At 31.9% G+C, this 57671-nt stretch carries 66 protein-coding genes and 3 tRNA genes (2 of these 69 cut by a window edge); 49 read left to right on the forward strand and 20 right to left on the reverse strand.

Features of this window, described 5'->3' with window-relative positions:
* The 4 genes from GvMRE_RS01980 to GvMRE_RS01995 all read right to left on the reverse strand — a co-directional run.
* On the reverse strand, positions 1–504 hold the 5' portion of the coding sequence (locus tag GvMRE_RS01980) for a hypothetical protein (RefSeq protein ID WP_147409618.1). It extends 1206 nt beyond the left edge of the window; only the first 504 of its 1710 coding nucleotides appear in the window; it begins with the start codon at positions 502–504; its stop codon lies beyond the left edge, outside the window.
* Between the two features lie 227 nt (positions 505–731).
* The gene (locus tag GvMRE_RS01985; RefSeq protein ID WP_147409619.1) at positions 732–3425 is read right to left on the reverse strand and encodes a hypothetical protein; all 2694 of its coding nucleotides are present in this window, start codon (positions 3423–3425) and stop codon (positions 732–734) included.
* Positions 3426–3634: 209 nt separating this feature from the next.
* Positions 3635–3904 (reverse strand): hypothetical protein, encoded by a 270-nt coding sequence (locus GvMRE_RS01990; RefSeq protein ID WP_147409620.1) that lies wholly within the window; start codon positions 3902–3904, stop codon positions 3635–3637.
* Positions 3905–4129: 225 nt separating this feature from the next.
* Positions 4130–4501, reverse strand: a complete 372-nt coding sequence (locus tag GvMRE_RS01995) for a hypothetical protein (protein ID WP_147409621.1) — start codon at positions 4499–4501, stop codon at positions 4130–4132.
* 71 nt (positions 4502–4572) lie between these two features.
* Here GvMRE_RS01995 and GvMRE_RS13350 point away from each other — a divergent pair, with 71 nt between their 5' ends.
* From GvMRE_RS13350 to GvMRE_RS02010, 4 genes are all read left to right on the forward strand, one after another.
* Positions 4573–4743: a hypothetical protein gene (locus GvMRE_RS13350; protein ID WP_172575208.1), complete on the forward strand. Its 171-nt coding sequence runs from the start codon at positions 4573–4575 to the stop codon at positions 4741–4743.
* 24 nt (positions 4744–4767) lie between these two features.
* Positions 4768–6435 carry an arginine--tRNA ligase gene (gene argS / locus GvMRE_RS02000; RefSeq protein WP_147409622.1) on the forward strand — a complete coding sequence of 556 codons (1668 nt, stop codon included), beginning with the start codon at positions 4768–4770 and terminating at the stop codon, positions 6433–6435.
* A gap of 168 nt (positions 6436–6603) precedes the next feature.
* Positions 6604–7230, forward strand: coding sequence for a 50S ribosomal protein L3 (gene rplC / locus GvMRE_RS02005; protein ID WP_147409623.1), 627 nt, complete (start codon positions 6604–6606; stop codon positions 7228–7230).
* A 49-nt stretch (positions 7231–7279) separates the two neighbouring features.
* Positions 7280–7364 (forward strand) — tRNA-Leu (locus GvMRE_RS02010).
* 88 nt (positions 7365–7452) lie between these two features.
* On the opposite strand, the gene GvMRE_RS02015 is transcribed toward GvMRE_RS02010, so the two are convergent.
* The 3 genes from GvMRE_RS02015 to GvMRE_RS02025 all read right to left on the reverse strand — a co-directional run bounded on the left by GvMRE_RS02015 (position 7453) and on the right by GvMRE_RS02025 (position 9513).
* A tRNA-Tyr gene (locus GvMRE_RS02015) sits at positions 7453–7528 on the reverse strand.
* 362 nt (positions 7529–7890) lie between these two features.
* Complete coding sequence (locus GvMRE_RS02020; RefSeq protein ID WP_147409624.1) at positions 7891–8379, reverse strand: hypothetical protein; 489 nt, start codon at positions 8377–8379, stop codon at positions 7891–7893.
* Positions 8380–8448: 69 nt separating this feature from the next.
* A complete protein-coding gene (locus GvMRE_RS02025) occupies positions 8449–9513 on the reverse strand; it encodes a hypothetical protein (RefSeq protein WP_147409625.1) in 1065 nt (354 codons plus the stop codon).
* Between the two features lie 365 nt (positions 9514–9878).
* On the opposite strand from GvMRE_RS02025, the gene GvMRE_RS02030 reads away from it, so the two are divergent.
* From GvMRE_RS02030 to GvMRE_RS02040, 3 genes are read left to right on the forward strand one after another with little or no spacing between them, the layout of a single operon-like run.
* The gene (locus tag GvMRE_RS02030) at positions 9879–11267 is read left to right on the forward strand and encodes a hypothetical protein (RefSeq protein WP_147409626.1); all 1389 of its coding nucleotides are present in this window, start codon (positions 9879–9881) and stop codon (positions 11265–11267) included.
* Positions 11268–11282: 15 nt separating this feature from the next.
* The gene (locus GvMRE_RS02035) at positions 11283–12284 is read left to right on the forward strand and encodes an AAA family ATPase (RefSeq protein ID WP_172575209.1); all 1002 of its coding nucleotides are present in this window, start codon (positions 11283–11285) and stop codon (positions 12282–12284) included.
* On the forward strand, positions 12277–12900 hold the full coding sequence (locus tag GvMRE_RS02040; protein ID WP_147409628.1) for a P-loop NTPase family protein: 624 nt from the start codon (positions 12277–12279) through the stop codon (positions 12898–12900). Before GvMRE_RS02035 ends, GvMRE_RS02040 begins: the two co-directional genes overlap by 8 nt.
* Here GvMRE_RS02040 and truB read toward each other — a convergent pair.
* Positions 12897–13580, reverse strand: coding sequence for a tRNA pseudouridine(55) synthase TruB (gene truB / locus GvMRE_RS02045; RefSeq protein WP_147409629.1), 684 nt, complete (start codon positions 13578–13580; stop codon positions 12897–12899). The two genes, GvMRE_RS02040 and truB, sit on opposite strands and share 4 nt — an antisense overlap.
* 189 nt (positions 13581–13769) lie before the next feature.
* Here truB and GvMRE_RS02050 point away from each other — a divergent pair.
* Positions 13770–13856: transfer RNA gene (locus GvMRE_RS02050), tRNA-Leu, on the forward strand.
* Between the two features lie 71 nt (positions 13857–13927).
* The gene (locus GvMRE_RS02055) at positions 13928–15544 is read left to right on the forward strand and encodes a class I tRNA ligase family protein (RefSeq protein ID WP_147409630.1); all 1617 of its coding nucleotides are present in this window, start codon (positions 13928–13930) and stop codon (positions 15542–15544) included.
* 8 nt (positions 15545–15552) lie between these two features.
* Here GvMRE_RS02055 and GvMRE_RS02060 read toward each other — a convergent pair whose 3' ends face one another.
* Positions 15553–17031: a hypothetical protein gene (locus GvMRE_RS02060; RefSeq protein ID WP_147409631.1), complete on the reverse strand. Its 1479-nt coding sequence runs from the start codon at positions 17029–17031 to the stop codon at positions 15553–15555.
* 123 nt (positions 17032–17154) lie between these two features.
* Here GvMRE_RS02060 and GvMRE_RS14100 point away from each other — a divergent pair, with 123 nt between their 5' ends.
* Genes GvMRE_RS14100 through GvMRE_RS02085 form a run of 6 tightly spaced genes read left to right on the forward strand, consistent with a single transcriptional unit; the run spans position 17155 to position 22487 of the window.
* Positions 17155–17382, forward strand: a complete 228-nt coding sequence (locus GvMRE_RS14100; protein ID WP_216361603.1) for a hypothetical protein — start codon at positions 17155–17157, stop codon at positions 17380–17382.
* Positions 17383–17384: 2 nt separating this feature from the next.
* Positions 17385–19079 carry a site-specific DNA-methyltransferase gene (locus GvMRE_RS02065; RefSeq protein WP_216361604.1) on the forward strand — a complete coding sequence of 565 codons (1695 nt, stop codon included), beginning with the start codon at positions 17385–17387 and terminating at the stop codon, positions 19077–19079.
* 39 nt (positions 19080–19118) lie between these two features.
* Positions 19119–19496 carry a type II toxin-antitoxin system CcdA family antitoxin gene (locus GvMRE_RS02070; RefSeq protein ID WP_147409632.1) on the forward strand — a complete coding sequence of 126 codons (378 nt, stop codon included), beginning with the start codon at positions 19119–19121 and terminating at the stop codon, positions 19494–19496.
* A 35-nt stretch (positions 19497–19531) separates the two neighbouring features.
* Positions 19532–19807, forward strand: a complete 276-nt coding sequence (locus tag GvMRE_RS02075) for a hypothetical protein (RefSeq protein ID WP_147409633.1) — start codon at positions 19532–19534, stop codon at positions 19805–19807.
* Positions 19808–20152, forward strand: a complete 345-nt coding sequence (locus GvMRE_RS02080) for a type II toxin-antitoxin system PemK/MazF family toxin (protein ID WP_147409634.1) — start codon at positions 19808–19810, stop codon at positions 20150–20152. It begins immediately after the preceding gene.
* A gap of 4 nt (positions 20153–20156) precedes the next feature.
* Positions 20157–22487 (forward strand): DEAD/DEAH box helicase family protein, encoded by a 2331-nt coding sequence (locus GvMRE_RS02085; protein ID WP_147409635.1) that lies wholly within the window; start codon positions 20157–20159, stop codon positions 22485–22487.
* A gap of 49 nt (positions 22488–22536) precedes the next feature.
* On the opposite strand, the gene GvMRE_RS02090 is transcribed toward GvMRE_RS02085, so the two are convergent.
* Complete coding sequence (locus tag GvMRE_RS02090) at positions 22537–26652, reverse strand: AAA domain-containing protein (RefSeq protein ID WP_147409636.1); 4116 nt, start codon at positions 26650–26652, stop codon at positions 22537–22539.
* A gap of 49 nt (positions 26653–26701) precedes the next feature.
* On the opposite strand from GvMRE_RS02090, the gene GvMRE_RS02095 reads away from it, so the two are divergent.
* The 5 genes from GvMRE_RS02095 (at position 26702) to GvMRE_RS02115 (ending at position 31081) form a co-directional block, all read left to right on the forward strand.
* A complete protein-coding gene (locus GvMRE_RS02095; protein WP_147409637.1) occupies positions 26702–27004 on the forward strand; it encodes a hypothetical protein in 303 nt (100 codons plus the stop codon).
* A 163-nt stretch (positions 27005–27167) separates the two neighbouring features.
* On the forward strand, positions 27168–27626 hold the full coding sequence (gene rplI / locus GvMRE_RS02100; protein ID WP_147409638.1) for a 50S ribosomal protein L9: 459 nt from the start codon (positions 27168–27170) through the stop codon (positions 27624–27626).
* A 5-nt stretch (positions 27627–27631) separates the two neighbouring features.
* The gene (locus GvMRE_RS02105) at positions 27632–28006 is read left to right on the forward strand and encodes a hypothetical protein (protein WP_147409639.1); all 375 of its coding nucleotides are present in this window, start codon (positions 27632–27634) and stop codon (positions 28004–28006) included.
* Between the two features lie 23 nt (positions 28007–28029).
* Complete coding sequence (locus GvMRE_RS02110; RefSeq protein ID WP_147409640.1) at positions 28030–29229, forward strand: coiled-coil domain-containing protein; 1200 nt, start codon at positions 28030–28032, stop codon at positions 29227–29229.
* Entirely contained in the window at positions 29222–31081 is a 1860-nt protein-coding gene (locus GvMRE_RS02115) for a polyribonucleotide nucleotidyltransferase (RefSeq protein WP_147409641.1), read from the forward strand. The genes GvMRE_RS02110 and GvMRE_RS02115 overlap by 8 nt, the downstream gene beginning before the upstream one ends.
* Before the next feature lie 324 nt (positions 31082–31405).
* On the opposite strand, the gene GvMRE_RS02120 is transcribed toward GvMRE_RS02115, so the two are convergent.
* The 3 genes from GvMRE_RS02120 to GvMRE_RS02130 are packed head-to-tail and all read right to left on the reverse strand — an operon-like array spanning position 31406 to position 33277.
* Positions 31406–31810 (reverse strand): hypothetical protein, encoded by a 405-nt coding sequence (locus GvMRE_RS02120; RefSeq protein ID WP_147409642.1) that lies wholly within the window; start codon positions 31808–31810, stop codon positions 31406–31408.
* Between the two features lie 3 nt (positions 31811–31813).
* Positions 31814–32773 carry an NAD(P)/FAD-dependent oxidoreductase gene (locus GvMRE_RS02125; protein ID WP_147409643.1) on the reverse strand — a complete coding sequence of 320 codons (960 nt, stop codon included), beginning with the start codon at positions 32771–32773 and terminating at the stop codon, positions 31814–31816.
* A 48-nt stretch (positions 32774–32821) separates the two neighbouring features.
* A complete protein-coding gene (locus GvMRE_RS02130) occupies positions 32822–33277 on the reverse strand; it encodes a hypothetical protein (RefSeq protein ID WP_147409644.1) in 456 nt (151 codons plus the stop codon).
* A gap of 56 nt (positions 33278–33333) precedes the next feature.
* On the opposite strand from GvMRE_RS02130, the gene tmk reads away from it, so the two are divergent.
* The gene (gene tmk / locus GvMRE_RS02135) at positions 33334–34008 is read left to right on the forward strand and encodes a dTMP kinase (RefSeq protein WP_147409645.1); all 675 of its coding nucleotides are present in this window, start codon (positions 33334–33336) and stop codon (positions 34006–34008) included.
* 84 nt (positions 34009–34092) lie between these two features.
* Here tmk and GvMRE_RS02140 read toward each other — a convergent pair whose 3' ends face one another.
* Positions 34093–34845, reverse strand: a complete 753-nt coding sequence (locus GvMRE_RS02140) for a hypothetical protein (RefSeq protein ID WP_147409646.1) — start codon at positions 34843–34845, stop codon at positions 34093–34095.
* Between the two features lie 29 nt (positions 34846–34874).
* Complete coding sequence (locus GvMRE_RS02145) at positions 34875–35372, reverse strand: hypothetical protein (RefSeq protein ID WP_147409647.1); 498 nt, start codon at positions 35370–35372, stop codon at positions 34875–34877.
* A gap of 71 nt (positions 35373–35443) precedes the next feature.
* Between GvMRE_RS02145 and GvMRE_RS02150 the strand changes: the two genes are divergently transcribed.
* Positions 35444–36253, forward strand: coding sequence for a hypothetical protein (locus GvMRE_RS02150; RefSeq protein WP_147409648.1), 810 nt, complete (start codon positions 35444–35446; stop codon positions 36251–36253).
* A gap of 64 nt (positions 36254–36317) precedes the next feature.
* On the opposite strand, the gene GvMRE_RS02155 is transcribed toward GvMRE_RS02150, so the two are convergent.
* Positions 36318–37301 (reverse strand): P63C domain-containing protein, encoded by a 984-nt coding sequence (locus tag GvMRE_RS02155; RefSeq protein WP_147409649.1) that lies wholly within the window; start codon positions 37299–37301, stop codon positions 36318–36320.
* A 4-nt stretch (positions 37302–37305) separates the two neighbouring features.
* Positions 37306–38229, reverse strand: coding sequence for an IS1595 family transposase (locus tag GvMRE_RS02160; protein WP_147409650.1), 924 nt, complete (start codon positions 38227–38229; stop codon positions 37306–37308).
* A 75-nt stretch (positions 38230–38304) separates the two neighbouring features.
* On the opposite strand from GvMRE_RS02160, the gene GvMRE_RS02165 reads away from it, so the two are divergent.
* The 19 genes from GvMRE_RS02165 (at position 38305) to GvMRE_RS02235 (ending at position 47470) form a co-directional block, all read left to right on the forward strand.
* On the forward strand, positions 38305–39717 hold the full coding sequence (locus GvMRE_RS02165; RefSeq protein ID WP_147409651.1) for a hypothetical protein: 1413 nt from the start codon (positions 38305–38307) through the stop codon (positions 39715–39717).
* Positions 39718–39754: 37 nt separating this feature from the next.
* Positions 39755–39943, forward strand: coding sequence for a hypothetical protein (locus GvMRE_RS02170; RefSeq protein ID WP_147409652.1), 189 nt, complete (start codon positions 39755–39757; stop codon positions 39941–39943).
* A 14-nt stretch (positions 39944–39957) separates the two neighbouring features.
* Positions 39958–40653 carry a hypothetical protein gene (locus tag GvMRE_RS02175; protein WP_147409653.1) on the forward strand — a complete coding sequence of 232 codons (696 nt, stop codon included), beginning with the start codon at positions 39958–39960 and terminating at the stop codon, positions 40651–40653.
* A gap of 121 nt (positions 40654–40774) precedes the next feature.
* Complete coding sequence (locus GvMRE_RS13355; protein ID WP_172575210.1) at positions 40775–40921, forward strand: hypothetical protein; 147 nt, start codon at positions 40775–40777, stop codon at positions 40919–40921.
* Positions 40922–41542: 621 nt separating this feature from the next.
* The gene (locus GvMRE_RS02180) at positions 41543–41728 is read left to right on the forward strand and encodes a hypothetical protein (protein ID WP_147409654.1); all 186 of its coding nucleotides are present in this window, start codon (positions 41543–41545) and stop codon (positions 41726–41728) included.
* A 7-nt stretch (positions 41729–41735) separates the two neighbouring features.
* On the forward strand, positions 41736–42356 hold the full coding sequence (locus tag GvMRE_RS02185; RefSeq protein WP_147409655.1) for a hypothetical protein: 621 nt from the start codon (positions 41736–41738) through the stop codon (positions 42354–42356).
* 37 nt (positions 42357–42393) lie between these two features.
* Entirely contained in the window at positions 42394–42615 is a 222-nt protein-coding gene (locus GvMRE_RS02190) for a hypothetical protein (protein ID WP_147409656.1), read from the forward strand.
* A 20-nt stretch (positions 42616–42635) separates the two neighbouring features.
* The gene (locus tag GvMRE_RS13360; protein ID WP_172575211.1) at positions 42636–42812 is read left to right on the forward strand and encodes a hypothetical protein; all 177 of its coding nucleotides are present in this window, start codon (positions 42636–42638) and stop codon (positions 42810–42812) included.
* A 49-nt stretch (positions 42813–42861) separates the two neighbouring features.
* Positions 42862–43236: a hypothetical protein gene (locus GvMRE_RS02195; RefSeq protein WP_147409657.1), complete on the forward strand. Its 375-nt coding sequence runs from the start codon at positions 42862–42864 to the stop codon at positions 43234–43236.
* Positions 43237–43342: 106 nt separating this feature from the next.
* The gene (locus GvMRE_RS02200; protein WP_147409658.1) at positions 43343–44308 is read left to right on the forward strand and encodes a hypothetical protein; all 966 of its coding nucleotides are present in this window, start codon (positions 43343–43345) and stop codon (positions 44306–44308) included.
* A gap of 17 nt (positions 44309–44325) precedes the next feature.
* On the forward strand, positions 44326–44499 hold the full coding sequence (locus GvMRE_RS13365; RefSeq protein WP_172575212.1) for a hypothetical protein: 174 nt from the start codon (positions 44326–44328) through the stop codon (positions 44497–44499).
* A gap of 16 nt (positions 44500–44515) precedes the next feature.
* On the forward strand, positions 44516–44722 hold the full coding sequence (locus GvMRE_RS02205; protein ID WP_147409659.1) for a hypothetical protein: 207 nt from the start codon (positions 44516–44518) through the stop codon (positions 44720–44722).
* A gap of 6 nt (positions 44723–44728) precedes the next feature.
* Positions 44729–44941, forward strand: coding sequence for a hypothetical protein (locus tag GvMRE_RS02210; RefSeq protein ID WP_147409660.1), 213 nt, complete (start codon positions 44729–44731; stop codon positions 44939–44941).
* Entirely contained in the window at positions 44941–45081 is a 141-nt protein-coding gene (locus tag GvMRE_RS13370; RefSeq protein ID WP_172575213.1) for a hypothetical protein, read from the forward strand. The genes GvMRE_RS02210 and GvMRE_RS13370 overlap by 1 nt, the downstream gene beginning before the upstream one ends.
* Positions 45071–46000, forward strand: a complete 930-nt coding sequence (locus GvMRE_RS02215; protein ID WP_147409661.1) for a hypothetical protein — start codon at positions 45071–45073, stop codon at positions 45998–46000. Before GvMRE_RS13370 ends, GvMRE_RS02215 begins: the two co-directional genes overlap by 11 nt.
* A gap of 68 nt (positions 46001–46068) precedes the next feature.
* The gene (locus GvMRE_RS13375; RefSeq protein WP_172575214.1) at positions 46069–46686 is read left to right on the forward strand and encodes a hypothetical protein; all 618 of its coding nucleotides are present in this window, start codon (positions 46069–46071) and stop codon (positions 46684–46686) included.
* Complete coding sequence (locus GvMRE_RS02225; RefSeq protein WP_147409662.1) at positions 46676–47038, forward strand: hypothetical protein; 363 nt, start codon at positions 46676–46678, stop codon at positions 47036–47038. Before GvMRE_RS13375 ends, GvMRE_RS02225 begins: the two co-directional genes overlap by 11 nt.
* A gap of 8 nt (positions 47039–47046) precedes the next feature.
* Positions 47047–47241, forward strand: a complete 195-nt coding sequence (locus tag GvMRE_RS02230; protein ID WP_147409663.1) for a hypothetical protein — start codon at positions 47047–47049, stop codon at positions 47239–47241.
* 25 nt (positions 47242–47266) lie between these two features.
* Positions 47267–47470, forward strand: a complete 204-nt coding sequence (locus GvMRE_RS02235; protein ID WP_147409664.1) for a hypothetical protein — start codon at positions 47267–47269, stop codon at positions 47468–47470.
* Between the two features lie 136 nt (positions 47471–47606).
* Here the strand turns inward: GvMRE_RS02235 and GvMRE_RS02240 are convergent, their stop codons facing one another.
* From GvMRE_RS02240 to GvMRE_RS02250, 3 genes are all read right to left on the reverse strand, one after another.
* On the reverse strand, positions 47607–48065 hold the full coding sequence (locus GvMRE_RS02240; RefSeq protein ID WP_147409665.1) for a hypothetical protein: 459 nt from the start codon (positions 48063–48065) through the stop codon (positions 47607–47609).
* 70 nt (positions 48066–48135) lie between these two features.
* Positions 48136–50046 (reverse strand): molecular chaperone DnaK, encoded by a 1911-nt coding sequence (gene dnaK, locus GvMRE_RS02245; RefSeq protein WP_147409666.1) that lies wholly within the window; start codon positions 50044–50046, stop codon positions 48136–48138.
* Between the two features lie 10 nt (positions 50047–50056).
* On the reverse strand, positions 50057–50656 hold the full coding sequence (locus GvMRE_RS02250; RefSeq protein WP_172575215.1) for a nucleotide exchange factor GrpE: 600 nt from the start codon (positions 50654–50656) through the stop codon (positions 50057–50059).
* 228 nt (positions 50657–50884) lie between these two features.
* Here GvMRE_RS02250 and GvMRE_RS02255 point away from each other — a divergent pair, with 228 nt between their 5' ends.
* The 8 genes in view from GvMRE_RS02255 to GvMRE_RS02285 are tightly spaced (at most 11 nt apart) and all read left to right on the forward strand, a layout consistent with a single transcriptional unit that may run on beyond the window.
* On the forward strand, positions 50885–51202 hold the full coding sequence (locus GvMRE_RS02255; RefSeq protein WP_147409189.1) for a hypothetical protein: 318 nt from the start codon (positions 50885–50887) through the stop codon (positions 51200–51202).
* On the forward strand, positions 51202–52116 hold the full coding sequence (locus GvMRE_RS02260) for a phage major capsid protein (protein ID WP_147409191.1): 915 nt from the start codon (positions 51202–51204) through the stop codon (positions 52114–52116). The genes GvMRE_RS02255 and GvMRE_RS02260 overlap by 1 nt, the downstream gene beginning before the upstream one ends.
* Positions 52117–52127: 11 nt before the next feature.
* Positions 52128–52391, forward strand: a complete 264-nt coding sequence (locus GvMRE_RS02265) for a hypothetical protein (protein WP_147409668.1) — start codon at positions 52128–52130, stop codon at positions 52389–52391.
* Position 52392: 1 nt separating this feature from the next.
* Positions 52393–53502 carry a hypothetical protein gene (locus GvMRE_RS02270; protein WP_147409669.1) on the forward strand — a complete coding sequence of 370 codons (1110 nt, stop codon included), beginning with the start codon at positions 52393–52395 and terminating at the stop codon, positions 53500–53502.
* Positions 53495–53623, forward strand: coding sequence for a hypothetical protein (locus tag GvMRE_RS14305; RefSeq protein WP_281267939.1), 129 nt, complete (start codon positions 53495–53497; stop codon positions 53621–53623). The genes GvMRE_RS02270 and GvMRE_RS14305 overlap by 8 nt, the downstream gene beginning before the upstream one ends.
* Positions 53617–55293, forward strand: a complete 1677-nt coding sequence (locus GvMRE_RS02275; RefSeq protein ID WP_147409670.1) for a coiled-coil domain-containing protein — start codon at positions 53617–53619, stop codon at positions 55291–55293. Before GvMRE_RS14305 ends, GvMRE_RS02275 begins: the two co-directional genes overlap by 7 nt.
* The gene (locus GvMRE_RS02280) at positions 55293–57380 is read left to right on the forward strand and encodes an AAA family ATPase (RefSeq protein WP_147409204.1); all 2088 of its coding nucleotides are present in this window, start codon (positions 55293–55295) and stop codon (positions 57378–57380) included. The genes GvMRE_RS02275 and GvMRE_RS02280 overlap by 1 nt, the downstream gene beginning before the upstream one ends.
* On the forward strand, positions 57373–57671 hold the 5' portion of the coding sequence (locus GvMRE_RS02285; protein ID WP_147409671.1) for a hypothetical protein. The gene runs 2902 nt beyond the window's last position; only the first 299 of its 3201 coding nucleotides appear in the window; the start codon lies at positions 57373–57375; the stop codon falls past the right edge of the window. The genes GvMRE_RS02280 and GvMRE_RS02285 overlap by 8 nt, the downstream gene beginning before the upstream one ends.

The following is a 57671-nucleotide window of genomic DNA, read 5'->3' on the forward strand; positions in this document are numbered from 1 at the left end:
TTTTATTTCAGCATAATAATTATAAGAAGTTTTGTTTTTATGCCCTCCCTTAGTTAAGCAGCCTAAGCAAAGCCTCTGCAAGTCTTCATGTTTCTTACCAGGCAAACCAGATTTTAATTGTTGATATAAATCATTATCTAGTGAACCAATATAAGAAACAACATTATAATCTAATTTGAAGCCATCAAACTTGGTTAATTCTTCTAACTGCTTGTTAAACGAATAATCAAAGTTATTATGAAGTTGTGGACAATTAGCAATAGCAAACTCCTCTATTTCATTATAACTGAAATTCAACTCTTTCAATTTTGGGCATTTTTTTATTACTAATCCAGTCAACTTACCTCAATTATCCCAATTTCCTTCCACATTTATTTTTTCCAAACAAGGAAAATCATCAATTAATAATTGACCAGTTATTAATGTTTCTTCTTCTAATTTAATTTGTTTTATTTCGTTTCTATTTGGATATTTTTCATTTAATCATTTTTGGGCGTCTATCATATCTATATCTCCTTATAATTATATATTTTAATACTCTTTTAATTTTTTTTAAGAAAAATTAGGAATTATTAACTTGCTTGACTTTCTTTATCGCTTTGATTTTCCTTTAATAACTCAGTAAACAAAAGCACCAACGGCACTTATTCCAAAGGTGATACCAATTATTCAGATTAGGGCTGGATTTTCTTTATTTTTCTCTTCTGAAAACTGAGTTTTTGTGACTGTCGTTAATTGCTTTGCTTGAACTTTTTTTTGCTGAACTTCACGAAGTAATTGTTTCAACTACTGTCTAATTGTTCTATTTTTGCATTATATCTATCTAAAATTTCTTCTTGTTCTTTTTCAGAAAAACCTTTTTCCTTTAAAACCTCTCCAATAAATTGCTGAGAAATTGCCACGGTTTTTTTAGTACTCTCAAGCGTTTCTCTTTCTCTTTCTGTCAACTTTTCGGTAAATAAATTTATTGTTTCTCCAATAAGTTGTTCTTTTTCTTCACTTATAGAAACTTTGTCTGCTTTTTCACTAAATGCTCTAAGAATATCCTCAACTTCTTCTGTCATTTTGGCAATTTTATCTTTAATTTCATCCGAAGAAGGGAAAGACTTTTTAGGAGATTCAGAAGGGTTTAAATTATCATCCTTGACCGAAGAACTATTTCCTTCTCCTGCATCATAATCTAATGAATAAGAAGTATAATAATAACCATCATCGCCGCCATCACTAGTTGTTGAATGACTATTAACACTTGAAGTTGAGATATTACTGTTTGAAATTGGCTGACTAGAAACGTTCTCATTATTTGGTGAAGATTGAGACTCATTTCTTCTCCTCCTTGAACTTTGCTGAACTTCTATTTGTTGGGTAATCAAAATAATTAAGCGACATTTCTCCGCATCAACAGCATTTCGGTTAATTAAATTACTAAATTTGCTTTCTCAATCGCTTCCTAAAATGCTACTTTTATCAGTCCACGCTCCTAACTGTCTATTAACAACACCGTTCCAGTAATCATTTACTTCTTGAATACCTCGAACTTGGAATTTAGTAAAAATTAAAGGATTATAAGAACAATTATCAAGAACATCATCCACATTTCAATAATTATCATAAGCAATGCGAGCTTTAACAGCAGGGTAAGCCTTCTTCATTCAGGAAACAATTGCTTGGTTTTTTGCTTCTTCTATTTCCGGCTCGTCAAAAAGATTAAAGTATTCATCATCAATTCGGTCATGATTAGCACCCACTACTGCACTGCCAGGAGCATTGAGAAAAATATCAATGTATTTAGCTTGGCGAGCTTCAGTTAAACCTGTAGAGGTTTTTAAATCATAGCTTTTGCCAGCAATTTCGGCATTACCTTGATAGTCGTCAATTTCGTTGGCTTCTATCCTTTCATCTGAATTATGATAATTATAAGCATCAGCAGCCTGCTCAGCATTTAAACTTTTATTTAAGTAAGCATCGATTATAGCATTATCAATATAATTATTTCCCACATGGGTTTTAAAACTTGAACGGAAAATTAATTTTGCTTTTTGGCTGTCACGCATTCTTTCAAATTGGCTAATTCCCCTATTGATTGGTAATCTTAAACTGCCATATTTAGTTAAATCTCCTTTTAATTCATCAATTCGATTAGTTATTAATAATTCTCTTTCATTACTCTCAATATTGTCTCAATTTTCAATAAGTCGACTAATCTCTTGTGCTTCCTGTTCGATTAGAAGTTGAGGATTTGCATTACGATAAGCACTGAGAATTCATTGTTTAATCTCTTCTAGATCTGCAGAAGAAAAATTTTTTAGTTCCGAAGGAGAAATCGGATTATAATAATCTCCATAAGCCGCTTTTAACTTCTTCCAGGTATTAGCATCGTTGATCTCTGTAATTAGGTCTTCACATTTTTTTAATTTTTTGTATCTTGCTTCTCGTCTAGTTTTTAAAACAACTGGTTGCCCATTCTCAGGAAATAAATCCCCGCGTAATCCTTGAATTTGGACATCTAAATCTTTTCCTTCTGCCAAAAGAATGGACTCTGTTGCTCTTTTAATAGCATTATCTATTTCCTTTCATTTTTCTTCTTCTGCTTTTAGTTTGTTAATTCGAGTTTGAGCTTTGTCTTTTCAATCAACATTTTCGGTTTGGATTTCAATCTTATTCAGAGCCTCTTTTTCTTCAACCGTTCCTAGACAAAAAGTTTTTAATCTTTGTATAGCATCGTCGATTGCTAAATAGTTAATACCATCAATAGCATTCCAAAGTATTTGAAAACCATCTTGAACCTTTTGCTTAGCCTCTTCTCATCTTTTGTGACGAGACTCCCGAATTTGTTTTTGTATATCTTTAATGTCAACTTTAGACGCATTTTTTATACTATTTTTCTCCGCACTTGTTAAATCAAAAGGAGTATTAAAATTATTTCACAATTCACCTATATCATCTTCCAATAGAGCCAAAGCACAAATTAGTTTCAATTCTTTATTATCAACATCATTTTTCTTACTCTCATGAGCATTTGACTGTATCTCATTAAGAGAACTATTATACTCCGGTATTAATTTTTTTAAATTTTCTAAATCAGCTTTTAAATCTTCACGTCTGTTGTCAGCAATCGGCTTATCAACAAGTTCTTGGAGAGAATTTTCAGCTACAATTACTTGGTGCTTTTCTTTAATTTCTTTTAGAGTTGATTTCAAGGCATTTAATTTTTCTTTTTCGCTACTTTTATAGAGAATGTTATCTATTACGCTAGTTAAATCATTATAGAGAACTCGTGAATTTTCACAAACAAGTGCCTTGTTTATTCCTTCTTCTACAATCTTTTTAAATGTTGAATCACAAAAATCATTCACCTCTTTGGATTTTTTTTTTTGACTTAGTTCCGTGGCAAAATCTTGACCTTCAAGTTCAGCAATTTCCAAAGATTTAGTTAAGAATTGTTTAACTCTCTCAACTCTAATTTTTTTAATTAAACGATTCTTTTGAACTTCAATTTGTTTTCCTTTTAAACTGGCAAATTTATTTTCTAAATTGTCTGTCTCTAAAAAATCATTTTTGTTAGGTATTAATTGAAAACGGGCTTGATTCTGATTCCAATATTCATTTATTTTCCTAACAGCATTTTGGCGTGCTAATCGATCATTGACAACTTCAAATATTTCTTGGAGGTATTTTCTTTACAGTGAATTCAATATTCCTCTCAATCTCAATAATTTGGATCAACATTCGCAAGATTGATTAGCAAAGACTGCCAAGATTTCAGAACTTCGTAATTTTCTTGTTTACAAATTAACTCCAACAAACTTCCTTGCCAGACAGTCTCTTCATCTTCATTAATATCAGGACTTTTGACTAATATTTCCCGTATCTGACTTCAACTTTCCTTCATGTTATCAGGCAAATCAGGAAGTTTACTTTCTAAGAAGACAATTACTCTCTGATTATTATTTACTTTTTCGATGTCATTAATTACTCTTCATACTATTTACCTCGTATATATATTTTAAAGCACAAATAATTTTTTTGAGTTATATTTTTAAACTTTTCTGTTTCTTTTTTCTCTCGCAAGAGAAAAGATATATATTAATAATTTATAATTTAATCGCTTAAACGAAAGCAAAATCTTTTAAGTTATAGTTTCAAATCAATTTCGAGATAAATAAACATGAAAAATTCTTGATTTCTCTCCCCTTACTCCTCAATCCTCAAATCTGCCCAACAAATTTTTCTTTAAACAACTATTACAAATATATTTCTCTTGGTCAGTAGGTTTTTCAGTTCAGTATCCTCACAAATTTTTTTGCGAATATTTTTTCCGAGGTAGGTTATATTTAACTTTAATTTGATTATCACAAATAAAGCATTGTTTAATTAAGTCAGGGAGAGTATATTTTCACCTGCGAGATTTGTTTTTTATCTTTGGTTGTGGATAATTTTCATGATAAAACATTTCTTCTACTGGGTGATGATTTGGTAATAATTCGTTAGTTTTCGTCAAAATCTATAAATAAATTTTAGAGTTTTTTCAAAAAATATTAAAAAAAACTCAAACAAGTAAAAAACTAATTAATGACAAAAAATGATTCCCCGGAAAAACAAATTCCCGAACTTTTAGAAAAACCCACCAAAAAACTAATTAACTGAAAAGAGGAATTGGTAGTGTGGAGCATTGTGATTAATACGATAATTGCTATCATTCAATTAATTATTACTTTAATTATGATTAGTAAAAGTAAATAAGTCATTGGCAGTTTAAAATATGCTATGAATAAAGATAATATTATCAATTCTTTGATCGCTCAATGAAAAATTTATGCTTCTCAAAATGGCCTAAAATGAAATCATTCTTTTTTGCAATGGAATCTTCCCCCGGCAATTAAAGCTGATTTTGCTCTAAATTTGGCTTTACCTATGGTTCATAAAACTAACCAATCGGCAAAAACCATTGCTGAAAAAATACTTTACTTGACTAAAGATAATAAATATTTACAGGGTGAAATTACTCTTCAAGGATACATTAATTTTCGTTTAACTGACGAATATTATTATCAGTTTCTCAAAAAAATCGTTATTGATGATTCATTCTCCGGAGAAAAATTTGGTCTTTCTGCTCGTTCTGAAAGTTCCGTTTTGTTGGAATACGTTTCGGCTAACCCCACTGGTTACCTTCATTTGGCTCATTTTCGCCATGCTGTCATTGGCAATACTTTGGCTAATGTCTATAAGTTTTTAGGCTATCAAGTGATTAGAGAATATTATATCAACGATCGTGGCGGGCAGATTACTTCTTTAATTAATTCTGTTTATTACTTTTATCACCATTTACAAGGAATTTCCCCTTCCATTGAATTAGAAAAAATAGAATATGCAGGAAAATCCAGTCAAGAAACAGCCCAAAAGTTAATAAAAAAATGAGGCAATAAATATACCAATAAAAAACTAAGCAATGAGGAATTTAATGTTTGAAAAAAAGAAGTTTTAGAATTAATTTTAGCCCAAATCTGCCAAGATTTAGAGAAATGTGGAATTAAATTTGATAACTGATTTTCCGAAACTAGTTTGTATGAAAAAAATCAGCACCAAGAACTATTGGCTGAACTAAAAAAAAAAAACTTAATTTATACTCAAGATGGAGCCACTTTTTTCCGTAGCAGTTTAGGTGGTGATGATAAAGACCGGGTAATTATTAAGCAAGACGACGACTATACTTACTTTTTTTCCGATATTTTTTATCATTTAGATAAGTTGAAGCGAGCCGATAAATTAATTAATATTATGGGTGCCGACCATCATGGCTATATTTCCCGCATCAAGAGTGCTTGCCAGTTATTAGGTTATAAGCCAGAAAATATTCAAACAGTTTTGGTGCAAATAGTTAATTTACTTACTAGGGAGGGTCAAACGGAAAGATTTTCTAAACGGGCTGGAAATACAATTGAATTAGAAGAAACCTTGAAACATATGGAAATGGATCAATTAAAATTTTTCCTACTCGAAAAAGAAACTAATCAACCCCTTGCTATTAATATTGAATTACTAAAAGAAAATAAAGAAAAAACTCGTCTTTATTATATTCAGTATGCCCACGCTCGTTGTCATCAATTACTAATGAAAGCCAAAGACAAAAAAATAAATCTCAGTCACGAAAATCTTAATCTAACTTGAGACCAAGAAGAAAGAAATATTCTCAAAAATTTATTACGTTTTTCTTTCATTCTCCAATTAATCATTGAGGAAAACAAACCCCACCATTTAATTTATTATCTTGGTGATTTAGCCCAAGTATTTCAAACTTATTACCAAAAAGAAATAATTATTGAAGTAAAAGATCCATTAAAAACGCAACAAAAACTTTTCCTTGTTCAAGGAGTAAAAGAAGTCTTAAAAACTGGCTTGAAATTAATCGGTATTATTGCTCCAGAAAGGATGTAAATTTAAATAAAAACTTTTTTCTTTCACCACTTCAACAAAATTAATTTTCTGGCTAACCTCATCTCATCAAAGAGAACTAAATAGGCATGGATTTCGCTAATTGGATTGGTATTTTTTACTCATTATCTATACAAAATCAACCAATTTGCTTAAAAATATAATTATCTTATGAAAATTAGTTTGCTTGGAAAAAAAATTGGCATGACTCAATTCCCGAAAGAAGGAAAATTCATTCCTGTCACAGCAATTTTGGTTACTCCTAATGTAGTGAGCCAAGTCAAAACCCAAGAAAAAGATAATTATAATTCTTGTCAACTGGCTTTTCAAGAATGTCGAACTAAAGTTTTAAATAAATCCCAACTTGGTCACTTAAACAAGAATAATATTTCTCCTTATAAATATTTACGAGAGGCAAGGGACATGACTGGATTTTCTGCTGGCTCTCAGTTAGACGTTTCACTTTTTCAAGAAAAAGAAAAAATTAAAGTTACTGGTACTTCTAAAGGCAAAGGATTTGCCGGAGTAATTAAAAGGCACGGCTTTGCTCTTGGTGCTATGTCGCATGGTGGTGGTCCAGTTCATCGTTCAATTGGTTCGGCTGGTGGCGGTCGAGGTACCCGACAAAAAGTTCCCAAAGGCAAAAAAATGCCGGGTCGTATGGGAAATGAACAAGTAACTGTTCGCAATCTCCTTATTGTAAAAATTATTCCTGAAAAGCAGGTAATCTTAGTAAAAGGGGCTGTTCCTGGTAATAAAAAAGGCTTAGTAAAATTATCTAAAATTGTAAAAGAATAAACTAAAAACCGAGGACTAGACTAAAAACATTTTTTATAGATGGGAATATGTGGACCTGATGAAATTGGTAGCCTTGCTGGCCTCAAAATCCAGTGCTTTTATGCGTGAGGGTTCGAGTCCCTCGGTCCACACCATAAACAAAGAGGGAGAATATCTGTTTCCTCATAACTAAAACCTAAAAAGTAATTTTAAATTCACAAAAAAAAAATAAAATGTAAATAATGGTGGGAGCAGAGGGATTCGAACCCCCATAAAACTGATCTACAGTCAGCTGTCTTACCTATCGAGCCATGCTCCCTTATTAAAATTAGTTCAGTTGAAATATTATAGGCTAAAAACTTTTGAATAACTTCTTTGGCATAATCAAAATTAGCGGCTTCTAAAAAAAATCTACACGGTTTTCGCCAGTAACTTCATCATAAAGAGTAGATTTTGGTTCCTCTTTTTTAAAGCAAGCATCACAACGAGGTGCTTTTCGCTCTGAATTATGGCAGGCTTTGCATCTCTTCTTTATTTTCAATTAAATTATTACAATCAAATATACCACATTTTCTTGCGTTTTTTCCATATAATATTTTTTTATTTATTCTCTTTAAAATACTTGCTTATTTTGTCTTACTAAACTTAAACAAATGCGAGTAAACATGCCATAGTAGTAATTTATTCTTCTTTTTTTGAAGTTTCAACTTCTTTTTTGTCTATTTTTTCCATAAATTTACTGTGGTCGGGACAAAGCAAATGGTCTCTTTTCAATAAGTGTAGCATCGTTATTGTTAACATATCTAAATTACTTACTGGAATCTGCGAAATTGGCTGTTTATTTTCCTTTTCCTTAGACTTTTCTGTTTCCTCTATTTGCTGGCGAATAAAACTAAAACAACGCATTAAATAGCAACAATCAAAAACGCTTAATCTTATTTCTCCACGGTTTATTCTTTCGCTTAATTCAGTTAAAAGTTTGGGGCTTTCTACTTTTTTTAGATTAACGAATTCTAAGTTTCCAACTAATTTTAATTTAGCATCTTTTTCTTTACTCAATTTTTCACCACTAATTTTTTCTCATAATTCCGGATAGTGTTCTTTATCACTTTCAATAGTTCTTAATGTTTCTTCAACTGCTTGGTTATTTACCTTGATAATTTTATTCATTGCCTTATAATTATTTTTTTCGCCGAGAACGAATAATTATTATTGCTATGGTGATTAAAAGTCCAATTATTAAAGCAGAGAAAATTCAGGGAAAGAGAGAGAGAGAGAGAGAGAGTTAGATTGTTTGAAACCATTACTAGTAATATGCTTTTTTTGTGGGCTATTATCTAGTTTATTATCTTGCTTTTCGTCTTGATTAAATAACTTTTGCCGTTCTTTTATAGTGTCCTCTATTTCATTAAAAAAAGTGCTTAATTCCTCATTTTCAGTTCTTTTTCAGAATTCGTGTCTTTGTTTATCAGTCAATACTTCTCAACCAGGGATTTTTCTTAATTCGGCTTTTCTTTCCAGTCAACGGTCATCTTCTCCTTTTAGTTTTTCTTCATAAAATTCAAATTGGAGTTCTTCTTCAAGGGCACTTTTCTTATAATCACTAATTACCAAAGCATTACCTTCTTTTATGGAAAGTCAATCACCATTACCTAACCGAGCCCCTTCTAAAATAAATTTTTTACCAGCATTCTTTCATTCGGTTAATCTTTTGGCAAAATCTCAATCTAAACCAAGCCAATGTGGATGTCAAAATATTTTATCACAGGCAATTTGTTTACCATTTATGGTAAAAGTTTGCGGAGATATATCAAAACAATATCCTCTTTCAATGGAAGTAACTTTTTCTCAAACAATTTCTAAATCAGAAGTAATTCGTTCTTGTTTTATTTCTTCGTTTTCTTCTTTACCTCTCCCATATTCTAAACTATTACAATAAACTACTAAGGTATTTGGCCGAAGGCTGGAAAAATTAACCCTTTCTCCACTCAAAAAATCTTTTCACCGCATTTCAAAAACTTGGTTGTTTTCCAAGGCATTTTTTAATAAAAATTCAATACCCATATGATTTTGGCAAAAAAAGTCAATGGTTTCAATTTTCTTCTTTTCACCATTTAAAACAAGTTCAAAAGGAATTACTTTTACTCGGAAAACATAATCATGCTGAGTATTTTTTACGGGGTCGCCATTACCTTTTTCTAATCAATCGTCAATTATTTTTAAACCAAGTCTCGTTCCAGTGGCTTTTAAAATTTGAAGAGCATTTTTTTCTAAACTTATTTGAAAATTAAGCGAGTTTGACATAAAAATAATAATATATGGAAAATTTTACGAAACAGATTAAAAAGATTACTCGAATAATTATTTCAAAGAAGCGGGGAGTTTTTTGTTTCAATTTTTTCAACTGGTCTAACTGGAAACTGATAGCGGAGAAGAGAAAGATTGCTTTGGCGACAAACTCTTACTTATACTAATTTATTTAATACTTTTAGAAGTTTAAAGATAAATTTTACACACTTACAACGTTTTTTTAAAAACCCAACAACTTATTTTTATTTATGATTTTTTATTTAATTTCTTTACTGGTAATTCTTTTTACCACATTTTTAACCTGAATTCCTAAACTGGCTTCTACGCCAGTTGGAATATTAGATATCATTCCCAATATTTTGAAATCAGCCCAGCAAATTGTCTTTGGCGAAGGCTGACAAGCAATAGGAATTTTTACTTTTGCTTTTTTTCTCTACGCTGTTTTACAAAGCCAAGCGATTCAATCTTTATTTACTGCTAAAAGCAAATGATTACAAAAAAAAGGTCTTTGAACAGTGGCTTTAATCACGATATTTAGTTCTTTTTTAGCTTCTGGTCTGTCCTGATATGATGAGTTCATTCATTTTTATCCCTTGGTGGTTCCACTTTTGCTAGCAATGGGCTTTGATATTTTTGGGGCTTTGCTTTGTCTTTACGGAGGAGCCAGTGCGGGGCAAATGGCTAAATTTTCTTCGGAGGCAATGCAGTTTGGTTTCAATCAATCTGCAAATAAACACCCAACCCTCGAAGGGAAAGGCATCAGTTTTAGTGGTAATGATGGAATTGGATTTCGAATGATTGCTTGATTAGCCCTTACTGCTATTGTCGTCATGTTTAACCTTTGATATTGTAATAAAGTCTTTCAAAAGCGAAAAATTAAAACTAAGCAATTAACTACTCAATCAATAACCGAAAAAGTAACTCCTAAATTTACCACCGCAAGAAAGTGAATTTTATTTCTTGCCGGATTTTTTTTAGCAATTAGTATAGCGGGGCAAATGGCTAAGGGAAGAGCAAAAAAGTGAGAAGAAAACTATAAAGGAAAAATTCCCCCTGAGGTAACCAGTTCTTATGAAGCAGGAGAAAATTATAGTGGAAAAGAACACATTGAACTAGGAGCAGCCGACAAAAAAGGGGCAACTATTCTTGCCGAAGTAAAAGAAGACCAAAAGGAAAATCTTTGGGGAACTTTTGGTAAATGAGAAGAATTACAAATATACAGTTGATTTATTATCGGAGGAATAATTATTTGCTTGTTGAGTAAACAAAATATCGTTAATACTTTAATAGTTTCCTTGAAAAAGTCTATTCCTTTGGTTCTGTCTTATATTCTCATGTTTACTCCGATGGTAATTATCAGGGACTCAGGAATGTCTAAAAATATATCAGAATTATTACCTACCAGGACAACTCCAAGTGCTCGTTATTGACTTTTATTTGGGGCTTTGCTTATTCCTTTGATTATCAGTTTGGTTTTTCCGATACTCAGGCACGCTCTAAACTATATTGCGGTTCCTTTATTTTACGCAGTTTCCAAAAATACTTTAATGTATGGAATAATTATTGTCTTAATTGGGTCAACTATAGGAATGACATTTTCTCCGGTTAACGGAATTTTACAAACCAGTCTCCAACAAAATAAAATAACTTATAAGGAGTTTTTGAAAAAAACCTGGGTGCTGGGCCTCCTTCTCCTGGCAGTAGTTTTACCCTTAATTTGGTTCTGTGCTTGGAGGTTAGCGATATAAAAAATTATGAATGATATGAATGACTACATTGAAGAAAAAGAAAAATTAAAAAAAGCTTTGGCTAATTTAAAATTAACTGATTCTATTGAAAAAGTGGAAGATAAATTAAATGAGCATATTGGTTTTAAACGAGAAAAGAACATTTTCATTCCACAAGCCAAACTTTACCTAATCACCAAGGGGGATTTTTGACCAACAAGAGAAGTAATTTGTTTTGCTGCTGAAGCCGGAATGGGCAAAACTACTTTTGTGCAAAAGCTCGGTGAAGCCATGGGCCGACCAACAGAACCAATTTCTTGTGCTGGACTTGATAATCCTTCTGAATATTCTATTTTAGGTGATGAAAAAAAGCCTAGTTTAGTAGCCTGAGTGATTAAAGAAAAGGGATGCCGAAACCCCATTATTTTACTTGATGAATTAGAAAAAGCCACTAACGAGAAAATTCAACAAGACTTAATAAATCTTTTTGAAAAATACGAAAAAGGAGACGAAATAGAAGATAAATATTTTCAAGAAAAAATTGACTTGTCTCAGATTACTTTTTTTGCGACAGTAAATGATAAACATCGCTTAGTTCTTCGTCTAAAAAGTAAAGTTAGTATGCGAGAACTGGAACCTTATAATCAAGAAGATAAAGAAAAAATTTTGCAAAGGAAAAGTGATAATATTCACAAAAGCCACGGAGTAACAGAAGGAACTATTATTCCTAAAAAATTAATTGAATTATTACCTGATTATATTCAAGAAGCAGGCGTAAGGCAAGAAGAAAGAGCCTTGTATAAGGCTGAAAAAGATTATATTTACTCCAAAGAGAAAAATCAAACATATTCAGTAAATCAAGACCCTAAAAAATGATTAAATAATAATGTTTTGGCCTTTCGGGAAGAATTTAAAGTTAACTGAAAACACTGATTTCTTTTTGCTTCCTTAGGAATTAATTTTCTTTTCCTAGTGGGCTGAATTTTCAAGAAGTTTTTTTTAAAAACCAATCATTCAAAGGAGGAAAAAAATGAATAAATTACTAGAAGAAACATTAGTTAAAGAAAAAATTTCCCGTAAGTGCAAAAAAGCCCAAGACAAGGATAATGTAAAAGACTTTTCTTGAGTTCTTTATTTTGTCGGAGAAGAATACAATCAAGAACTAGCCCAAAAGGAACAAGTTAATTTAATTGATTTCGGTCAACACAATCGCAAAAATCCTGAATTTATTGAAAAAAAAATTAAAGAAATTTACAATAATCCTCAAAACAAAGAACTTGTTGAAAAAGGAGATTTTCCACTGATTTGATTTAAAAATATTGATAATATTGAAAAAAATCAAGCCTTAGAAGAATCTTTATTACCAGTATTTGACCCGCAACAAAATAGCGAGTTATTTCACGGAGAAGTGGATTTATCAAAATTTATTCTTATTGCTACTACTTCTACAAGAGACACAGGAAAGTTATCTAAACCTTTGCGTTCTCGCTTAGATTGCGTTAATGTGAAAACTGCCCAAACTAAACAATTTTTCTGAGACAAAACTTTTTGATGATGATTAGCACCTTCACTTTTAATTAATTTGATTTTAGTGATTTTGCTTTTAGTTCCCAAATTTAGAAAACCAAAAAAACCGCACAAAATTACTCATTAAAGCACACTTGTTTCTTCCAGAAGAATTAACTTTTCCGGACTTACTTCTTCTAAAGAAATTGCTTCTTTTACATGAAAGTTGCCAGAACTAATTCTTCGCAATTGGTCAACGGTAGCAATAGTTCCTAATTTTTCAGCAATATCCTTCACTAAACTACGAATATAAGTTCCCTTGCTGCAATTTACTAACAATTTCATAACTCCTTGTTGAGGAATGTAATCTAAAAGTTCTAAACGATTAATTTTGACCAAACGAGCAGGCACTTCCACCTTTAAACCTTGGCGAGCATATTGATAAAGTTTCTTACCCTTTAATTTAATGGCTGAATATAAAGGCGGTTTTTGCCAGTATTCATTATTATTAAAGAAAGAAAGTGCTTGATGAATTTGGCTTAATTCAATATTTTTAATTTTTTCCTCTTTGATAATTTGCCCCGTAATATCACCAGTATCCGTTTCCTTAAATAATTGTGCTTCCACCTCATAAACTTTATCCTTATTGAGAAAAAAGTTGCTCGATTTAGTGGCTTTATTTACCAAAATAACTAATAGACCAGTTGCCAAAGGATCCAAAGTTCCTGCATGACCGACTTTTTGGGCTCCTAATTTTTTTTTGATTATTTGAACAACTTGGTGAGAAGTTTTACCTTGCGGTTTATCAATTAAAATTATGCCGTCCATGCTTGTTTGCTATTTTGTTGTTATAATTTTTTATCAATGGTTTTCCGGTCTTCAAACTAAAAATTGTAAACAAGTTAAAGCATTAACTTAAACTGGATTGCTTAAAAAATATTATATAAAATTTAATGTGTGAATCTCTTTTCACGCTTCAAGTAGTATTGATTCATTTTTTTTGCTATAAACTCATTTACGGGGCTGTTGGAATGGTCAGACAAGCTAGGCTTAGAACCTAGTGCTGTTAAAAGCGTGAGGGTTCAAATCCCTCGCCCCGTACCATTTTTATAGTCATAAAATAATATACTTTTTTTGAAGCGAAAATAAAGAATCAAGAAAGAAAAATAATTATAATGGATCCAAAAAAAATCAAAGATACTCTTTTTTTACCCAAAACAAATTTTCCTCTCAAAAATCTTAACCACCAAGAAATCGAAGCCAAAATTCGGGAAAAATGAGAAAAACACCAAGTTTATCAAAAATTGTTAGAAGAAAATAAAAACAGACCTTCTTTTATTCTCCATTCGGGTCCACCCTATGCTAATGGTAAACTTCATATCGGACATTTTTTAAACTTTATTATTAAAGATATTATTATCCGTTTTCAGGCTTCACAAGGAAATTATACTCCTTTTTTACTTGGTTGGGACGCTCATGGATTACCAATCGAACACAAAATGCTCGAAATTTATAAGGATAAAAAAATAGATTTGCGACCAGTTTGTCATCAATTTGCTCTCGAACAAGCCCAAATCCAGAGAGAACAATTAAAAAAATTAGGATTATTTACTGACTTTGAAAAGTATTATATTACTTCAAAAAAAGAGTATGAAGCCGAACAATTAAGAATTTTTGGAGAAATGGTGAAAAAAAATTTAATTTACCAAGGTTATCGTCCTATTCATTGGTCCTGCGGACACGAAACAGCCCTAGCAGAAGCCGAAATAGAATATTACGAAAAGAAAGATACTTCACTTTATTTTAAAATTAAGTTGGCAGAAAGCCCCTTTGGTAAAAAAGACATTAGCCTCCTTATTTGAACTACCCAACCCTGAACTATTCCGGCTAATCAATTAGTAGCCGTCAAAAAAACGGCTTTTTACGCATTAATTAATTATAATGACGAGTGCTTACTAATTTTAGAAAGCAAAATTTCCCTTTTGGAAAAATGAAATGAAAAAAAAATAAAAACAGAAAAAGTATTTTTGGGAGAAACATTGTTGGGATTAACTTATTTTCATCCTTATCGGAAAGATACCAAAGGACATATTGTTGATGGTAGTGATTTTATTGAGGAAAGGGAAGGAACAGGTATCGTTCATTTGGCACCTGCTTTTGGAATGGAAGATTTTTCAACAGCAAAAAAGGAGAAATTAACGATTGAATGTCCGTTAGAGCCTAATGGCTTATTTAATGAAAAAATTGCTGTTCCTGAATTGATTGGTAAACATTATTCAGAAGTTAACGAATATGTTATTACTGATTTAGAAAAAAATAATTTAATAATAAAAAAAGCAGAAATTAGCCATAGTTATCCCCATGATTGACGTGATAAAAGTCCGTTAATTTATCGTTTAACTAAACAATGATTTATTAATATTCAAGAAATTAAACCAGATTTGTTAAAAAATATTGAAAAAGTAAAATGGTATCCTTACTGAACCAAAGAAAAAATGAAACAAGCCATTAGCAATCGCGGTGATTGATGTATTTCTCGCCAAAGAAAATGAGGAGTTCCTATTCCAGTTTTATTTAATAATGACGAACCTTTATTAATTCCGGAAATTATTGATTATATTGCTGATATATTTGAAAAAAATGGTTCTGATTGTTGATTTGATGACACTATTTTACCATCATTACAAGAAAAGTTTCCTCACCTAATTAATAAAAATACTAAACTAGGAACTGATATTATGGATGTTTGATTTGACAGTGGTGTTTCTCATTGATGTGTTTTGAGAAAATAATAGTGTGATTATTTGCTTGATAAATCAATTTCAGTTTGTGTAAAACTTTCATGAGTTCAATTTGCTTCAGAATATTCTAAAGAATTGATGTTAAATTTCCAATCTTTCAGGAATTTTTTTTCTCTTTTCTCTAGTTCTTTTTTTAGATTTTTTATTTTTTTTCCTATGACTGGAATATATAAGTGAGGAATAATCACTTTGATATCTTCTTTATTAAATTGATTGTAAAACCAACTTTTTTCTCCAAGTAATCTTTTAAAATTTTCCTTATAGTTTTTAAAGAATGGGTCGTAGTCATTTAAAAAATCTTCTTTTGTTGAGTAATGTCTATTTAAGAAAGTAATTAGTAAGTGTTCAAACTCTATCTCAATGTCATTTGAGGTCAAGTATTCAAATATTTCTTTTATTAAATGGTATGAAAGAAAATCTTTTTGAATATCTTCGTTTTCCATTAACGAATGCCTATGTTCTTTTTCTCGGTATAAGTATATTAAGAATTCTGCTGATAATGTAATTCATAATACTATCTTATCAACTTTGTATTCTTTTCTTTTTTTGTTTTTTTTTTTAATTTGTTTTAATAAGTTTTTCATTAGTTCGCTAATTCCTGCTTTTTTTGTGAAGTTAACTTTTACATGAGTGTCTTCTTTTTCTTTTTCTATATCCAAAGACAATATTTTTTTGAGTCCTTTACCTTTGAGCCTTTCTACGACCTTTTCTATTTTTCCTTCTCTTTCTGCTCTTTCAACCTCTCTATTTACTAACTTATAAACAGAGCCTTTGGAAGAGGACAAAGAAAAAACTTCAGTAATTTCAATGCCTATTTCGGTGAGTTTTTTCCCATCATTTAAAATAATTCTAATGTCTGGTTTGTCAGTGAATATAATGGTTGCTTTAACCTCTTTGTTTTTTGTTAAATTTCTTTTTTTGCTATTACTAGTATAAAACAGCGAAATTATGTTTTTAAAAATAGTTTTTAGTAGATTGTAGTTATAAGTAGCACAGAGTTTATGAAGAAGGAAAATTTCATTCCAATTATTTTTCACCTCCTTGTCATAATTAAAACATAGGGGTAGAGTAGTTTCTTTTAAATTTAATGAATAATCATTTTTTCCAGCAAGACCGTCAATTCAGAATAATTTGTATCCTTCTAATATAGGAAAGTTGTGTTTAAAGAAATTAGTATTAGTATATTTATCACGAAGTTGAAAAAAAGTTTCGTCTAAAATTTTTTCCTTGTCTTTCTCGTCTTTTAGCAAATAATTTTTGGAAAAGAATAGAAAAATTTCATCTTTCATCTTTTCAATTTTTAATGCTTGCTCTTTTTGTTGTATTCATTTTTTATACATTTTCGCTAAGAAAAATAATATTCATTTCAATTTGTGTTCTTCATTTTTCTTCAATTTACCAATGGATTTTTTAACTGATGGATGATTTCTTATTGAGTTTAAGTCTCTTTCTTGATATGAGTTTGTTAAGTAGGACAAAATAAACAAATCTCATGTTATTCCTTTGACGACAAATTTTACACTTTTAGCATTCTCTCATTCTTAATTTTCTTTTTCTTTCATGCTTTAAATTTTAAAAATAATAATTAAAATTTTAATAAAATGAACCAACAATTAATCCAATCTCTCCAAAACAAAATCCAAGAACTAGAAGCCAAATTAGAGGACTATTCCCAAGGAGGCATAAAAATCTTATTCTCCGGTAAAGCCAACGCTCAACGAATAGCCAGAAAAGTAAAACCCAGAACTCTTAAAGAAATATCAGAATTAAGCCTTGGTAATGAGGAACAAAAATCTAAAAACCTAGTAATTGAAGGTGATATTTACTAGCCATGGCAACATTATACCAATATCACGGCAAAATAGACTTAATTATTGCTGACCCTCCTTATAATACCGGCAAAGATTTTCGTTATAATGACAAATGAGACCAAGACCCCAACGACCCAGGATTAGGAGATTATGTGAAAGCCGATGACCCTAGCCGACATACAAAGTGAATGAAGTTTATGTTGCCAAGAATACAAATGATAAAGCAAATGCTTAAATCAAATGGAGTTTTGGCTTTCTGTATTGACGAAAGAGAATTATTTAGATTAGGAATGATTTTAGACGAAGTTTTTGGTGAAAGTAATAGAATAGCAATTATTAACTGGCAAAAACTAGGTGGACCAAAAACTTATACTCATGTTTCGCCAGCCACGGAATACATTTTAGTTTATAGTAAAAATTTAGAAAAAACGGAGACTGGTTTAATGCCTCGTAGTGATAATTATTTAAAACAATTCAAAAACCCAGATAAAGACCCGCGGGGACCCTGAATTGTCGGCGATTCAGGGTCCCAGACCCCTACTTTTAGTATGGTGTATGCTATACAAAACCCTTTTACTGGAAACCTTTGCGAACCGCCAACCGGATCCCATTGGCGGTTCGCAAAATCGCGAATGAAAGAGTTTTTAGAAGGCTGAGGTTCTGAATATGAAGCAGCAGACATTAAAGACGGAAAATCACCCGCACTGTTAATTAAAAACTTTTCAATTGCTAATCTTAAAAATCCACTTCAAGACCCAACAATCCAAGCGTCATCAAAAAAGGCTTATGAAATCCTAGAAAAAGGACCTTGGTCCAAAATAATATTTTCTCATGGAGACAAAGGCAAACCACAACAAAAAAGATATTTAAACGATATGAAAGAAGGACATATCCCAATAACTTATTGAGGAAAAGAAAATTATGAAAACCCTATTGAATTAGGAGTAGTCAGTTGAGAAAATAAGCAATCTGGCACTACTAGCAAAGCTAGTAAAGAAATATCCGAAACAGTTGGGAAAGGTCATGGCTTCGAAACAGCAAAACCTCTCAAACTTTTCACCAAAATTATTCAGTTATGGTGTTCTCCTAATGGCTTAATACTCGACCCTTTTGCCGGTTCAGGGACAACAGGAGAAGCAGTTTTACAATTGAATAAGGAAGCAGAAGCCAATAGAAGTTTTATTTTAATAGAGCAAGGAAATACCGAAAATGGAGATGACTACTGCCGCACTCTTTTACAAAAAAGATTACAAGCCGCTATTACGGGAAAATGAGCCGACCAAAAAGAACATGAGTCACTGGGAGGAGGATTTAAATTTACTACTTTGGATAAACAAATAAATAACCAAGCCATTTTGCAAATGGAAAGAACTGAATTAATTGATACCATTATTGCTAGCCGAATTGATAAATATCAACAAAAATATCAAGGATTACAAGTGCTTAAAGACCAAAAATATAATTATTTAATTGCTAAAAATGCTAATAATGAAGGATTTTTTTTAGTTTGAAATGGACCCAACCAAAATGCTAATTTTACCAAAGAAGTTTACGAAAAAATAGTCCAAGAAGCCCAAGAAAATGATTTAAAAACTCCTTATCATGTTTATGCTCGGTTATATTTATGCCAAGTAGACACCGTAAATTTTTACCAAATTCCCGACAGTATTTTACTAGATTTTGGTTTTGATTTAGAAAAAGATAGATTTAATTAATAAAATCATTGCCTAGTTAAGCAAGTAAAATATAATATTATGGCAGGACACAACACAAATATCTATTTTCCGGAAGAAACTTATAACAAACTTCGCCAAATTGCTGGATTAAAAATTAGTCGTTTTGTGAGTGAAGCAGTGGAGGAAAAAATTAAAAGAGAAGAACAGCACAAAAAGGAAGAATTTCAACAAAAACTCATTGCTGGTTATAAGAAAGTAGCCCAAAACAAGAAAATTCAAAAAGAAATGGAAATCTGAGAGGAAACTATTAGTGATATGTGAAAAAGAGGAGAAAAAATATTGGAAAAGAAAAAAAAAGACCAAGAAATAAGTATTTTAAAACAAAAGTGCGGATTTTTTGAGCGAAAGAATGCTGAATTAGAGAGAAAAATAGAAAAGCAAGAAGTCAAAGAATAATATCAAAACATTATAACATTGTAAAATTATATATTATGAAGCAAGTAGAACCAAAACAAACTTTAAGCATTACCATTCCAATTACTTTATACCAGCGTTTACAGCAAGAAGTAGGTAAAGGTAAAATCAGTAAATTTGTTAAAGAAACAGTAGAGAAAAAACTAACCGAGCAGGAAAATAAGTTAATTCAGGAATATCGAGAATGTTATGCTAATCCTCGCATGATAAAAGAGGCTAAAAAGTGAGAAAAAGCCGAAATTGAAAGTTGACGAAATTATGAGAAAAATAAGGAGGAAAGAGCAAAGAAATAAATGGCAGAAAAGTTAATTAGACGCGGAGATATTTATTGAGTAGATTTACCAGATAGCAATGGACGAGAAATTAAAGATACTCACCCTGCCTTAGTAGTTTCAAATGATAGGCAAAATACTGCTAGTCCTTTAATAGTTATCATGCCAATTACTTCTTTAAAAGAAGGTGATAAGGTTTTTTCTTTTCAGGTACCGATTACTTTGGAAAAAAAGAGTGTGATTTTAGTCGACCAAGTTAGAACTCTTGACCGAGATAAGTTTTTAAGGAAAATTACTGAAATAGATAAGGAATTGATGGAAAAAGTAGAAAGAAAAATCCATTTTGTTTTGGACTTAAAAAATTAATAACATGCTAAAATTATTTAATTTTCAAGAAAAAGCCGTTTTAGATATAGTGGAAAAATATGAAAATTATCTCGATAATCCAGCATATTTAATTATTAAAAATAAAGAAGGTGAAGTAAAAGATGAAATACCAGTTCCTTTTATTCAAATTTTAGATGCTTTAACTGGCTCGGGGAAAACCGTAATTTTAGCCAAAACTGTTGGTGAAATTAGCAAATTAAATTCATTAAAACCAATAATTTTGTGATTAAGCAAAGCAAGTGTCGTAGTCGAACAAAGTTTTAATAATTTAACTAGTGGTGGTAAATATCACCATTTATTAGGCAAAAGCGAAGTTATTATGCTGTCAGAATATCAGGAAAGATTATTAGAGGAAAACGAAACTTTAATTCTTTTTGCTACGGTGGGAACTTTTAACCAAAAAGATAAAGAGGCTGGCAATCGCCAAATTTATCAATGTAAACTAGACGAGCAAAACCAAAGCACCTGAGAAAGTTTAAAAAATCGCGGAGAAAGACCCTTATTTATTGTTTATGACGAGGGACATAATTTATCCGACCAACAAACTGATTTATTACTAGAATTAAAACCGAGTGTGTTTTTAATCGCTAGTGCCACCATGAAGTTTCCCCAAAAACTAAAAGAACAGTATGACGAACTAAAAAGGATAAATAAATGAGAAAATAAAGATTTTATAACTCGGGTTGATACGGGAAAAGTAGTAGAAGCCGGTCTAGTGAAAAAAATATTAAAATTAGCCGCTTACGAAACTCCCATGGAAGAAACAGTTTCTTCATTGGTAGAAGATTTAAAACAAATTGAAGAACAAATTAAAATAACTAATTTACCAAACGAAAAACCCAAGGCTATTTATGTTTGTCGCACTAATGTTTTAGAATTTGACCCTAGTTTACAAGATAATATTAACCAAAATTTTTCGGAAAGAAAAGCCCCTCCCATTTTAATTTGACGATATTTAGTAGAAAAATGTGGTGTTAAACCGGAAAATATTGCCGTTTACTGTGATTTGAAGTTTGCTAAAAACTACCCTAAACCTCCGGAATTTAAATTGTTTAGTGGCGGTGGTGAAAAAAAATACCAAGAATTTACTGCTGGTGATTATCAGCATATTATTTTTAATTTAGGCTTACAGGAAGGTTGAGACGATCCGTTAGTTTATGCGGCTTATATTGACCGCTTTATTAATTCTAAAATTGCGGTTAAGCAAATTATTGGTCGCGTTTTACGCCAACCTAAACCTGATATTACTCACCAGTTACCGGAAATGTTAAATACTGCTCATTTTTACATTCAAATAGAAAAACAAAGTGCTTTTCAAGAAGTAATTGAAGAAGTTAATCAAGAATTGCAACAAACCGCTCCGGAAATTGAAGTAAAAATTGTGAGTTCGACTGAAAAACCTGAATTAGTTAAAGTTCAAGGTGATTATCAAGTGCCGATTATTATTTGTAATAGTGCGGACGCCGAACCGGAAATAAATAAAATTATTCAAACTATACCTGACTGACGCCAAGATAAAGAGAAAACCCAAGGAACAGGCTATCGCTCAATTACGAAAAAATATATTGACGAACAAGGTAATACTCAACAAGTTTTAAGAGAGAAAATTGGCGAAACTAATCACACCACTGCTCGGGCTATTTTTTACCGGGAAATTATTCGTAAATTACCCCAAGCGCGAGGAATTTTTTGTCTTGATGACCCTAAATTTGATGCTTTAGTTGGCTCTGAGTCATGGGTTCATAAAAAAATTGTTGAAGAAATTGACAAAATAGTCAATATTTACTTAGAAAATTCTTTTCTTGAACAAAGTTCAGTGGAAAATTATAAAATTCTTGATATTTTGCTTTACAATCCTCAAAAGTCATCATCATTTAAAAATAGCCTTCACGAAAGATACTCCCAACTAAATAAACTAGAAACTGAATTTTGCCAAGAATTAGATAAATTTCCTATAAAATGGTGTCGTAATCCTTCCCGTAGCGGTTATGCCATTCCTTTAATTACTCGTGGTGCCACCCAAAACTTTTATCCTGATTTTTTGGTTTGATACAAAAATAATGTTATTGCTATTGATACTAGTGGCGAACATTTAATTAAAGACAAAACTGACCGCAAACTGCTAAATATTTTGCCATCTAGCAATAATTCTTCTCAAATATTGGTTCGCTTTATTTCCAAAGGAAAATGAAACAAAGAAGTAGAGAAAATTGATGATAACGGTTGGACTTTATGAAAAAGGCGAATAAATGACGCAAGTTTGTCAATTGTTAATTTAGAAAACTTATCAGAACTTATTAAGCAAATGTTTTAGAAAAGTAAATAAAATGATTCCGATTTTTAAGTAGTAATCTTTGACAAAACTAGACTAGCAGCCTATTTATCTCTTCTTTAATCCTTTCTATTTCTCTTTCTTTATTGCGACATCAATCACGAGACAAAATACGAATTATTTTTCAACCTTTATTCTCTAACAATTGTTGTCGATAAATATCTCTTTCAATGTTTTCTAATTTACCATGTCAATATTTGCCATCACACTCAATCCCTAAAATATACTGTTGAACTTGGTTATTCCAAATTGCCAAGTCAATACGATAACCAATGCTTTTTACTTGCTGATGGATTTCGTAACCATTATTTTGTCTTATTAATTCATTGTATACTTGCTCCTCAAATAACGAACCAAATTCTCCTTGCTCTTCATTTTTTTCATAAAGAGAAGTATTGACGATTTTTGGTAATGATTTTTCTAATATCTCTTGGGTCTTTTCAGACTGTTTTTTTCCACAATAATAAGCATATTCTAAATACTTTTTAAATAGTTTAGGTCCCGGTTTTCGATTTTCATCTTCCTCAACAATTCGGTTTAAATCACTTGGTAAGAGGCTGGTTACAATAATTACTTTTTCGCGGGCTCGACTTATTGCGACATTGAGCCGTTTTTCTCCCCCTTCGTTTATTAGGGGACCAAAATTGAGCCTTATTTTTCTTTCTTCATTAGGTCCATAACCGATGGAAAAAATAATGATGTCCCTCTCGTCTCCTTGTACTTCTTCTAAATTTTTGATAAATAGGTTTTTGTAATTGTGCTCCTCTTCAACTGTGTCGGCTATTAAGTCTCGTTGTTTGACATTAAAAGTAATAATCCCAATTTCTTTATCAGGCGGGAGAGTTTTTAGTAAATCAATAATATAACGGGCTTCTGTTTGATTTTCCGTGTTTATTCAACGTCCATCGGCTTGGTAATGATATTCAATAGGTAAGTAGTCTTTTTTTCTTAATTCGCTAGCGGAAACGATTTGTAAAATTCCATTGTAAAAGGCTTGGTTAGAAAACTCAATTAATTCGGGATATTTGGAACGATAATGATATAGCAAGGTTAATTTTTCTCGATTGCGAGCATGTTTTTTAGCATAACTTAGTAGATTGCTATTTTTCTCTAAATCGTCAATTTCCAGATTAAGACTTTTTTTCGGTTCGTTGGCTGGCTCTTCCTCTTCTTGCTCTCAAATTTCCTCGTCAGTTTCTAAATGACTTTTAAAAAAATCAGTGGGTGGTAACTTTTGTTCATCGCCAATAATAATACATTTCTTGGCTCGGGCTCAGAGAGGAATGGCTTTTTCTAAGGGCATTTGGGAAGCCTCGTCAAAAACCAGAAAATCAAAAGATGGTTTTTGTAGGTCAGTTATAGCCGCAATAACTTTGGGAGTAGTTAATCAGATAGGAAAGTAATCAACTAATAATGGAAAAAGTTTTTTTAAAGAAGCAATTTTTCTCTTTTTGCTCAATTCTTTTTTTAATGATTGATTAGTAAATAAGTTATTTAAGTTTTCTTTTTGTTTATTTTTCAAGGCAATTTTTATTAAACTGTTTTTTCTTCTCGCGTCTTCCCTTTGTCCGTGCTTAATTCGAGTCAGTTCTTCTTGATTTCAGTTGGTTAAAACTTCTTTATTCTTTCCTTCTACTTCTTTTATTCAGTTAAGATAAACTGATTGTTCGATATCTTCTTTATAATTATCTCAATAGTTAAATTCTTGGTCAAGCAAAATTTTTCTGAGAAAGTAATTAATATTTTTTTTGGTATTTTCGCTGAAATTAATTAGGGCAAAATGAAGTTCGCCGATAGTTAAGAACTCTTCGGAAATAAACTGTTGGACAGTAAGTAAAAACTTTTTATCGCTACACTTTTGCCAAAAATCAGCAAAGTTTTTTAGTTGTAAAAAAGCGAAAAAGTTTTGATGATTATTTTTGGTTCGCAATTCTTCTAATTCTTTTAACTTAATTTCTAATAGGTAGGAGGATTTATGGATTTGGCTTTGTTCGTAGAGAAAGTTTATTCGTCAAATTCGTGCTAACAAATTAACTTCAGTTTTTTTTCCTTCTAACTCTTTAAAAACGTCGCTAATTACTTGCTGAAAATTATTTCTATTGTCTTCATTAAATTCAAAACCTCAGGAATTATCTAAAAATAAGTTTTTTAATTGAAGGCAAATTGATTTTCACGAGGTAAAAATTTTGTTAAATTTGCTAATATATTTTTCTAAATCGGATTTTAGTTTGTTCAATTGTTCCTTATTTTGGATATCTTTATTTAGTTGAATTAGTGTTGAGGATAATTGATGTTTTCGGGAAAATTTTAGGTAAACCTCTTGTAGGGAAGTTTGATGATTAGTCCGAAATTCATTTTCCACTCGGCAATAATTAGCGATTTTTCTTAAATTGGAGGCTTGTTTCTCTTCTAAATCAACAATTTGTTTAGCGTTGAGATAATCATAATGATTAGTTATTTCTTGCTGGTTTTTTTCTAAATGGTTTAATATGTCCCGATAAGTTTGAGGAGTTTGGGCTAATTCATTAATTTTTATCATGGAACCATTAAGACCAATTTCACTTAATTTATCATAGATGACTTTTAAGGCAACTTCTTTTTCACAAATAACTAGCACCTTTTTTTGGTAAAACAGAGCATTAGCCAACAAATTACATATCAATTGGCTTTTTCCGGTGCCCGGTGGACCATCAATACAGAGAGCATCTTCGGGAAAGTGTTGAAAAATTACTTTTAAAATTCGAGTTTGCGAAGGGTCGCTGGCAAAGGGAATATAGAGAGGTTTTGCTGGTTGATTACTCTCTTTTGGTTTAGGATAAGTAAGCACGTTTTCGATCTCGCCTCTTAACAAATTCAGAGCCGACCGTGACCAATTAATTTCTTTATCTCGAGAATATTCCTCAATAATTTTCTCAAAATCACGAAATAAACTTAAACTTGGTTCATCGTCAATAGTTAAACAAAAATTACTAACTATTTCCAACTGGTTTTCAGGATAATTTTTTGGTTTATTACTCAAAGTTAATTTCCTAAATGGTTCCAGTTTGAAAATGTGATTTTCTTGCTGAATGCTTGGCTTTTTCTCTAACTGGCTGGCTAAATTATTTTCACCTTCTTCCCAAAAAGAAAGTTTGAAGCCTAGAGGAGAGGTTCAACAATAAAAAAAGTAAGTTTTTCCTAAGTGCTCTTGATTATTAGTTAATAGTTGCCAAATAGAATTGTCACGAAGCAAATTTCGAAAAACAAATACTCTTTTGGGATTAATGTATCTACTATCATTATGCTCTATTAACAATGAATAAAAGTAAGTTTCTTTCATTAATTTTTCTTGAAATTGTTTCTTTTTGCACTCAATTATTTTACCAATAAACTTTATTGGAGGATTCTTTTTATCTTTTTGAAAAAGTTTTTCCAGTTTATTTTCAACCGAAATAATTTCCTTTTCTTCTTCCTTTAACATTGAAGACTTAATTTTAACTTTACTACCAGATAACAATTGCCTAAGTTCATCATTAAGAAAAAAATAAAATTTCTCTCAACTAGTTATCTCTTTATAATTATTATTTTCCAATTTACTTAAAAAATCGGTAAATTTTTCTTTCGCTAAACCTAATTCTTTTTGTAAATAGTAGAGTAGACTATAATTAACCTTTCTTTCTGACTCAAAAACTAAACTTAAATTTTTAATTTTTTCTAAATTACACGGCAGCAAAAATAAAGGAGCATTAACTAAACGAAGGACATTTTTGTTGTTGTAGAAATAACCTCGCACAAAGATAACTCCTAAAAAGAGAACCTTATACCCTTTTTCTTGCTGAACTGCTAAATTTTTCTTTTGAAGATGGATTATCTTTTTTTGAAACTTGGAAATTTCTTCGGGAGTTAGTGAATAAAAAAATGGTTCTAAATTCAGAGAAAGATTTTCTTTATCTTCATTGGAATTAATTAACAAACTTAAAATCAAAGAGGAAAAATTACTAACTGATTTTGGGTTATTGCTAGCGAATAATTCCATCAAATCTCAGGTTAATCGTTCACTAGTATAAAATCTTATTTTTCGATTGTAAAGTGGACTTAAATTTAATAATTTATCTTTTAATTTAGTAAGCCCTAATAATTTTGGTTTTTTTTGTTTTCCTAGTTCCATTGTGTTTTTCAGTCTTATTTTAAAATATTTTAAGGTTAAAAGTTATATTATGAACGAAAAAGAATTTTATAGTTCCCTAAAAAAAGAGTTAGAAAATGATTTAAACTACTTGAAAAAAGAAAAAGCAGAGGAAGAAGAAAAACGCCGATTAGAAAAGATTAATGATTTAGAAAAGACAAAAACTGAACTAACCAAATTAATTGAAGAGAAGCACGAAAAAAATAAATTAGAAATAATTGAACTAGAAAAGAAATTAAAAACTTTTTATTACTGATTATTTGGCACTTTTTTACTTCTTTTGGTAATTATTATTGGAACATTTTTTTACTTGCGAAATTCTTTTGGAAAATAAAAGTTTTGTGAAAATTGTGAATAGATATTGACATTAATTTTTAGCGTTGTGATTATTTTTTACTCAAGAAAGTAATTTTTTAGTAGATTAATATTTGATGCAAAAAAGAACTTAGAGAACAAATTTTTTGAAAAAGGCGACAGATTTCTAAAATTAGTATATAATGAGTAAACAGTTAGAAGTTATTTTGGCAGAAGATATTAAAAATTTAGGAAAAAAATGAGAAGTTAAAAAAGTCAAAGTTGGATTTTATCGAAATCATCCTTACTTAAAAGAAAAAATTTGGCTTTATAATTCCCAAAATCGTCAAATAATGGAAAAAAGAAAACAACAAGAACACGCTGCCGCTTTACTTCGAGAAGAAAAAGCCCAGGAACTTTACGAAAAAATTAACAATTCAACTTTTTCTTTTACTTTAAAAAAAGACAAAAATGACAAAGTATTTGGTTCCATCCGAGTTGAGGATATTTTAAAAGAGATGAAAAACCAAGGTTTTCATTTAGAAAAAAATCAGTTATTAGACTTTGCTCCTTTAACTAATTTAGGTGAAAATTTGCTGAAAATTAAATTGAGTGAAAAATTGATAGCCCAAGTAAAAATTATTATAATAGCGAGCGAGTAAAAAGTATGATGAATGATAGAGAAGAAATAGTTTACAATAAAGAAGTTGAAGTAGTATGTGAATCAAAAGTTTATAGTTCTACTGCTTCCAACCAAAAGACATACTACTTTTTATTTTTAAATAAAGAGAAAGAAATAGAATCAGAGGAAAAAGACATTGCTGCCTTTATTTGAGAAGAGGCTTTTATGAAACTTAAACCTGATTACCAGAGTTTGATTGAAGAATTGGTACAAAATAAAAAAACTGCTCGTTTTACCATAAAAGGAGTTTACCAACCAGGGAGAGCAGGATATAACACACCTGCTTTCCATGTTGGAAAAATAGAAGATATTGAAGTAATTGATGAAGGGTTTGATGACGGAGAACAAGTAATTTTTTAGGGAGGGAGAATAAAAACTAGTTAATGACTTCTCGCTTACAATTTTTAAAAGATTTATATCAGAAACTCCATAAACCACTTACTTTATTAGAATTTGAAGAAATAGTAGATGAAGCAAAAAAAGTTATTCCTGACGACAAATGGCAAGAATTATCACAAGACGAACAAGAATTAATAATTAGTTTGTTTTGAAAAAAATTTGGTGTATACGAAATTTTTATTTATAATTGAAATAGTAATGTGGTTTCGCCAACTGAAAAAGAATTAAAGTATTTGGAAAAATATCAAGCCGACTTCGCTACTGAATTATTGCCTCTTTTTGATGAATTAAAAATAAATTCTTCTATTGCTGAAACATACGAAAAACACAAACAAAAAGCCGTAGAGTATAAACTAATCCTCGATAAACTGCTCCAACAAGAAAAAGACTGTCAAGCAGGGTTCCAAACTATTTATCAACAGGCTAGTAATTCCCAAACTTCTTTGTCTGAACTAAAAAATTTGTATAACCAAATAGGTCAGATTGTCGACAAATATCCCAATTTTAGACCGAGTGAAAAAACCAAGGAGTTATTTTTAGAGATTTTAGGAGAATTCGCAGCCAGATTAGGCGAATTTCGGAAAAATTGATTAGAAAAAAAACTCATCAATCCTACTAATGAAGAATTAGACCTTTTTGAATTTTTTGTCGAAGAACTTTTCTCCTTTACTTATGAAGAGATTACTAATGAGGAAGAAAAAGCCCAAATAGAAAGAGAATTCAACCAATTAAAAGATACTATTCACCAAGAAAAGAAAAAAAGAGGTCAAAGCATTTCCAAAGATACTTCTGGCGACAGTTCTAACATTAGCAAAAAATCCCAAGAAAGTCAAAAATTAAGCCAACAAATAAGTGAATTAGAAAGCAAAGTAAAGCAATTAGAGCAAGAAAAACAGCCAGGTTCCAATAGTGAATTAGAGAATAAAATTAAAGATTTACAAAGCCAAATAAAAATGTTGCGAAATGAGTTAGAAAAAACTCAAAAAGGTTCTGATAAAAGCAATAAAATTAGCCAAAATCTTTTTGGGGGAAAATCTTCAACTACTTCTGAAAATACTAAAAATGATAAGCAACCAAAGAAAGAATTTCCTTGAAAGATTGTGCTTCCTTTGGTAGGAATAATAGTCTTATTGATAGGAATAATTATTTTTGCGTTTTGACGCAAAAAGTCTAAAAATGAATAATTCAACACAAAAAAAATTTGAATTTACTTTTCAAGGCAAAAAAATAATCTTTGAAATCGACCAATTAGCCACTAAAAGTGAAAAATCTGTTCTTTGCCGCTACGGAAATACTGTGGTTTTGACAGTTTTGTGTCTTAAACAATCTGCTGAGTCTAGCAAATTAAATTTTGTTCCTTTAACTGTCTTTTTTGAAGAGAAATTTTATTCAGTAGGCAAAATCCCTGCTGTCTTTAACAAAAGAGAAGGTAAACCGGACTACAACTCCGTTACTATTGCTCGACTAATTGACCGTTCTATCCGAAGTTTTTTTCCTTTAGGTGGTCAATACGAAATTCAAATTACTAATAGTGTTTTGGCTTTCGACTCTGCTGCTGACCCACGACTGGTAGCCTGTTGAAATTCAATTTTAGTTTGCTATTTGTCTCCTCTTTTATCCTCTTTTAATCAGCCCTTGGCAACGGTAGTGATAAGCAAGAACCAAGAAGAGTTTATTTGTAATCCCAGTATTATCCAGTTAGATGAATCTCCCTTTGAATTGATTATTACGGCAACTAAAGAAAATATTGTGATGCTTGAATTAGGAGCCGAAGAAATTGCTGAGAAAGAACTTGAAAAAGCGGTCATTTTCGCCCAAAAACAAATTCAACAACTTTTACAATTTTTTCAACAAATTGCGAATTCTTTAAACATCTCAAAAAATTCTTTTTTAACACCAGAAAAATCAATTGACAAAAACTGGCAAGAGAAAATAAAAGAAAAGTTAGAAAAAATCTTAACTGCTAAGGATAATTGACTTAACAAAGAAAAAAAACTCCAAGAAACTCTACAAGAACTAAAAAAAAATCCCGAGCAAGACACTAATGCTTGGGAAGAAGAAATTGAGCAAATTTGGGATCTCACTCTTCAAAATTGAATGCAAACAAATTTTCGCCGGACTCAGCAGCGAATTGATGGACGAAAAAAAGAAGAGATTCGTCCATTAAATATGAAAATTAATTATCTTCCTAATGTTCACAGCAGTGCCTTATTTCAAAGAGGAGAAACCCAGGTTCTTTCAGTGGTGACACTGGGAAAAACTAGTGATCGGCAGTTAATTGATAATATTTTTGTTCATACTCATAAGCATTTTATTCACCATTATAATTTCCCGGCTTTTGCGGTGAATGAAATTGAAAAATTTAAGTCTACTTCTCGGCGAGAAATCGGACATGGGCAATTAGTCGAAAAAACTTTTCCTCCTTTATTACCATCAGTTGATACTTTTCCTTATACCATTAGAGTAGTTTCAGAAGTATTAGGCTCCGATGGTTCCTCTTCCCAAGCTTCAATTTGCGCTACTTCTTTGGCCTTGATGACAGCAGGCGTTCCTATGAAAAGACCAGTGGCCGGAATTGCTTTAGGATTACTAGAAGGAGAAATTTTGGTTGATATCAATGGTTTGGAGGACAAATTTGGAGAAATGGATTACAAAATCGCTGGCACAGAGAAAGGTGTTTGTTCCTTACAGTTAGATGTAAAAAATCAAGGAATTTCTTTTCTCATTTTCCAAAAATCTTTGCAGGAAGGCAAAAAAGCCCGAATTTATTTACTCCGAGAAATGAGTAATTTTTTGCCAAAAACTCGTCCACAATTGCCTACCCAAGCCATTAAATTTAAAAAAATTTTTGTTGGTGCCGAACGTTTTGGATTAATCATTGGTAGCCAAGGAAAAACCATTAATCGTTTAATTCAAGAAACCGGAGTAGAGATAGATTTGCAGCAACCCAGCGGCTTTGTTCTTCTTTACCATCATGACGAACAACAATTAATTAAGGCTGTTCGTTTTATTGAAAGTCAAATAAAAAAAAAGTAGAATATTTAAAAATTTGCTGTTTTCATTACAAATAATCAGCAATCACTATTTTTTTTGAAATGTGAATAAATAACGCCTCACTAAAAACTAAAAATGTTATGGCTAAAAGTCGGTGAAACTCATTGATTAATAGAGAGAGAGAGAGAGAGAGATTTTATAATAAATTACATAAATAAAATAGTAATGGTTTAGATATACTATGACTACGGAAGATTAAAAAAAATGCTTTCTAGTTTTTCCTATTTGCTTCTTGGAAATCTAATAAAACATAATAAGTATCTCCTTTTTTCTCTTTCATTTTAAGATGAAAATGGTAATATATATTTATTTAACCTTTCTTCTATTCTTTCTTTTTCTCTTTGAATGTGACTTTTTTTTCCTTTCATCGGTAGCAGTATTTTCTTTCAACCTTTTTTTAATTAATTCTACCTGCTCCTCTAATTTTGTTAATTGTTCCATTATTTCAATGTTGTCTTCTCATTGCTTTATGATGAGTTTTTTAATATTAGAAAGTGAATTTAATTTTCTTTCAACTCTCTCTTCTAAACTAGTTATTTCTTCTTTTCCCACAAAGGCAATAACTTCGTAAGTTTCATTACCTTTTACTAAATGAAGAACAAAAAAAGTGTTGCCATAATGACTCTTTTCTTTTTTGATATCAGCAAGTAAAGTATCGGTTAAACGGATTTCTCCCTTGTCTAACCAATCAATTCATTTCCATTTTTCCATATATTAATATTTTTTCTCTGTTTTTCTTAAGTGTTCAATTACGGCTTGGGCGGCAATTGCTCCATCGGCAGTAGCAGTAACAATTTGGCGAATTCTTTCTGGTTTAACTACATCACCAATCGCAAATAGTCCATTGATTTTAGTTTCACATTTTTCGTTAACATTGACATAGTTTTTTTCATCACAAACGCCACTTAAATTATGAAGAAAATCAGTATAAGGCAGCAGACCAATACAAGGAAATAAAGCACTAATTTCTAACTTCTCTTTTTCTAATTCCTGCAAATCATTTAAAATTAGGTGAGTGACTTTTCTTTGATTTGCTGTTTCTCCAACAATTTCTTTAACAGTTCTCTCTAAAATTAATTTAATTCGGGGATTTTGCTCGACTTGTTGTTTGATTTCTTGGTCTACGCGAAATTCTTTTCGTCGGTGAATTAAGTATACTTTTTTCGCAATTTCACTTAAATAAAGTGCGACTTCGCAAGCTGAATAACCACCGCCCACGACAGCAACAACTCTATCACGAAAAGCAAAGCCATCACAAATGGCGCAGTAAGAAACACCAAAATTAGTAAATTCTTCTTCGCCCGGGACATTCAATTTATTTTCAATAGTTCCTGAGGCAATAATTACTGCTCTGCTAAAATAAGTGTAGTGAGTTTCATTTTTTTCAGTTTTTACTTCGAATGCTCCTTGATTGTTCTTGATTAATTGAATCACTTTTTCGTTTTTCCCATCAATTTTATAAGAACGGGCATGCTTAGCCATTTCTTCAGCTAATTTTGGTCCCTTAATTTTTATAAAGCCAGGATAATTTTCCACCTCAGCAGTTTTGTTTAATTTGCCTCCATCCAAGTCCTTTTCTAAAATTAAAGTTGCCAATAAAGCCCTTTTAGCATAAATTGCTGCAGCTAAGCCGGCTGGTCCGGCTCCAATAATAATTAAATCGTATTGTTGCATAATTTAATTTGTCAATAGCAAGGTAAAGAATGGAATAAACGCATGAATTTACTCCCAAGCCCCAATTTTCTTGCGCAATTTTTCCATTAGTTCAGGTTCAATTTGCCGCTCCCTAAAACCTTTTTCCAGACCAGCATTGAGAGCAATCAATTTATCTAATCTTTTAATGATTTCTTGCCGATTAGTGGATAAGGTTTGGCTTTGAATTTGCTTTTGGAGAGCCAAAATTTCTACTTCTCTTTGATAGTAATCCCACAATAAAATCATTTTATTTTCTAACTTAGTGGCTTTTTGTCATTCTTTGTCAAATCTGCTTTTTAGGCTTTGTAATTCTTTTTCGACTTCTCGAAATTTATTCTGAAATTTGGTCTTTAATTCTTTTTTTTGCTTAATTAGATTCTTTAGTTCATCTTCAAGCAAGTGAAGGGTTTGTTCAGCCCGAGTTTTTTCAATTTCTTCACTTTTAGGAACTTCTTCAACCTTAATAATTTTTTCATCGTCCATATTGATATTTTTGGTGCTCCCTGGTTAATTTTGTTTCGTTTTGGCAAGCAAAAAAAATGGTTAAAAATATAGATATGCATTTGTTGGTTAGTTTTGAAGGAATTGATGGGAGTGGTAAAACTAGTGTAGTGAGAAAATTAAGTGAAAAATTACCTAATTCTTTTGCTACCAAGGAACCACGAGGCACTAAATTAGGCGAAAGAGTTTGACAATTAACTAATGAATCTTTAAAGAATAAAGAACTTGTTATTGACAGTCAAAGCCAACTTTTTCTTTTTGCAGCAGCCCATAATGAACATCTTAAAATAATCAGGCAACAATTGTCAGGGGAAAAAGATAAAATAGTATTAGTTGACCGTTATATAGATAGCACTTTTGTCTACCAAGGATTACGAGGAAATTTGACCGAGGAACAAAAAAAATCAAGAGTAAATTTAATTAAAGAACTTTTTCAAAAATTTATTAATACTCGTTTTCCCGACTTGACTTTTATTCTCAATTTAGAACCAGAAAAAGCCCAAGCCAGATTAGAAAAAAGGGAAGAAAAAAATAATTGGGATAAATTAGATTCAGAGTTTCACCAACAAATTCGTCAAGGTTATCTAGATTTAAAAAAGTATTATTTTCCCGAAAGAAACTACCACATTATCAATGCTGACCGTCCCTTAAAAGAAATAGTGGAGGAAATTTACCAAATTATTATTAATTTTCAAACTAATTTAACAAAATAACAAAAAAATTATTTGAAGAAAAGAAGTGAAAATTGTTGTGTACCAACAAATTCAACTAAATTTCAGTCTTTTAATTATGTAAAATTAATTACTTGGTCCAAGAGTGCTAGGAGGTTGGTTTTGGATTATTTGGGCTTGTTGTTGTGGTTGATTTTGTAAAATAGTTATTTTTTCTTCTAGTTTCTTGATTTTTTCATCTTTTTGACCGATGACTATCATTTGCTCTATTATGATGTTTGCTTTTTCTTCTTCTGAAAGTGATTTTATTCAGTCATAATTTTCTTCTTCAGTTTTAAGAATTGCTTTTTGTTTACCCTTATTTGAAGAACTAGAATTTGCTTCTGGAACATCATTCAAAGAATCATTCATTACTTCAAGCATCTGAACACCGTCGTCTATTATTAATTTATTAGTTTGATAAACACTTTCTAGAAGAGGATTTTTTCCTTCTTTAAAAAGATTTAAGATTGATATTAATTCTTGCATTTTTTCTTTTTTTTCATTAATTCCAATTATTTTGGCTATTTCTTTTGTCTCTTCTAAAAGAAATAAAGAATAAAGTTCAAAAAATCGTTGTAAAATTTCTTCTTTTTTATCTCCAATTTTTTCTATGGAATCTAATTCTTCTATTTCCTCAACAATATTTTCGTAGTAGATGTTTACTGTAAAGTAATTAGTGAATTCATCGTTATTTTGACACAAACCAGTTTGCACACTCCTAAAAAGTTGGTCTAATTGTGTTTTAGCCTCTCCTAACTGATAAGTAAGTTTATTTTTTTCGTAATTTTCTATAAGTTCCAAGGTTTCTAAAATTTTTTCTTTATTAATTATTTTCATAATATTATTTTTTAATGAAAAAAAAATAATTATCTCTTTTTAGGTTTGAAAATTCAAGCAATTATTCCAATTAAGAACAATACACCAACAATTATCACTACTGGCAAAACTCATTTTGGTCATTCATCTTTTTTAGAACTATCTTGCAACTTTTTACCGGCTTTTTCTAATCCTTCACCAGTTTTTTTGACCGCGTCGGACGAAGTTTCGCCAACTTTATCAGCCGCTTCTTTAGTAGTGTCTTTAGTTTTTTGTCAAACAGTGCGGTCAGCATTTCAAGTTCCACCTTTAATTATCAAAACGCCTTCTCTTCTTTCGGTCATGTCTTCTCCAACTTCAATTTTAACGCTTTTGTCCTCAATAAATTCCTTTAAATCACTTTCGTTTTGATATTCAATTTGAATTCGACCATAATGGTGGTCGCCATAATTAAATAAGTCAACTTCATAAAGAGCATATTTTTTACCGTTTTCTTCTCATTCATGACCTAAATCTTTTTTAATTTTTACTGTTATATTACTTGTCATATAAATAGTTTTTACATGTTTTCAATTTTATGTTTTTTAATCTCTCTCTCTCTCTCTAAAATAATATTATAATGAATGATTTGGAAACAGAAATAAAAAATATTTGTGACGAAATTGAAACACCTCAAATTGAAGTTTTTTCCTGAAAATGAATTAGAGAACTTTATAACAAAGGCATTGAAAAATCTTCGTTATTTAATGAATCTGATAAAAGAGAAACAAGCAAAAATAGTGTCATTTATGTAACTGCCAAATTAATTATAGAAATTGTTAAAGAAATAAGTTTTGGAGAAGAAGCTCCTCCTGAATGTTTACCTACAAGCGATGATTTAAATTTTTTTGAAAAAGTTAACCAAGAAGTTCCAGCACTTATAAAGTATTTAGAAAAAAATTCACGAGAAGGAAGTGAAGGTGAAGGGATGATTTCTATATTTAAAGCAGGTAGCAAACAATTAAAATCTTTCATCCAAGAACAAAGAAAAAAACTTGGTTCTTCCCAAAAACCAACTAATAAACCAAATCTCCAAGACCAACAAAAAATTCAAAATCAGCAAAAAGAAATTGATTATCTTAAACAGCAATTAGCCGAATTACAAAAACAAATAACAGAATTAAAGCAAAACCAAAAAGACACTGATGCTAAACCAGAAATCACTAAAAAAATAGAAACCCTAGAAAGTAAAAAGCAAGAAATTCAAAGTGAATTAAATAAAAAACAATCCCAGCAAAAAGAATTAAAGGATAAGGCTAATTCATCACAATCTAATAATTCTGATAATGGATTTAAGTGATGATATGTTGCTATTCCTAGTGCTATTTTATTAGTAATTATGGGAATAGTCATTGCTTATTTGATGGGTAAAAATAAAAAAAAACATTAAAAATTTTGGCAATTATATACAATTTTACACTAAAAGAATAATTTTCTTTATGACTTGGTTCTTTTTACTTCTTCCTTTCTTTCCTCAGTTCTTCTTTTAAATCTTTTAATTTTAGCGGTGGTGTTTTTGCCAAAATTCTTACTTTTTGCTCAAAGTCAGTTTGAGATACTTCTGCCAATTCTTTCGATGAAGAATACTTTCTTTTCATTAATGCTAAAAATTCTTCTCTATCTTGGGAAATTGAAGCTAACGCTTCCACTGTGTAAATCACTTTCTTCAATTCTTCGCGACCTATTTCCGGAGTTAAGGATTGGTGAAATCTGTATCGGTAATTTCCTCCTTTAGTTTTCGGAGTTTTCTCTTTTAATTTATCTAAAACAATGGTGCCTTTAGGCATATTCTTGTAAACTAATTCATTAGTCAGGGTGCCGACAAATCCTGGTCTTTTGATATTTTCCACCGTAAACGGCAAACCTCATAGTCTAAATATTTCTTTATAAAAAGTTCAAGGGAAAGTTTTTTGTCATTTCAAAATTTCCTCTGAAATAAAGGCTTTTAATATCGCCTGTAGTTCGGCTTGCTCTCTTTCGTATTGGTAGCCAGTAGCTTCGTCTACTAGGGCGATAATGCCGACCTTGGCAAATGATCTTAGTAAAATTTCACACTGGTCAGCGATTGTTTTTTGCCGAGGTGATAAGTGAATGTTTTTTCGGGCTTCTAACATTCCGTCACAAAAATCGACTAATCTAGTTGCTTCATAACCGTGAATTTCATTTTTTCCATCATAACAAATAATTGGGTCAAAGTGGGCGGGGTTTTTGTCTCTATAAATAAAGGATTGCAGTGATTTTTGGTCTAAATATCGCTTTAATCTGGGCCCCCTTTCTTGCTCTCCATTTTCATCAACCATTTTTAAGGCATCTTGCATGCCTCGACTTGACAAAACTCGGATTCCATCTTCAAGAACGAAGCAGGGCAACTCGAACCCGGCTAAGTCTAATTTTCCTTTGTATTTTACTTTTCTTTCGATTTTATTTGTATCTTTCATGTTTTTAATTGATTAATTTTTGATAAGTCAAGTTTTTACCGACTACTGAAGAAAGAATTAAATCAAATCTTTCTCGTTCTTGGTATTTTCTAGTGTTAAACCGTAAAGTGAATTCATTAACATACTTTGATGTATGTTTCTTGCTTATTCAATGGTAGATACCATTAATTCCTCTTTTCAGATGTGACCAAAAGTTTTCGATAGCGTTAGTGGAAGTTGTTCCCTTGACATACTGTTTAGCACTATGATTGACTATCTGGTGATTAAAACTTTGAGACAAACTGCTGTGACGATATCATTCGTCAGTGTAGACATCTGAACCTTTTTCAATGTTGGCTCTGATTATTGGTTCTAGAGTGTTTTGTCGGGTATCAAAAACTACTTGAGTAATCAAATTTCCACCTCTTTCTAACAAACCTAACACGGGAATTTTGTCAGTTCAACTTCGACCTTGGGAATGAGGAACTTTTTTATTTCAGTGGCGGTTTTTGTTTTTTCCACCGATAAAAGTTTCGTCGATTTCTACCAAATCTTTTAGCATAGTCTCAAGTTCTGAGATTTTAAAAGTAGAGCGTAAGCGATGAAGCATAAATCAGGCTGATTTTTGGGTGATTGAAATATCTTTGGCTAGTTGGCAAGAAGAGATACCTTTTTTGTGAGCAGAGAAAATATATAAAGCTCACAGTCATTTTTGAAGTGGTATTTTAGAATTTCTAAATACGGTTCCGGTCTTGATAGTAAAATACTTATTAGTATTTTTGCACTTATATTTGTTGTCAGCACATTTGTAAACTTTAGAATTAGGATCAAAAGGAGAAATCGGTTGACTATTTCAGATAATTGCTTCTAAGTAGTCGATACAATTCTGCTCAGTAGGAAGAGTTATTAGCAAGTCTAATAAACTTTTAAAGTTTTGTTTGAGGAGCATTATGTTTTATTTTTTTAGTGTAAAATTGTATATAATTGCCTAAAAAAGAAAAATTAATGAAAAATTAAGTAAACAATGAATAAAACAATAACCAGTCTATACAACTACTACAAAAATACTCCTAAAAAACTTAAAATAGTTTGTGATTGGGATGAAGTAATACAAGCGTGTGAACCTTATGCTTTATGATTAACTCCTTTAAGTGAAAAACAAAAAAAAGAAGGTTATGTTGATGAAGGGATTAACTTTTCTGAATATTTTAAAGTTTTTTGAGAAAAATGGTCAGAACCTTGAATTGAATATTCCCTTTATAGTTCTCGTTTAATACCAAATGAAGATAAAGAAAAAATAGAACAGCAACAAAATATCAAAAACTCTCCTGATTTCTATCAAAAAGCCCCATTTTTAACCATTACTAAGGATTTATTGAAACTGATAAAAGAAGGCAAAGTAAGTAGGTTAATTTTCCTCTCTGCTTATGATAAAAGAAAGTTTCCTTATGGTGATGGGAGAAAAGAGTGAATATTTAAAGAAACCTTTGACAAAGTTGGGTATGAAAGGGAAGATGATAGCTCAAAAACGATACTCCCTTGTTATTTAGAACTAATCGGCTTTGATAGTGAAACCCAAGGGCAAAGTAAAGCCGACTGAATTAAAAAAAATGCCTCTGACTTTGATTTAGTTATAGATGATAATCCTTATATTTGTAAGATTTTAATTGAAAATAATAATTCGCTTATTTGTGGTTCTAGTGCCGCAAGAGGCGATTTCGCTCATGTAATTAATTCTCATATGAAAGTTATTGCTCCCCACTATCCAGCAATAGCAGACCAACACCATGAAGAAGTGTTATTGGTAAAAACTAGTGTTAGTGATTTAGGAAAAGAGGATTTTACCGAAAAAGAAATCAACAACGAGGAAATAAATAACAAATCTAATCCGTGCCAAAAATGTGGCAGTTCTAAAACTGGCAAAGAAAAAGTTTATCAAAATATTTGACGAGGGAATGAATTCAAAGAAATTCATACTGGTAATCTAATCTATTGTGAAAAATGCGTAAATAATCACATGGAAGAATTTGACTATTGGGAGAAATTGGCTGACGAATTAAAAGTAGACTGTATTCGCTACTGACAATTAAGTTATATTAGATATAGTGATGAAGAATTAGGCTTTTGCCTTCATGCTAGTGGAGAAGGAGATGATTGACTTTCAGGAGAATTAAACAAAGAAGAAAATCAACAATTATTAACTATTATCCAAAAGAATGACAAAGTTGCTTTTCGAAAGTTTATTACTAAAAAACTAACTGAATTAGCCGAAAGAGAAAAAGAAATTAGAACTAACCGAAGTGAAGCGGACAAAAAAGAACGAAAACTTAAAAACATTCTTGATACTCTTGAAACAATAAAAATAGAAGTTGAAGAATTAATTGAGGAAATTGTTCCTATCTGAAAAGAAGCAAGGCGAAAATACGAAACAGAATAAAAATTAGGCAAATCACACTGAACTTAAAAATAATAATATGAACCAAATACCTCTCACTATCAATGATTTTTGAAAAGATAAAAACAGCAAAAGAGAAAAATGAACAGAAACCAATCAAGAAGTTTGATTAGTAGAAAACGGAGAAAAGATTAAACTAATAGGCAAAAATCATAACACTTATAAAGAATTGATTAGAGAAGGAGAAAAAGAGTCAGATCCATCATAAAATTTAGATAAAAAGTGAGCCAAGAGAGCAAGAAAATAAGGCAAAAGCAAAGAAGATTAGTTAAAAAGTTTAAAAAAAGCCAATATAATCAGCAAAATAATTTAATTGAGGATAAATTTATCCAATCTAACCAAAAAATTATAGAATTAGAAACTGAAATTACTAATTTAAAGAAAATTTTAGGATTAGTGAGCGAAATAGTTAAAGAACAAGTAGGAAAAATAAGTGATTTAACTCAAAAAACTGAATTGCTAAGCGAAAAGTTATTAACTTGAAAAGAAAAAGAGAATTCTAAGCAAATATTAAACTTGGATAATAAAGAAAAATTTACTACTCTTAACCAAAAGTTTGAAGAAATTATTAAAAAAGGTGGAGAAAAAAGTGTTCTAAATCTGAAAAGAGTGCTAGAAAAAGAAGAACAAAGAAGTAGAGAAGAAAAAAATACCTTGGATCAAATTAGCGAACCAAAGGACTATTTAAATGAAGGACAAGAGTTAAATAAACCTCAGAATGATAATAGAGAAAAGACAAAAGCTATTCAATGCTTTAAATGTAAATTTTTTAGACCGAAATTATCCGATATAGACTATCCTATGCTAAGTGAAATTAGGCAACAAAGCGATAGTTATTGGTGAAATAATCAGTGAACAGAAAACCAAGACTACTGCGAGCCTTGCTATTATGGCAAAATCAAAGAACTAAAAACTTAATAATGAATGATTATCGCACAACCGAGCGTGCGTGAAGGAGTGTAAATGAATGTAACCAAAAGACCAGTAAAAGCATTGTTGAACAAGACTAGTCATTTGAAAAAATAAGTAAAATACTTATATGTTAAAGTTAGATATTGAATATAAAGACGGGTCAACCCGACACATTACGAACGATTTAAATAAGGAACAGTTTAAAGCATTAGGCGAACATTTGGAAAGTGGACGATTGAGCCACGCAAAAAGAATAATTATAGAGCAAAAATAATAAGACGAATATTATTTTGAGTATATATTAGAAAGGAAAACTATACAAAAAGCCTGAGAGAAAAAAAGCAAGGAGCTTAAAATATCTTATGGGAATGTTAGTTTTGACTTAGATAATACTTCTCTATGGCAACCAAACCTAGAAAAACATCAAAACGATATTTCTACCCGAGATGAAAGTCTCGATGAACTCCTTAATGGAGTAAACCCTGTTTCCCGAAGTGTTTTAAATAGCACTTATGGAAACTATGCGAGAATATAGTTAGGCGATTGGGTTCCGCCACTAAAATTTTTTAAGGTCGCTGTCTGAGCTATATTCAAGCCTTTTGTTTCCTCACTTGGGGCAATCGTAAAATAGGTGAACCGACTAGTTAAAGTTAGTTTACTACTCTTTAACATAGTAGATGACCAGTGGTGTTAACGACACTATTGGGTGAAGTAACTTGTAAAAGTAAACTATTAATTATTGAAGTTGGCAGTTAATAAATAATTAGAAACATAATTGCCTATGGTCGTAGAAGTAGTTAAGGGTTGTTTAGAGGACGAGGGTTCAATCCCTCCATTTCCACCAACGGAGTTATTATTTAATTAAATAAGTCAGAAAATGCTTAAAATGTTATTGATGAACTGAAGAATAATATGCGATATAATATTAGAAGAAGGCGACTTTGAAAAAAACTCAAGAATAAAGATTTGCGAGGATTGTGGTAAAGAACTTACCCTCAATGATCATTACATTGGATTGAGAAGTGAGATGACTGAAAAATGAGTCTGCGAAAATTGTTCCGATAATTATTTATCTGCTTAAGAATTTTATGGCAAACCAAGAAATCTTTAAATGTGCTTGGTGTAAGCACTCCCATGATTTAACTGAATTAGAAGCCATTGGAGATAATAAACGACGAGCAGAAACTTGCTTAGCTGCCAAAGCTAAATATGAAGATAAAAGAAGCAATTTGCCTTTTAGGAATGATTTAAGTTCCGAGCAAAGAAAAATTAAAGACCAAAAATATCAAAATCTAATCCAAAGAGCTTGAAAAGAACTAAATGACTTACAAAATACTTGGATTTGTGTTAATTGTTTCCAAAAAGCTCAAAGCAAAGCCCAGAAAAAGACGGGAACTAACAAAACTCACACTTGTGCGGTCTGCAAAAATGTGTTTACTAGTAAACCCCGTAAAGTTCATGTCGCTAATAAGCAACACATAGGAATAGAACCACGCAGAATAAGTAAAGTTTGTGAGGGATGCTGAGAAAACGAAATAATCGAAGCTGATTATTATTGTCCCCGAACTAGTGACGGACGGGACAGTTTAGAACCCGGACAGAAAGAATTTGATTGTCTGTGTGTAGTAAAAGAGAAATATAAAGGAGGGAGACATTTAGACCAAACTAACTATGAATATGATGAGGAAGACAAAGACATCGATAGTTAAAAAAGTCAAAGATTAAAATTAAAGTTAAAATAATTGTATGGACAAAGAACAAATTCAAGAAATACTAAATATTTGCGAAGCACATTTAGAAAATTTAAAAAATAATTTAGACGGAAAAGAGAAGTTGGAGACAATTTTGGAAGAAGCATTGGAACAAGTTAGCCAAGCAATTGATGAAGCACAAAACAGAGGAGAAGACATGACTAATGAAACTAATTGATATACGAGATTAATTGACGAGCAAAGAAACTTATATTAGCAAAATTAACAACTAAAAAAATGCACGATTTAAAAAAACAAAAAAACGAATGAGAAAAAACCAAGGAAAAAATTAGAAAACTAAAAGAAGAAATCAAAACAAAAAAAATTCAAGGAAAAATTAAAGATGCTTTGCTTTTAAAAAAATATGAGAAAAAAATAAAAGACTTAAAAGAAAAGTTGAAAGTGTTCGCCTAGTGTTTAGAAGGGATTAAAGTGATATTATAAGAGTTATAAATATACTTGTATGAATGATAATATCGAAAAAGACAAATTAAGTATGAGCGATGACATTGCTGATACTCTAACTCCGAATAGCGGAGCTCAAGAGATTGCCAGTTTTGCCGAAAAAGCAAGTTTAGCAATTGAAAAAGTAGAAGGCGAGCGAGACGAATATCGCAAACTTTATGTAAATGCTAATAGTGAAATATTAAAATTGAGAGAAGAAAACCGACACTTAAAAGACCGAGTAGCCAACAAAGAGACAGAAAGTTTAAGACAAACTACTATGGCACGGGAAAAAATGAATATGCAATTACAACGTGACACCAATACGCGAGAATTAAGTGAGTTGTTAAACAGCTCTTTTAATAGTTTATTAGAAACAAGACGAGGTCGTTAATTTTTTAAACTAGAAAAGAGTAAAAAATGACAACTAATTAGTGTTAGAGCCAGTGTTTACAGGCATTTAATTGAAATTAAATGAGTTAAAATAATACTTGAATGATATGGTAGAGCGAAATTTATACATCCAATTATTGGAGCAAAAAACCCAACAAGACCAAATTTTACAATTGGTCAAAGCTGATAGTCGTTATTTGGAACTATTTGCAGATAATAAAATCCAAATTTATGGTGGACAAGCGAGGTTCTTGTTAACCCAACCTAAACCCGGCATAGAATTTAAACCCAATTTATCGGTTCATTCCGGAGGTGATTTTAGCCGACAGTTAGATCTTGCCTGGATTGATATTCCAGCCGTAATCGACAAGGTTTATTATGAGTTAATTGTGGAAGACCGCTTTCTAGAAGCTTTGGATAGTCCAAATAAATTATCAGAAATGACTACTCAGCTAAAAGATAATATTGCCGAGCAAATTACGGATGATATTAACGAAAAAGTGGAAGAAATTTGGACTACTGATGGCAATTACCAGGAAAATACTACTGATATAGCCAAAGATGAAGAACCTGATGGTAACTTATTTAAAATGGATAAGGAATGATTTAAAAAGCCAGATGAAGTTTTAGGAGCTATTTACAATACTAGTTCAGCATTTTTAAGCAAAAATGATATCTTCCAATTGGGATGATTGAAACCTGCTGCTAATGCAACTGACCCTGCTACTAGAACAAAAGTGAAAACTAATACTAAAAAACTAAAAGATATTTTCCTAGCATTAGATAGTTCAATTCATAACTTGCTAGCGATTGGCAAATTCGCCCAAGCCTTTAACTTTAAATTTGTAGATTTAAAAGAAAGATTTGGCGAAGTGATTGAAACTTGTTTACCTAATAACTACAAAATAGTGATGTTTGACAAAAGAGTAATGGTATTGAAACCACGAGAACAAAACAAAGGATTAGAACATAAATATGAACCAGAAACTCAAACTAACTGATTTTTCTTACCAAGTAAAGTTTATGCAGGATTAATAACTTGTTTAAACTACTGTGCTTGAAAAGAAGCGTAATAAGGAGACTTAAAGATATGGAAGAAATAATATTAGACGAAGGAAAAGTAAACACGGATCCAAAAGGGTGAGCCTGCCAAGAATGTGGAATTGAAGCAGTGGTGGAAGAATTAAGGTTTATTGGTCACAGAAAATATGATGGTGGAGAAATAATGATTGTCTGTCAAGAATGCAAGCATTTGATAGAATAAAGAAGCGTAATAGATAATGACAGAAACAGAAAAAGAAAATTGAGACTATTATAAAACCTCAATAGATGGTTGTACTGATTGCGGCAAACTATTTTGTAACGATGATGATGAGAATGGAGAATGTACTTTTCAACACGATCACGATAATACTGAATCTTGAGGCAATGAAGAAACCGGTGAATTACTTTGCAAAGATTGTGCAAAAGCAAGAGGAATAATTTAAAAAAACATGAACTACGATAATTGAACTATCGAAGAAGAAACAACCAATCAAGGTGAATATGTGCTAACTTGCGACCAATGCAGTGAAACCATAGACAAAGGAGAAAAATACTGAATTTGTGCTGATGAGAATGGCAACCTCTATGAACCAATTTGCCAAACTTGTTCTCAAAGGATACTTGGTGATAATTTACAGGGAAAAGTAGAGGGAAATGACTAATGATGAAGAAGAATAACCAAGACCAGATACTAGAACAAATTAAAAAAACTTCTTTAAATTTTAAGAAGCGAGAAAAGACAGAAGAACTAATTCTCTTATTTGACTACCAAGTTATGAAAGGAATTATAAATGCCTATTAATACTTGAGACGGAACACTAGAAGAATTACATGATTTAGAAGGGAAAATTTTCACTCATGAAGATTTAGAAACAGCAATTAAACAATATGTCTTTAATTATTATTGCGGATTAAGTAATTTAGAAGGAGCTGGTCAATTAGCCGAATACTTTGATGACATCGATGAGAAATTAATCACACATGGTGAAATAGCACTAGTAGAATACAATGATAAGAAATTTTTAGCTAATATTAAAGAGGAACAAAACAATTTACTTAATAAATACGATGAAGTAACCTTAACTTTATTAGATAATCCTAAAATCCAGATTAAAAGCAATAAAAAAGATTATCCTTATAGATATGTAGTCTTTGAAAATAATAAACAAAATGAGGCTTACATGAAGCAAATTGATTATTTTATTCAACAGATGATCGGAGAAGTAAAAAAAATGGCTCGGGACGCATTTTTGTGCGAAAGAAAATTAATCTTCATAGTTCCGGAGCAACCAGATGAAGCCGATGCTCAATATTTAGTTAAAATGTGAAAAAAAGGTATATTTTTCTTTATTGCTTTTGAAAAGAGCAGGCGACCAGGAAAAATGGGCGGATCTGATGGAAAGCAAGGAATTCATCCGAGTCAAGTAAACTTCCAAACTTATGAACCTAAATTAGACATGGTTCAATGATATATTCGCAATTATGAATTTTGACACGCTAAAATGGAAAAGTATCTAGGAATTAGACATGATCCATTGGTTCAAAAACAAGAAAGAGCATCAGTAGCAGAAGTAAATGCTTCTACTTCTCCTTTTGATGCTTTTGAACGACGAGGATTCAAAAGCCGAGTAAGAGGAATTAAAGAATACATTAAAGTCTTTGAGGGAGGTAAAGGATCCTGTAATTTTACTTATGGAAAATATAAGTTTAGTTTGAGTTAAGGCTAAGTGTTCTCCGTTTGAAAGAGATGAAAAAACTTTTTGGCTAGACTGTTAAAATTATTGATGATATGGCAAAATCCCTTGAAAATGTTCAAAAAAGAAAAGAACAAGTAGTTCAAAAAATTAACGAAAAAAAAGAAGAGCAGGATGATATAATTCGACAATCATTAAAAGAGCAAGACAATGAAACACCTAATCATGAACTGATAGGTGATTTGGAAGACGAATGACGCAAATTAGAAGATGAAATTAGAAAATTAGAAGACGATCCAGTCTTTACGGAATTATATGATTTAGAAAACCCAATAGAAATAAGATGCTCAGGCTGCAATCGTGAAGTAGATGAACTAGATGATGAAACCGATCTTTGCAGAAGATGTACCGAAGAATCTGAAGAGGGCAATGTTTCAGGCGGTTATACTGACGACAATCAAGAAACGGAGGAAGATGACAAAGAAGACGAACCTGAATGTGCAGAATGTGGTGAAATACTCAAAACCCCTGAAGAAATAAAAAATCAAATCTGCCAAAAATGCGAAGATAAAGACGAAGAGGAAGAAGACGAGGACGAATCAGAAGAGGAGGAAGAAGATGAAGAGTGTTCAGAATGTGGAACAGTACTAGAAGAGGAAGAAGAAATTAGAACAGGTATTTGCAAAGAATGTGCTGAAAAATATGGAAAATAATATGCAAGAAAAAGAAATTAAAGTAATTTACGGCAATGCTGGCAATCAAATAGGAACTTTTTATAAATGTTCTTGCTGTCCGTATTATTTAGACAAGGAAGGCATTAAGAAGCACAAAGAATTGGAAAGCTTACAAAACCTCGGAATATTTAACCATTCCAAAAAAACAAATCCTGTCAAGGAAATCCACCTTCATCCTTATTTATGAAATATTATCGAAAACTTAACGAAAAGAATAGAATATTTAGAAAAAAAAGGTAATGGTGACGACTTTGGCTGAGAAGATGACGATGAATGTAAATGTGAAGATGGTTGTCCCGATTGTGAAGCAACAAGATCAACTTGTGGATAAAATACTATATGGATCGTGACAAAAACGAGGATAAATACGATGGAGAATGCGACAAGCCCGAACTACTAGAACCCGAGGAGCCTGACATAGAGCATGAGCCCGAAGAACAAGGAAATTTTGAACCATCAGCCGATTTTTGCTGAACTCATGAAAGCGATTGTGGAAGTGAGTGCGAAGAATGGAGAAAAGAACACCAAGAATAGCTGGGCAAACTTAAAAATATTCTATATGGATATTAAGGAACTAAAACAATTTCTCAATAAATTTGAAACAGAAGGACTTAAAGAAGCTAGTTGACTTGAACTAAGAAAATTAGGAAATTTAATGACATTACAAGGATCAGCACTAATGGCATTAGCAGAAGCTAAAGAAACAAAAGAAGATTACAGAAATTTTCTTAATTACGAAGAAGAACAAAAAAACAATAAATAATCAAGCAGAGAAATCAATAGTAAAAAAAACAAACTAATTCTTTCATAAAAAAGAACAAAAATAAATCAAAAAAAGAGAATAATTTTAGGAAAAACTTAGAAGGAAAATTGAACTTAAAGAGGGAATGATTTTGCCTTTACTTTGCGTGAGTACATGCGAGTATTAATAAAGAAGAGAAAAAACTAAAAGGCAGATAAAATAATAAATATGAACTGCTTAAAAAAAAGCGAAAAAAATTTAAAAAGTTGTTAATAATATATATATAAGTTTTGCCTACTCCAGATGGACCAACAAAACAAAAAATTGGAAACTTTTGTTCGTTAGAACGATTTTCTGTAAATGCCCTGATTCCTATTCATTCTAAAATAAATTTCTTTTGTTTCTCAAATCCTACTTGTTGATTAAGTTTCTCTTCTGCTTCTTGTCGACTCAAAGGAGTTGAAGTATTTCGGTAGGCTTCAATTAAACTTCCACAGTTTTTAATTTGTTTTTCAAGATATTCTTTTCTCTGGCTTCCGAAATTACCCCTATTAAATTCTAATAATTCTATTAACTCACTTATTCTTGCTTCTAATCTTTCAATTACTGTGTTCATCCTTACCAAATTGCTTTTCACATGCAAGCACATTCATTACTACTGCATGCCCTAAGCCGAAAATGTTTTACTATTTTTCCTTAGTAGTATCTTCTGTCGCTTCTTCTTTTTTTGTTTCTTCTTGCGGCATTTTCTTCATTAATTCATTAGAAAGGTCTTGCAACTCTTTTATGTTTTTGTTTTCCAATTGTTCTTTAATTTGGTCATAATTATTGTCGTCAACAACTTTCTTTAAATATGTAATTTTTGCTTGAAACTTTTTAAATTGTTCGTCGTCTTCTTTGAAATTTTTGCTTTGCTTAAATTTTTCAATTTGCTTTTCAAAAGTGTAAAGAAAAGTCTCTGCTTCATTTTTTTTCACTCTGTTTTCTAGTTCTTTTTGATCATCTTCGGCTTTTTTTTCTGCTTCTTCTCGTGCTTTTGTTATTTCTTCTTCACTTAAACCTTGGCTATCAGCAATAGTAATTGACTGTTCTTTATTAGTTTCCTTATCTATGGCTGAAACGGTAACTATTCCGTCAGCATCAATATCAAAAGTAACTTCTACTTGGGGAGTGCCTTTTGGAGCTGGCTTGATGCCAGTTAATTGAAAATTACCTAAAAGTTTATTGTCCTTACTAAGTGTTCTTTCTCCTTGGAATACACGAATGTCTACGCTTGGTTGGTTATCCGCAGCGGTAGAAAAAATCTCAGATTTTTTAGTCGGAATAGTAGTATTACGTTCAATTAACTTGGTAAAAATTCCTCCCATAGTTTCAATTCCTAAAGAAAGCGGAGTAACATCAAGCAAGAGTATTCCTTCTTTTGCTTCTCCACTCAAATTTGCTGCTTGGATAGCTGCTCCTATCGCTACTGCTTCATCAGGATTAACTCCTTTATTGAGTTCTTTACCAAAAATTTCTTTCGCTTTTTTTTGAATTGCGGGCATGAGGGTCATCCCTCCGACTAAAACAACTTCATCAATATCAGTTTTAGAAATTCCTGCATCTTTAATGCAATTCTTACAAGGTTTGGTTAACTTTTCCAAAAGGTCAGCATTGAGTGCCTCTAATTTACTACGAGAAAGTTCTTTATCAATATGTTTAGGAGCACCAGAAGAGTCAACTGCGATAAACTCAAGGAAAATTTCAGTAGTGGGAGAAAAAGAAAGTTTATGCTTGGCATCTTCGGCAGCTTCTTTTAATTTGTGTAAGGCTTTTTTATCCTTGCTTAAATCAATCCCTTCTTCTTTTTTAAATTCAGCAACTAGCCATTCAATAATTTTTTGGTCAAAATTAGCACCACCCAAATAAGTATCGCCATTAGTGGCTTTTACTTCAAAAACTCCTTCTTTGCTAATTCCAATAATTGAAATATCAAAAGTTCCGCCTCCTAAATCAAAAACAGCAATGGTTTGTTCTTTTTTTTTATCTAAGCCATAAGCCAAAGCAGCAGCGGTTGGTTCATTAATAATTCTCATTACTTCTAAGCCAGCAACTTTACCAGCATCCTTAGTTGCGTTTCGTTGAGCATCATTAAAGTAAGCGGGTACTGTAATTACTGCTTTTTTAACTTCTTTCCCGAGATGGGACTCAGCTATTTTCTTCATTTTTTGCAGAATAAAAGCCGAAATTTGTTGAGGAGAATATTCTTTTTTTCCTACTTTAATTCAAGCATCACCATTTTTTCCTGAAACAATTTGAAAAGAAGCGATTTTACTAAATTCTTGTACCTCAGGAGAATCAAACTTTCTCCCTATCAGACGTTTTGCTTCATAAATTACCAAGTTGGGTTTAAGAAACGCTTCTTTACTTTTTTTTGCTTTTTCTCCGACATCTACTAAATCTCCCTCTTCATCAAAGAGAACTACTGAAGGAGTAGTATTTCTTCTTGTTTCAAAATTAGTAATAACATCATATGTGCCATCTTCACGTCTAATGGCGACACATGAATTAGTAGTTCCTAAATCTATACCAATGGCTTTTTCGCTTAACTCGTTCATATAATTATTTTTAACTTTTTTTCTTGCTAATTATCACTTCGGCAGGACGAAGCACCTTTCCTTGATAGTGGTATCCTTTCTGGGAAACTTGCAAAATTGTTCCTTCGGGATAATCATTGTTTTCGTCAGATGCGATTATCTCAACTTCATCTGAATTATAGTCAGAGAGAGGTTTTTGAGGGGCAATTTTAATTTCTTCTACTTTTTCTTCCTGAAAAAAATCTTTTTGGAACCGAGCCAAAGCCATTTTAAAACCAGTCAAAAATTGTTTAACTTTGGAGTCCTGATGAGTTTGATTAATTTGTACGGCTCTCTCATAACTATCAAAAAGTGGCAAGATTTTCTTGATTAGTCTCTGACCAACATTGCGTTCTAATTCCATCATTGTTTTAAAATATTCTTTTTTTTGGTTATCTAATTCGGCCAGCAAGCGAAGATTTTTATCTTTTAAACTTTTAATTTCTTTTGTAAGGTTATTAATTTCCTCTGTATGAACGGCAGAATCAGGAGTTAATTTACTTGCCTCTTTTTTTACTTTGTCTTTTAATTCAGAAGTTTTTTTTTCTACTTTTTTAGTTTTGCTTTGGGTTTTTTTGTTATCACTAGACATATCCATATAATTTATTTTTAACACGGATTCATCAAGTAGCATCCCATGAGGTTCACAAATCTATATAATAATTTTAGTTGTAATTAGAAAAAAAACCAACAAACAAAAAGCAAAAAAGTTAATCAGAAAAAAAAAAGCACACGAAAGACACACGACCTCCACACGCTGCTTTAATTCTAAGAATTAAGGGAGAAAATTTTTTTGTTGTTCTCTAAAAACAAAATCCATATGAACGAAAATAACCAAATAAATCCACTCAAAAACAGTGAAGATTATGAAAAACTAAAAAACGATTATGAAGCTGAAATCCTAAAACAAAAAGGAAAAGCTGAACAGTGAAAAAACACAGCCATTAAAAGTGATGAAGCAAGTTTAGCCAAAGACAAAATTATTGAAAGACTAGAAGTCGAACGAGATGACTGAAAAAAAGAAGCCCGTCGTAATTGTCTTATCGAACTCAACCAAAAAGAAACTAAAAACAAAAATGAGTTTTTAGAACATTTCCAAAGGCTCCAAACAGCCAAAATCCAAGGAGGTCTTAAATAATGGTGGACTTCAATCCCCTCTTGGAAAACCTTCAAGAACGAGTAGTCCAAGAAAAACCTTTGAAGTTAATCTATGCTGATAACACCTACTCCGTATTTAACAAAGGAACTACGGAATTCCACGGAGCCGAAGAGGAATTTATTGGAGACCAGCCCTTAGAAGGAGTAAAATGAAAGAAAACTCTTAAAAGTAGTGATGCTGAAAACTTGCCAGAAGTCTTCTCTTGTCGATTAAAAATCATTCACGACCACTTTTACTACACCATTTATAACAAAAAGGTCATGAAACGAGCCTTACAATCTCCGACTGAAATGGCAGCTCTGGTCGACCAATTAACGGACAGCATGACTACTAAGCCCAAGTTAGACTTGAATCGAGTTTTAACTAAAGTAATCTGCACCAAAGACAATTACAATAATGCTGCTTGGGAAACCGTCACTGCCGAGGAAGCCAAAATTGACAGCCTAGATAAAGCCATAGCCATTTTAAGGAAAATCAAAGCAGCAGCCAACGGGATGGTGGAACCTTCGGACAAGTATAATAGAGGATATCAAAAACCAAATAGCCACGACTGAAACAAAGTAGTTACTAATAGTGAAAGCCGAAAGAATTTAGTTTTAACTATTGACCCGGATTTCCTTGATGACTTAGAAATCTACTTTCTAGCTGATGTGGCTCGTGACTCTAACCTTAACCCCTACAAACTTTTCAAAGAAGTAATTGTAAAGAAACTCACCAATAATGCCTTGGCTACGCTCCATGACGAAAAAAGTGTAGTTTACCGGATAATTAATGAAGATGGAATTACTCACGAACAAGTCTTTGGTTCAGGCAACAGTAAATTTGGCTATCATATGACCGTGATTGGAGGCATGATACCTTTCACCAACAGTTGAGCCCTAGCCAGAGCATAGGAGGTATATGTATGTTAATATTGAGAGGAGAAATCAGCAAAAGTCGGGAAAGAGCTAAAAGTCAGCAAACCCAAACTGACCTTAATCGAATTCTAAAAAAATGAAAGTTTGGAGGGCAACCCTTCAAAAACACCGAGGACTTTTTAACCAAAATGGGAGGCTGAGTAGATAAACAAATAGACAAGAGTAAAGAGTTAGAAGACTTTTTAAAACTTTTTGGTCTCGATAACTTGAACCAAATCAAAGGAATTGAATTGAAAGGAGAAGGAGAATAATATGAATTACCAAGCCCGAATGTTACGACAAATGTGAAGCAATGATATTGCCAAAAAAACTAATCAATGAACCCAAGAAAGGAACATTCTTGAAAATGACCTCACCACTCTCCAAAACTCCGTAGATGTGGTCATAGTGGAAAACTTATCTAAAGAAAACAAAGAAAAAGACCGACAAATTAAAGCCCTCACTCTCCTCGCCATCCAAAGAAAAGAACAGTTAGAACAAGAAAAGTCAGCCCTAATCACCCTTGCCCAAAAGAAAATCACCAACCAAAAGCAAGCCCAAGAACTCCTAAAAGAACTCACCGAGAAGTGAACTAATGAAAAACAAGAATGAACCAACCAAGAAAAGGAACTCACCACCCAATTAAACCACTATCAAGAGTTATTCACCAAAGAACAGCAAGCCAACAACCAACACTGAAAAGATAAAGGAGAATTACAGCAGCAGTTAGAGAAAGAAAAAGAAAGCCACCAAAAAGAAACCCAAGAGTGGCAAGAAAAAGCCAACCAATGAAAAAACACCAAAACCACTTTATCAACTCAAATTAAAGAAACTCAAAAGGAATTACAAGAAAAAAATCAGACTTACCATAATTTATCCTTAGAACACCAAAACTCCTTAAAAACCATTGAGAATTTAAAGGGAGAAGTAAAAGAACTCACCACCCAATTAGAGAACTCTAATAAGGAAATCAAAACTAAACAGCAAGAAATAACCAACCTCAACCAACAACTCACTCAAAGTCAAGAAAGAGAAACTAACTTAAACCAAATCTCAGAACAAAAGGAAATCAGAATTACCCAACTCAACCAAGGATTAAAGAACTTAGAAAAAGAACTCAATCAAACCCACAACAAACTAGACCAAGCCCAAGAACAAAATCAACAAAAACAAACCCAAATTAATCAACTCAACCAAGATAAAGGGGAATTACAAACCAAGATTACAGAAAAAGATAAGACTATCACTAACCAAACCAAAACTATCCGAGAACAGTTAGAGAAAATCAATACCCAAGACACTAAATTAACCAAGCAAAAAACTCTCTTGGAAGAATTACTCACAGCCCGAGAAGCAAGATTACAGGAGGTAGAAAATGACTAATCCTGACGAAAAACTACCAAAAACAAAAAAAGTGTATGTCCCACCAAAACCAAAAAAATACCAAGAGAGAGAGAGAGAGAGAGAGAGAGAGAGCAAAAGGAGGAACTCACTAATATGGTAAATGCCCAAGAATGACTAAATGAAAAGTTTCCTACTAAAGAAAGTAAACTAAATCTCCAAGAACTTAGTTTTACAGCCAACCGAGAAAGAGCTTTTTATGACAGTAAGTGAACCACTAAAAAGCAAAACTTTTTCCTACCTGAAGCTGACTTAGAAGGTGCTTTAGAATTAAAAGATTTTGTTAATTTAGAAGCATTTCAATTTCACGGCAGTGAAAAACTAACCAGTCTAAAAATTGTTAATTGCCCAAAAATAAAAAGTCTAAATGTTTACCAAAACACTAGTCTCCAAAAAATTGAAGGGTTAGAAGCATTAACCCAACTGGTTCATTTTTGTGCTGATAATTCTCCTAAGGAAACTAATTATCAACAACAAATCCAGCAAAAAGAAGAGCAAATTCAGGCTAAACAAACTGAAATCAACCGTCTAAATGAAGCCAAAAACCAGGCTGTAACTAACCTAAATAACACTATTACCAACTTAAATCAGCAAATAGAGAATTTAAAAAGAACTAAGCAAGAAGACGAGAATAAACTTAACCAAGAATTTACTAATTTACGCATTCAAAAGAAAAGTAGTGAACAAACTCTTAACCAAACCATCACTGATTTACGACAAGAAATCACCCAATTAACTAATACCAGCCAAAAAGAAAAAAACGACCTAACCAAACAACTCACCAAAGCCAAGCAAACCAATCAAAGCTTACAAAACAAAAACCAAACTTTAACTGAAACTAATGTTGAACTAAAACAAAACAAAGAAAAAGCTAACCAGCTAGAACAAAACCTCACTAATCTTCAAACCACCCTGCAAGAAAAATCTACCTCTCTTACTAATACTCTCCAATCCCTCCAAGACTTACAGAAAGAAAACCAAACCTTCACCCAAACCAACAACCAATTACTAACTCCCCCACCAACACCACCTTTGAAACCAGTAAAAACTAACAATTCACCCTCCCCTATTGTCCAATATCCAACCCCTCCCGACAGCCCCCTCTTAAAACCAACTCAACCTAGCAAACCAGCCAATAATGTGAAAGATTTACAGCAACAGGTTAGTTATTGGAGTAAAACAGCTCAAAATCACCTTTTAAATCTCTCCAAAACCTCTGCTGAGTTATTCAATGCTGAAGAAAGAATAAAAGAACTAGAATCAAAACCAAAGTCCCAAACCCTCAGCCAAGAAGCCGAAAAAGCTTTGGTGGAAGCAAATCAAAGAATAAGAGAATTAGAGGAGAAGTTAAGTAAAACCACAGCCAGCCAAGAAAAGCCAGTAAAACCCGTCCAAAAACCAGAACAAACCATCTTCACCTGCTCCGACTGTAATCAAACCAAATCTCACCAAGAATTAAGCCGACAATTTGCCAATCATTCTTTCTGTCGTTCCTGCTCTGTAAAAGCCAGAAAAGCAGCCGAAAAACAAATCCAAGAACAACCCATCCAATTCACCTGCCACACCTGCCAAAAAAACCACCACCAAGTCCCTACTAAAATGAAACTAGACCAAACCCTCCAAGAATACTTAATCTGCTCTACTTGTCGTCCCAATGTCAAAGAATTTAATGAAGCCGACTTAATCACTGACGAACTTTGGCAAAAATACCCATATTCCTCAGCTAGTGAAATCCTGGAAAAAGAATTTGACCTAAAAAGGAGGAGTGAATAATGACTGAACCAAGAACAGTCCCTAAACAATCCCTAGCAAGATTATTCCCCAATGGCTTTCCAGAATTCTGAGCCAAAACCGAAATGAAACCAAGACTAGAATCCGTAGTCTATGATTTAGTGCCTGCCACTCTCACAGCTGAAGAAACCCGAAAAACCCTCATGAGTGGTTATGGCATGAATGCTGTTTTTATTGCCAAGCATTATTTTCTGAAATACCAATATCGAACTTTCGAACCCTACGAGGATGACTTTATGGCCCAATTCACAGCTGAACTTACTTTTGTGATTGCTGAAATCAGAAGGACAGAATGATTATGGCAAGATGTTTTTAGGAACATTAAGCAATGACTAAAACCTTTGAAACTAACCACGGACACTCGAACTTCCCAAAACTACGATAAAACCCAAACCCAAGGGGGAAGAACTACCACCCAAGGAAATGAAAACCAAAATTGAAGTGATCAAAAACAGAGTAATCAAAAGAACACTCCTACTTTTAGTAACGTAGATTTATCCTCAGGAACTTACGGAGGATTTAGCCGACAACAACAACTATCCACTCAAACCCAAGAGCAAGGACAAGGTAATCGAAACTCTAACCGAAAAAACACTACTGATAAAATCAACCATGTCAATAAAGAACACCACCGAAGCAAAAAAGATGAGAATGTCTCCACAGTAAAGCAAGATGTTTACGAACTAAACAGCCTGAGCCGACTATTAAACAATTTTGCCTTAACTATCCTGGATTTTAGCAAGTATTACCCAAGATTTAACCGGCTTTTTATTAAAATGTTCGGGGTCTCCGTAGTTCCCGTAATCGACCCAGTCACAGGCAGGAGAAAATACATCACAGAAGCTCAATATGAAGAAGAAATGACCGAAGAAACCGGAACCACTAAACCTCCCGAAGGAAATGAGTGAGATGAAACTATTCCCTACCTAGAAAGATTAAAAATCCTCCACACCAAAACCGAAAAAGAGTGAAAAAAACTCCCTGACACCTCCAACCGTAAGCCCAGAATTGCTTTAAGGCTAAAAAACCTCGAAGGTTGTCTCAAAGCCTATGAACCCGAATACATAGAACTCCCCACTGTCGAAGTCTTCCGCACCAGAATTAGAGGAGAAGAGGAAGGCTACCAGAAAGTAATCGGCTATCAAAATATCATCCAAATAGTGGAAAAATACCTTCGTAGTTATCACTTTGCCAAAAGAAATAACACCCCACCTCCAGCCCAGTTAATGATTATGCTTTTAGGAGAACCAGGACTAGGAAAAACTTATATCAGCCAAGCCATAGCCCGAGCATTAGGCAGAGGATTACATATAATCGGAATGAACGGCAAATTAAATGCTTCTTTAATTACGGGAACTAACATTGAAAACCCTGGAGCCGAACCCGGAGAAGTATTGAAAGCCATCAGCCGTTATGAAGACCGAGCTTGTGTGATTGTTTTTGACGAGATTGAAAAAGCAGCCCGAGAATGTAAAGAAGCAGCAGGTATTCCCACGGATATTACTGGAAACAAAAACTACCGAGACACTTTTTTAGATTTCCCTACTCCGACTAATGAGTGTATTTTCATTAGCACCGTGAACCGTCCGGAAGATGTTCCTTCTTTTGTAGCTGATAGATTTGCTATCAGAGTGGAAGTCTTGCCTCTTGGTTATTTGGAAAGATTAGAGGTGGTGAGAGTGGTTTTACAGTCTGAATTAAAGAAACTCAACAATGCTTTCCAAAGAATTTACGGCAAGAATTGACAAGAGATTTATCACCTTTTCAACCAAGAAGAACTCTTAAAGAAAACTCTCACTTGAACTTTCTCTATCCGAGGAGCCAAGAATAATATTTTACTGAAACTAATCCCTACTCTGATTAGTGATTTCTTGGAGCCTGAAAGCCCTCTAACCGAGGACCCCATAAACTATGATTGAGACTTTTTACAAAGGGAAGGAAAGGATGAGAATTGTCCTTATGCCAAAGATATTAGGAATAATCACAAAGTTAATTGTATGTGTTTTGTAAAAAACTTAAACTTGGCTCCGGGTTGAGCCGAGAATATGGGAGGAGAATATCATGGTTAGTATCGAGCAATCCAATCAAATTCAAGAGATAGATATTAATACCCGAAAGGAATTATGGGACAGTTTATTCTTATTTGTTGATTTCTCACGAATGAAAGACCAGTATCCTAATATGTGGAATAAAGAATACCGACTACTACCCTTACCCAAACCTTACCAAGAAATCAAAACTAAATTCACCCAGTATTGCCAAGAGTTGAATGGAAAGTTAGAAAACTTAATCAACTCTTTTGCTGGTTATTTTAAGGAGAATATTTATCCCGTGTTAGAAAGCAACGAAGGAGACAAAAC

Source organism: endosymbiont GvMRE of Glomus versiforme (assembly GCF_003546845.1).